Annotated in this window: 54 protein-coding genes; 24 read left to right on the top strand and 30 right to left on the bottom strand. The window is 61.6% G+C overall.

Annotated features, from left to right (window positions below; genetic code table 11):
• The first annotated feature begins 160 nt into the window (after positions 1-160).
• Positions 161-958, top strand: a complete 798-nt coding sequence (locus LK12_RS22945; RefSeq protein ID WP_039290382.1) for an enoyl-CoA hydratase/isomerase family protein — start codon at positions 161-163, stop codon at positions 956-958.
• A gap of 69 nt (positions 959-1,027) precedes the next feature.
• The gene (locus LK12_RS22940; RefSeq protein WP_231568465.1) at positions 1,028-1,810 is read left to right on the top strand and encodes a hypothetical protein; all 783 of its coding nucleotides are present in this window, start codon (positions 1,028-1,030) and stop codon (positions 1,808-1,810) included.
• Positions 1,811-2,421: 611 nt separating this feature from the next.
• Here LK12_RS22940 and LK12_RS22935 read toward each other — a convergent pair.
• Both LK12_RS22935 and LK12_RS22930 read right to left on the bottom strand, forming a co-directional pair.
• The gene (locus LK12_RS22935) at positions 2,422-3,027 is read right to left on the bottom strand and encodes a hypothetical protein (RefSeq protein ID WP_197063644.1); all 606 of its coding nucleotides are present in this window, start codon (positions 3,025-3,027) and stop codon (positions 2,422-2,424) included.
• 343 nt (positions 3,028-3,370) lie between these two features.
• Positions 3,371-4,174: an alpha/beta hydrolase fold domain-containing protein gene (locus tag LK12_RS22930; RefSeq protein ID WP_231568464.1), complete on the bottom strand. Its 804-nt coding sequence runs from the start codon at positions 4,172-4,174 to the stop codon at positions 3,371-3,373.
• A gap of 383 nt (positions 4,175-4,557) precedes the next feature.
• Between LK12_RS22930 and LK12_RS22925 the strand changes: the two genes are divergently transcribed.
• From LK12_RS22925 to LK12_RS22910, 4 genes are all read left to right on the top strand, one after another.
• The gene (locus tag LK12_RS22925; RefSeq protein WP_197063642.1) at positions 4,558-5,787 is read left to right on the top strand and encodes a CaiB/BaiF CoA transferase family protein; all 1,230 of its coding nucleotides are present in this window, start codon (positions 4,558-4,560) and stop codon (positions 5,785-5,787) included.
• Between the two features lie 238 nt (positions 5,788-6,025).
• Positions 6,026-6,862 (top strand): alpha/beta hydrolase, encoded by an 837-nt coding sequence (locus LK12_RS22920; RefSeq protein ID WP_231568463.1) that lies wholly within the window; start codon positions 6,026-6,028, stop codon positions 6,860-6,862.
• Positions 6,859-7,938 (top strand): Zn-dependent alcohol dehydrogenase, encoded by a 1,080-nt coding sequence (locus LK12_RS22915; protein ID WP_039290373.1) that lies wholly within the window; start codon positions 6,859-6,861, stop codon positions 7,936-7,938. Before LK12_RS22920 ends, LK12_RS22915 begins: the two co-directional genes overlap by 4 nt.
• A gap of 30 nt (positions 7,939-7,968) precedes the next feature.
• A complete protein-coding gene (locus tag LK12_RS22910) occupies positions 7,969-8,370 on the top strand; it encodes a VOC family protein (RefSeq protein ID WP_052223747.1) in 402 nt (133 codons plus the stop codon).
• 125 nt (positions 8,371-8,495) lie between these two features.
• Here LK12_RS22910 and LK12_RS22905 read toward each other — a convergent pair whose 3' ends face one another.
• Positions 8,496-9,293: a tyrosine-protein phosphatase gene (locus LK12_RS22905; RefSeq protein ID WP_039290371.1), complete on the bottom strand. Its 798-nt coding sequence runs from the start codon at positions 9,291-9,293 to the stop codon at positions 8,496-8,498.
• 197 nt (positions 9,294-9,490) lie between these two features.
• Between LK12_RS22905 and LK12_RS22900 the strand changes: the two genes are divergently transcribed.
• From LK12_RS22900 to LK12_RS22885, 4 genes are all read left to right on the top strand, one after another.
• Complete coding sequence (locus tag LK12_RS22900) at positions 9,491-9,904, top strand: Zn-ribbon domain-containing OB-fold protein (protein WP_231568462.1); 414 nt, start codon at positions 9,491-9,493, stop codon at positions 9,902-9,904.
• Position 9,905: 1 nt separating this feature from the next.
• Positions 9,906-11,078 carry a thiolase family protein gene (locus LK12_RS22895; RefSeq protein WP_039290366.1) on the top strand — a complete coding sequence of 391 codons (1,173 nt, stop codon included), beginning with the start codon at positions 9,906-9,908 and terminating at the stop codon, positions 11,076-11,078.
• Between the two features lie 136 nt (positions 11,079-11,214).
• Positions 11,215-12,015 carry an SDR family NAD(P)-dependent oxidoreductase gene (locus LK12_RS22890; protein ID WP_039290364.1) on the top strand — a complete coding sequence of 267 codons (801 nt, stop codon included), beginning with the start codon at positions 11,215-11,217 and terminating at the stop codon, positions 12,013-12,015.
• Positions 12,016-12,043: 28 nt separating this feature from the next.
• Positions 12,044-13,159 (top strand): alpha/beta hydrolase, encoded by a 1,116-nt coding sequence (locus tag LK12_RS22885; RefSeq protein WP_231568461.1) that lies wholly within the window; start codon positions 12,044-12,046, stop codon positions 13,157-13,159.
• A 110-nt stretch (positions 13,160-13,269) separates the two neighbouring features.
• Here LK12_RS22885 and LK12_RS22880 read toward each other — a convergent pair whose 3' ends face one another.
• On the bottom strand, positions 13,270-14,910 hold the full coding sequence (locus tag LK12_RS22880) for a long-chain fatty acid--CoA ligase (RefSeq protein WP_197063641.1): 1,641 nt from the start codon (positions 14,908-14,910) through the stop codon (positions 13,270-13,272).
• Here LK12_RS22880 and LK12_RS25010 point away from each other — a divergent pair.
• A complete protein-coding gene (locus LK12_RS25010; RefSeq protein ID WP_197063640.1) occupies positions 14,900-15,136 on the top strand; it encodes a hypothetical protein in 237 nt (78 codons plus the stop codon). The genes LK12_RS22880 and LK12_RS25010 overlap by 11 nt on opposite strands.
• Positions 15,137-15,175: 39 nt before the next feature.
• Here the strand turns inward: LK12_RS25010 and LK12_RS25005 are convergent, their stop codons facing one another.
• Positions 15,176-15,367 (bottom strand): hypothetical protein, encoded by a 192-nt coding sequence (locus tag LK12_RS25005; protein ID WP_197063639.1) that lies wholly within the window; start codon positions 15,365-15,367, stop codon positions 15,176-15,178.
• On the opposite strand from LK12_RS25005, the gene LK12_RS22875 reads away from it, so the two are divergent.
• The 6 genes from LK12_RS22875 to LK12_RS22855 all read left to right on the top strand — a co-directional run bounded on the left by LK12_RS22875 (position 15,366) and on the right by LK12_RS22855 (position 20,982).
• Positions 15,366-17,687 (top strand): TonB-dependent receptor, encoded by a 2,322-nt coding sequence (locus tag LK12_RS22875; RefSeq protein ID WP_231568460.1) that lies wholly within the window; start codon positions 15,366-15,368, stop codon positions 17,685-17,687. The two genes, LK12_RS25005 and LK12_RS22875, sit on opposite strands and share 2 nt — an antisense overlap.
• 460 nt (positions 17,688-18,147) lie before the next feature.
• Positions 18,148-18,621, top strand: coding sequence for a GbsR/MarR family transcriptional regulator (locus tag LK12_RS24085; protein WP_052223745.1), 474 nt, complete (start codon positions 18,148-18,150; stop codon positions 18,619-18,621).
• Positions 18,622-18,846: 225 nt separating this feature from the next.
• Complete coding sequence (locus tag LK12_RS22865) at positions 18,847-19,623, top strand: carotenoid biosynthesis protein (RefSeq protein ID WP_197063637.1); 777 nt, start codon at positions 18,847-18,849, stop codon at positions 19,621-19,623.
• Between the two features lie 164 nt (positions 19,624-19,787).
• A complete protein-coding gene (locus LK12_RS22860) occupies positions 19,788-20,027 on the top strand; it encodes a hypothetical protein (protein ID WP_231568459.1) in 240 nt (79 codons plus the stop codon).
• A gap of 151 nt (positions 20,028-20,178) precedes the next feature.
• Positions 20,179-20,307, top strand: a complete 129-nt coding sequence (locus LK12_RS25320) for a hypothetical protein (RefSeq protein ID WP_269430676.1) — start codon at positions 20,179-20,181, stop codon at positions 20,305-20,307.
• Positions 20,308-20,475: 168 nt separating this feature from the next.
• The gene (locus LK12_RS22855; RefSeq protein ID WP_052223743.1) at positions 20,476-20,982 is read left to right on the top strand and encodes a hypothetical protein; all 507 of its coding nucleotides are present in this window, start codon (positions 20,476-20,478) and stop codon (positions 20,980-20,982) included.
• A gap of 9 nt (positions 20,983-20,991) precedes the next feature.
• Here LK12_RS22855 and LK12_RS22850 read toward each other — a convergent pair whose 3' ends face one another.
• The 19 genes from LK12_RS22850 to LK12_RS22760 form a co-directional block, all read right to left on the bottom strand.
• Positions 20,992-24,744, bottom strand: a complete 3,753-nt coding sequence (locus tag LK12_RS22850) for a conjugal transfer protein TraG N-terminal domain-containing protein (RefSeq protein WP_039290355.1) — start codon at positions 24,742-24,744, stop codon at positions 20,992-20,994.
• Between the two features lie 8 nt (positions 24,745-24,752).
• Positions 24,753-26,174 carry a conjugal transfer protein TraH gene (locus LK12_RS22845; RefSeq protein WP_039290352.1) on the bottom strand — a complete coding sequence of 474 codons (1,422 nt, stop codon included), beginning with the start codon at positions 26,172-26,174 and terminating at the stop codon, positions 24,753-24,755.
• A 61-nt stretch (positions 26,175-26,235) separates the two neighbouring features.
• Positions 26,236-26,826: a hypothetical protein gene (locus tag LK12_RS22840; protein ID WP_039290351.1), complete on the bottom strand. Its 591-nt coding sequence runs from the start codon at positions 26,824-26,826 to the stop codon at positions 26,236-26,238.
• On the bottom strand, positions 26,823-27,707 hold the full coding sequence (locus tag LK12_RS22835; protein WP_039290515.1) for a conjugal transfer protein TraF: 885 nt from the start codon (positions 27,705-27,707) through the stop codon (positions 26,823-26,825). The genes LK12_RS22840 and LK12_RS22835 overlap by 4 nt, the downstream gene beginning before the upstream one ends.
• A gap of 29 nt (positions 27,708-27,736) precedes the next feature.
• The gene (locus LK12_RS22830) at positions 27,737-28,333 is read right to left on the bottom strand and encodes a S26 family signal peptidase (RefSeq protein WP_039290348.1); all 597 of its coding nucleotides are present in this window, start codon (positions 28,331-28,333) and stop codon (positions 27,737-27,739) included.
• Positions 28,305-29,015: a type-F conjugative transfer system pilin assembly protein TrbC gene (locus tag LK12_RS22825; protein ID WP_331454162.1), complete on the bottom strand. Its 711-nt coding sequence runs from the start codon at positions 29,013-29,015 to the stop codon at positions 28,305-28,307. Before LK12_RS22825 ends, LK12_RS22830 begins: the two co-directional genes overlap by 29 nt.
• A 283-nt stretch (positions 29,016-29,298) precedes the next feature.
• Complete coding sequence (traN, locus tag LK12_RS22820) at positions 29,299-30,375, bottom strand: conjugal transfer protein TraN (protein ID WP_039290344.1); 1,077 nt, start codon at positions 30,373-30,375, stop codon at positions 29,299-29,301.
• Positions 30,372-32,300, bottom strand: a complete 1,929-nt coding sequence (locus tag LK12_RS22815) for a hypothetical protein (RefSeq protein WP_039290341.1) — start codon at positions 32,298-32,300, stop codon at positions 30,372-30,374. The genes traN and LK12_RS22815 overlap by 4 nt, the downstream gene beginning before the upstream one ends.
• Positions 32,301-32,583: 283 nt before the next feature.
• Positions 32,584-33,597, bottom strand: coding sequence for a TraU family protein (locus LK12_RS22810; protein ID WP_039290338.1), 1,014 nt, complete (start codon positions 33,595-33,597; stop codon positions 32,584-32,586).
• Positions 33,594-34,298, bottom strand: coding sequence for a conjugal transfer protein TraW (locus LK12_RS22805; RefSeq protein ID WP_039290335.1), 705 nt, complete (start codon positions 34,296-34,298; stop codon positions 33,594-33,596). The genes LK12_RS22810 and LK12_RS22805 overlap by 4 nt, the downstream gene beginning before the upstream one ends.
• Entirely contained in the window at positions 34,298-34,627 is a 330-nt protein-coding gene (locus LK12_RS22800; RefSeq protein ID WP_039290332.1) for a hypothetical protein, read from the bottom strand. The genes LK12_RS22805 and LK12_RS22800 overlap by 1 nt, the downstream gene beginning before the upstream one ends.
• Positions 34,624-37,176, bottom strand: a complete 2,553-nt coding sequence (locus LK12_RS22795) for a TraC family protein (RefSeq protein WP_052223742.1) — start codon at positions 37,174-37,176, stop codon at positions 34,624-34,626. Before LK12_RS22795 ends, LK12_RS22800 begins: the two co-directional genes overlap by 4 nt.
• Positions 37,173-37,811, bottom strand: a complete 639-nt coding sequence (locus LK12_RS22790) for a TraV family lipoprotein (protein WP_039290330.1) — start codon at positions 37,809-37,811, stop codon at positions 37,173-37,175. Before LK12_RS22790 ends, LK12_RS22795 begins: the two co-directional genes overlap by 4 nt.
• Before the next feature lie 50 nt (positions 37,812-37,861).
• Positions 37,862-39,181, bottom strand: coding sequence for a TraB/VirB10 family protein (locus LK12_RS22785; protein ID WP_082010721.1), 1,320 nt, complete (start codon positions 39,179-39,181; stop codon positions 37,862-37,864).
• Positions 39,178-39,963 (bottom strand): type-F conjugative transfer system secretin TraK, encoded by a 786-nt coding sequence (locus tag LK12_RS22780; RefSeq protein WP_082010720.1) that lies wholly within the window; start codon positions 39,961-39,963, stop codon positions 39,178-39,180. The genes LK12_RS22785 and LK12_RS22780 overlap by 4 nt, the downstream gene beginning before the upstream one ends.
• Positions 39,947-40,603, bottom strand: coding sequence for a TraE/TraK family type IV conjugative transfer system protein (locus LK12_RS22775; RefSeq protein ID WP_052223741.1), 657 nt, complete (start codon positions 40,601-40,603; stop codon positions 39,947-39,949). Before LK12_RS22775 ends, LK12_RS22780 begins: the two co-directional genes overlap by 17 nt.
• An 8-nt stretch (positions 40,604-40,611) precedes the next feature.
• On the bottom strand, positions 40,612-40,878 hold the full coding sequence (locus LK12_RS22770) for a type IV conjugative transfer system protein TraL (protein ID WP_039290327.1): 267 nt from the start codon (positions 40,876-40,878) through the stop codon (positions 40,612-40,614).
• A 137-nt stretch (positions 40,879-41,015) separates the two neighbouring features.
• Entirely contained in the window at positions 41,016-41,342 is a 327-nt protein-coding gene (locus tag LK12_RS22765; RefSeq protein ID WP_039290503.1) for a hypothetical protein, read from the bottom strand.
• Positions 41,343-41,526: 184 nt separating this feature from the next.
• On the bottom strand, positions 41,527-42,363 hold the full coding sequence (locus tag LK12_RS22760) for a DsbC family protein (protein WP_231568457.1): 837 nt from the start codon (positions 42,361-42,363) through the stop codon (positions 41,527-41,529).
• A 617-nt stretch (positions 42,364-42,980) separates the two neighbouring features.
• On the opposite strand from LK12_RS22760, the gene LK12_RS22750 reads away from it, so the two are divergent.
• The 6 genes from LK12_RS22750 (at position 42,981) to LK12_RS22730 (ending at position 47,400) form a co-directional block, all read left to right on the top strand.
• Positions 42,981-43,379: a hypothetical protein gene (locus tag LK12_RS22750; protein WP_052223740.1), complete on the top strand. Its 399-nt coding sequence runs from the start codon at positions 42,981-42,983 to the stop codon at positions 43,377-43,379.
• A 187-nt stretch (positions 43,380-43,566) separates the two neighbouring features.
• Entirely contained in the window at positions 43,567-43,980 is a 414-nt protein-coding gene (locus LK12_RS22745) for a helix-turn-helix domain-containing protein (protein ID WP_039290321.1), read from the top strand.
• Between the two features lie 11 nt (positions 43,981-43,991).
• Positions 43,992-44,615, top strand: a complete 624-nt coding sequence (locus LK12_RS24080) for a GntR family transcriptional regulator (RefSeq protein WP_052223739.1) — start codon at positions 43,992-43,994, stop codon at positions 44,613-44,615.
• Positions 44,616-44,763: 148 nt separating this feature from the next.
• Positions 44,764-44,898 (top strand): benenodin family lasso peptide, encoded by a 135-nt coding sequence (locus LK12_RS24795; RefSeq protein ID WP_156135592.1) that lies wholly within the window; start codon positions 44,764-44,766, stop codon positions 44,896-44,898.
• A 55-nt stretch (positions 44,899-44,953) separates the two neighbouring features.
• Complete coding sequence (locus LK12_RS24075) at positions 44,954-45,619, top strand: lasso peptide biosynthesis B2 protein (protein ID WP_052223738.1); 666 nt, start codon at positions 44,954-44,956, stop codon at positions 45,617-45,619.
• Positions 45,616-47,400, top strand: coding sequence for an asparagine synthase-related protein (locus tag LK12_RS22730; RefSeq protein WP_039290318.1), 1,785 nt, complete (start codon positions 45,616-45,618; stop codon positions 47,398-47,400). The genes LK12_RS24075 and LK12_RS22730 overlap by 4 nt, the downstream gene beginning before the upstream one ends.
• A 6-nt stretch (positions 47,401-47,406) precedes the next feature.
• Here LK12_RS22730 and LK12_RS22725 read toward each other — a convergent pair whose 3' ends face one another.
• The 4 genes from LK12_RS22725 to LK12_RS22710 all read right to left on the bottom strand — a co-directional run bounded on the left by LK12_RS22725 (position 47,407) and on the right by LK12_RS22710 (position 53,779).
• On the bottom strand, positions 47,407-49,569 hold the full coding sequence (locus LK12_RS22725; RefSeq protein WP_052223737.1) for an Atxe2 family lasso peptide isopeptidase: 2,163 nt from the start codon (positions 49,567-49,569) through the stop codon (positions 47,407-47,409).
• On the bottom strand, positions 49,563-52,127 hold the full coding sequence (locus LK12_RS22720; RefSeq protein WP_039290315.1) for a TonB-dependent receptor domain-containing protein: 2,565 nt from the start codon (positions 52,125-52,127) through the stop codon (positions 49,563-49,565). Before LK12_RS22720 ends, LK12_RS22725 begins: the two co-directional genes overlap by 7 nt.
• A gap of 75 nt (positions 52,128-52,202) precedes the next feature.
• Complete coding sequence (locus LK12_RS24070) at positions 52,203-53,222, bottom strand: FecR family protein (protein WP_052223736.1); 1,020 nt, start codon at positions 53,220-53,222, stop codon at positions 52,203-52,205.
• Positions 53,219-53,779, bottom strand: a complete 561-nt coding sequence (locus tag LK12_RS22710; RefSeq protein ID WP_082010719.1) for an RNA polymerase sigma factor — start codon at positions 53,777-53,779, stop codon at positions 53,219-53,221. The genes LK12_RS24070 and LK12_RS22710 overlap by 4 nt, the downstream gene beginning before the upstream one ends.
• Positions 53,780-54,450: 671 nt before the next feature.
• On the opposite strand from LK12_RS22710, the gene LK12_RS22705 reads away from it, so the two are divergent.
• Positions 54,451-54,912: an SRPBCC domain-containing protein gene (locus tag LK12_RS22705; protein ID WP_039290312.1), complete on the top strand. Its 462-nt coding sequence runs from the start codon at positions 54,451-54,453 to the stop codon at positions 54,910-54,912.
• Between the two features lie 835 nt (positions 54,913-55,747).
• Here the strand turns inward: LK12_RS22705 and LK12_RS22700 are convergent.
• Positions 55,748-55,990: a hypothetical protein gene (locus LK12_RS22700; protein ID WP_231568456.1), complete on the bottom strand. Its 243-nt coding sequence runs from the start codon at positions 55,988-55,990 to the stop codon at positions 55,748-55,750.
• 159 nt (positions 55,991-56,149) lie between these two features.
• On the bottom strand, positions 56,150-56,593 hold a 444-nt coding region (locus tag LK12_RS25245), incomplete at its 5' end, for a hypothetical protein (protein ID WP_231568455.1).

Below are 56,593 nucleotides of genomic sequence, written 5' to 3'. Positions count from 1 at the left end.
TTTGAGTTGGATTTGTTAGATGCCATCGTAAAAATTGAAATCAAGATAAAATTATTGATCATGCGGGCCTTGACGCGCTGCGCCAGGGTGGCGATGTTCGCAGACGGCGCGCAGGCCGGCAATTCGGCAGGCTGTTGCCGAGAGTGTGTTGGGAGGCGGTATGACTGAGGAAGCACATATTCTGACCCATATCGAGGACGGAATACTCGTCGCCACCTTCAATCGCCCCTCCAAACTCAACGCGATGAGCCATGAGCTGATGTCGGGTTTGCGGGATGCGGTGGAGCATTTCCGGGAAGCGTCCGCCCTGAAAGTCATGCTCATAAGAGCGACTGGGCGCTATTTTTCCTCAGGGGCTGATTTGCGGTCGGGAGGGCCGGCACGAACTCCGCCGCAGACGGGGTCTGGCATCCGCGAGTTCCACAGGCGGCTTCCAAGCGGAATGCGCCAGCTTTGGGATGAGATCGAACACATCGAGAAACCATTCGTCGTTGCTCACCAGGGCGCGTGCGTTGGTGGGGGGCTCGAAATGTCGATGTCCTGCGATTTCCGCCTTGCCGCGGTGTCTGCAAGCTACGCTTTCCCTGAAGCCCGGTTCGGTGTCTTGCCGGCCACGAACGGTGTCAGCCGACTGACCCGGCTGGTGGGCCCGCACTGGGCGCGTTTGCTGATCATGGCCAATATGCCTGTCTCCGCCCACGAGGCGCTTAACATGGGGCTGGTACACAAGGTCTATGCGGACGAAACGTTCGAAGAAGACGTGATGGCATTCTGCCGCCACTTGGCCCTTCAGAACAGCGAAGTAATGGGGACTGCGAAGATCGCCATAGAACTGGCTCATGATCTGGCGGTTGATCAGGCTGCTGCGGTCGAGCGCATGGCGAATGCATCACTCATGCTGATGCCCTCCTACCAGGAAGGGCTGAAAAAACACGTCGAGAGTCTCGGCAAGAAGTAGTCGCAAGGGGGGGGGCTCGCCGGAGGCGCATTGTGGCTTGTTTTCCTCGCTCCCCGGCCGCGGCAAGCAATGCTGGAGTTCAAAAATATGAGCCTGGTTACGACAATCCATCTGCATAATGTGCCTGAGGGCAAATCGCAGGACTATGCTGGCTGGTTTGACGGGGACCATGCGAGTCAATTGACTGCGCTTCGCGGGTTCAGGTCTGCGCAGCGGTTCGAAGTTACAGAAGAGCAGGTGATGGCGGGCAATCCGCAGCCCTGGCGCTTCATGAGCCTTTACGATTTTGATCTGCCAGATCCTGCAATCGACCTTCCTGCTCTGGGGCCTTTGATTGCCGTGGCGCGCGATGCAGGGCTCATTGCTGACGATGGCACGGAGCGCATTTATTCTTTCGATATGTTCGCTGACTGGGAAGGAAGCGCAAACTGGCGCAAGGACCAGCCGTTTTCAGGAGTGTCGATCATCCTCGGAAACTACACGCCCGGCCGCTATGATGAATACCACCACTGGTATGACAAAATTCATAGCATCGAGGTGACCAATGTGCCCGGCCATGTCGCCATGAAGCGCGGCGAGCTGAGTGCACTGCAGATCGAGCCACGCCGGTATTGCCCCGGCGATCAGCTCGTGCTGGCGGCCCAGCAGACCGACGATCTCGCCTTCACGATCAAGGATTTCATTGATCGTGCCTTGGGGGCAAGCCCCAGCGGCGTTGCGATGGAGCCACGCTCCAGTGCTGCGTCCACTGCACGGACAGTCCACTATTTCCGCAAGATCAGCGGTAAGGATGCCTGGCCGGGCGGTATCGCCTATGCCGGTGACATGTCGGTCTATCCCGGCAAGGCATGACCGTTAACCTGTACGGGGCGAGCTGCGCTCGGAAATGTAGACATCGTCAAAGGTAGGCAAAGATCTGATTGTCCTACCTCGAGGCTACACCGTAGCTCACGGCGCGGCGCGCCGTGAAGGAAAGGGGGGGCGCCTCCAGTGGCCGTGCTGACCGTCACCTCAGGTTCATGCGGCACAAGTCAGTTGCCTCGGTCACGCGGTCTGTTTCCAGCACTTACGGCCTCGTAGTAGTCACCGTGATCGGCACATCCTGCAGGCCCTGCTGGCGCTTTTGGGTAATGACGATGATCTGGTTCAGGCCGTAGCCGCTGGCATCGTCGAGCAGTCGTGCGCAAATGCGTGTCCGGGAAGCTGCGCAAGCTAGCCGGGAACGGACAATGCTTGGTTTGGCTCAGTTCGAACGGGGCAGCTTGGGTGGGCTTGCGGCTTGGCGCGCAAGCACCCATCGCGGATGGCGGCCTGTTTTCTGGGGTGCCGTCAGCCCGCATGCAGATCGCAAGCAGGCGCCTCCCGCGTGGGTTAGATGCACAAAGTTTTTCCAACCTGGCCGGGCTCTTGGGCCGTGGCCAGGTTGGGAAGAGATGGCCTCAATCGATGCCATGGATCATGGTTCAGGCTCGCGTGGTGGCTGCCAGCGAAAACTGGCGCTTGAGCGTCTGATTCCCCCAGTACAGGACCATCCACGGTACGATCAGCCACGGAGAGTTGACGAGGAAAAACGTCACGCCGAAATCCATGAAGCTGGCAGTATTGACGTGGGAGAAACCGCCAAGCGCCTCGGAAAGGTAGTAGTACCATGTCAGAGGGATCTGGATGGCTTCGACTCCCATGATGACGAGCGTCGCACGGTAGTCCAGGAACTTGGAACGATAGAGCCAGATCAGGCCGATTACCCCGACCACGGCATTGGTTATCCCGAGCATTTCCATCGTCAGGATGGGAGGTTCCGGATTGAGGTAACGGTAGTCGCCGCCGTCAAGATAAGACCACCAGGAGTATGCCCAGGACTCATTCTTGGCCTTGGCGATCTGCTCGTTGAGAAGAACGAAGCCCAGTTCCCACGTCAACTGAACGATATATGACATGACGAGAAACGGGAGGATGACGCCCTGAAGGCGTTCATAGGATGTCCACTTGCGCAGAGAGGGCAAAAACATGGCGGCGAAGATCCCGCCATAGTAGGCGATGACCGTGTGGCTGTTCATGACCTGTGCCACGAATTTCCGGTCTGCCCCAGGGGCTAGGGCCATGTTGGAATAGACCGAGCCAGCGGCAACCAGAGAGCCGAAAAATAATAGCCATGTCAGGCGCAGTGCCTTGGAGGGAGGTAGCTTTCTGACTACCACAGGTTCCGCTGAAAGTGCTCTCTGCGTTGCGTTCATTGCCAATCTCCTCGCCCAGTCCCAGGAAGTAGTCTGCCGCGCCCTTGCGCGACACGTTTTTGAGTGCCGGCGGCATGCACGATATTTAATTGTATTTCAAATTATAATCAGCGCGCCGATTGAGACTGCGCGTAACGTGGTGCTTTTGTGAGGTGTTTGCCGGACGTGTGAGCATGCGTCAGCCGGATGCGTAATGCAGCATGAATGCGGCTGCCTCGTCGAGAGCCTGCTTGCCTTCCTTGAGTGGGCTGACAGGCCAGACGTGCTGCATTTCAGGGTAATGGCGGTGGACGACTTCGGGGTTTTTGGCGGCAAGACGAAGGGCATCCGAATCAAGGATTTCGCGATCACCGCTGAAGACTAGCGATGGTGGCAGCCCGGACTGATCGCCGAACAGGGCGCTCACCCGGGGATCATCCGCGGGAACGTCCTGCACCCACATCCGGGCCACATCCTTCATCATGGAAAGGCGAAGAACCGGGTCGCGTTTTTCGATCGCAGGTTGGTCGGCGCCGCATGCGCTGATGTCGAGGCAGGGGGAAAACATGACCAGCGCGGCCGGAAGAGGAAGGCCTTCATCGCGCAGGCGTTGTGCCAGCAGCAGGGAAAGGCCGCCGCCGGCGGAATCGCCGCAGACGACTACCTGGGCCGGGTCATACTGCGCAATCAGGTCCATGTACGAGGCATGCACGGCATCCATCGTCTCCGACCAGTTCGCTTCCGGACCCAGCGGGTAGAGCGGAGCGATGATTTCGCCGGGAACGCGCTGCAACAAACCGGTGACAAGGCCCCACTGGATCGACTGGAAATCGAGCACGAAGGCGCCGCCATGCAGGTACAGCATTTTGATGGGCGAGGTGATTCCGGTAATCGGCGTAGCACCAAATGTGCGCAGGCCAGCCCGTTTTCCGTCGGTGAACCTGATTTTCTTGAGTGCGCCTTTCGGAGGAAGGCCCGGACCCTTGGCGCGGTCATTTCGCACGGCCTTTTCCAGGGCGCCGGGGGTTGCAAAATCGGGTGCGAGCATCCGCGTCAACAGGGCCAAGGCCCAGCCTCGAAAACGGCCTCCGGGACCTGGTGCATCCGGGCCGCCGGATTGAAACGGAGGGGAAGCAATGTCGATCATGATCTTGGCCTGTCCGGGATATCCAATTGACGTGGTGCGGGGCTTGGAGCGTCATAATTGTGTCAAGGCGACCCTGCCTGCCAGTACCCCCGCGTGGTGTTTTCCCGGTACGTCTAGCGATCTTTTGTTTTAATAGAAATTAAAATCGATTGACCAATGTGCCGGACGTGGCGATGTTGGGCGCAGGTCGATGCTGCAGGTGCTGCTGCGCGCCTGGCATCTGGTTTCGGGAGAATGGAATGACGAAGGTGATGGAAGGCGTGCGGGTTCTGGAGGTAGCTCAGTTCACGTTTGTGCCGGCCGCAGGCGCTGTCCTTGCAGAGTGGGGCGCTGACGTCATCAAGATCGAACATCCCGTTCGCGGTGACACGCAGCGCGGCTTTGTCCAGTTCGCTGGCAAGAAGGTCAATCCCAACCGCATGACGCTGATCGAGCATCCCAACCGCGGCAAACGCAGCGTCGGCATTGATCTCTCGACTCAGGAAGGGCAGGAACTGCTCTACGAAATTGCCAAGACCTGCGACGTCTTTCTGACCAATTACCTGCCCAAGGCCCGTCAGAAGAACAAGTTTGACGTGGAGCACATCCGCGCCGTGAACCCGAACATCATCTATGTGCGGGGCAGCGCCTGGGGCGAAAAGGGGCCTGAACGTGAGGCAGGCGGTTTCGACAGCACAGCGTTCTGGGCCCGCACTGGTATCGGCAAGGCGCTTTCCACCGGCGAGGTTGAATATCCCGCTTCGCAGGCGATGCCGGCTTTTGGGGATTCGATCGGCGGCATGAACATTGCCGGCGGCATTTCCGCTGCCCTGTTTCACCGCGAGCGGACTGGCGAGGCGGTCGAAGTCGACGTTTCCCTGCTGGCCACGGGCTGGTGGGCGGCTGGTGCCGCAATCGCCCAGGTGGCAGAGGACAAGGAATGGACACCGCCACCGCCGCGTTCGATCGGTGGGGTTCGCGGCAATCCCTTCCTGGGTAACTACATGACTTCGGACGGCGGAACGGTCATGCTGTGCACTCTTTCCCCGGGGCCGTTCATCGAGGACGCTTTCACGCACCTGGGCATTCCTGAGGCTGCCAGCGATCCTCGCTTCTCCACTGCCGAGGCGCTGATGGAAAATTGGTCTGATGCAAGTGGCCTGATTGTCGCGGCCATCGGGAAGCAGCCGATCACGTACTGGCGGGAGAAGCTGAAGACTTTCAAGGGGCAGTGGTCAACATTCCAGACCTTCCTTGAGTTGGCTGAAGATGAGCAGGCGCTGGCGAATGACATGTTCCTGGAACTGACACCTTCGGATGGCGGCGAACCGCTGCGCGTCGTTCGTTCGCCGGTGCAGTTTGACAAGGTAACCCATCACGTCGAGCGAGCGCCGCAGGCTTCCGAGCATACCGAGCTGTTCCTGATGGACGATCTCGGCATGGAATGGGATCGCATCGAAGCTCTGAAGGCCGCAAAGGTCATTGCCTGACGGCCGGGCGCGGCAAGACTTCATACCTGCCGCGCCATCCGGAAAAGTGCAGCCAGAAGTTTGGGGAGAGTTTTTCATGGGTGATGCCAAGACAGTCAGGGTGCCGGCGCGTGATCTTCCCGTTCCATCCTACCTCAGTCCAATAGCTCAAACGATATTGGCAAATCCGAGTTACGATGGAGGGCCTGCAGCATTTCCCGATCAGGACGACCGGGAGGGGTGGAGAGCCCATATAAGAATGGCCGAGGCCGGTCTCATGCCCATGCTGCAGCAGATCAGCCCATCTTCCCCGGCCGAAGTGATCGAGCGCGATCTGGATGGGCTGTGTGTGTTCGACGTTACGCCCGAAGATCTGCCCGCCGGTAGCGGCGGTGTCGTGCTCGACCTCCATGGCGGAGGCTTGTTCCTTTGTGGCGGCGAACTTTGCCGATTGATGGCCATAGGCATTGCGACACGGCTGAAGACAAAGGTCTGGTCGCCCGATTACCGGATGCCGCCCGACCACCCCTATCCTGCCGCGCTCGACGATGCCATGACCGCTTATCGCGCGCTGCTTGAACAGTATGATCCATCGCGGATTGTCGTGCACGGCGCTTCGGCTGGAGGGAACCTGGCTGCTGCCCTGATCTTGCGGGCTCGCGACGAAGGGTTGGCGATGCCGGCTGGTGCCATTCTTCAGACTCCCGAGGCCGATCTCACCGAATCTGGCGACAGTTTCCATGTGAATCTGGGTGTCGATCCTGGTCTTGCGCCGTTGATGCCGGTCAATCTGCTCTACGCGAACGGACACGATCTGACCGATCCCTATCTTTCGCCGCTTTTTGGCGATTTCACCAAGGGTTTCCCTCCCACAATCCTGACAACGGGCACTCGAGACTTGTTTTTGTCGAACACGGTTCGGATGCACCGGGCTCTGCGGGCGGCGGATATCCCGGCGGAGTTGCATGTCGTGGAAGCAGCCGGGCACGGGAATTTCAGCGGAGCGCCTGAGGGTGATGAAATAGACAAGGAAATTAGGCATTTCCTCGAATCTGTATTGTCGCAGAAAACAGTAACTGGCGGAGAGGGTTCATGAAGGCTGCTGTATTTCAGGAGGTCGGCGCGCCGCTCACGATCGAGGATCTGGAACTTGATGGTCCTCGCCGTGGAGAAATCCGCGTTCGCATCGTCGCCAGTGGCTTGTGCCACAGCGACTATCATCTCATTTCAGGCCATTTGCCCGGACGCGGTCTCACAGTGCTCGGACATGAAGCGGCAGGCTATATCGAGGCAGTCGGCGAGGATGTGCCTGATCTAAAGGTAGGCGATTTCGTTGTTACCAGCTTCTCCGCGTATTGCGGCGAATGTGCGGATTGCCAGACCGGTCACAACCACCGATGCGAAGTGCGCCCGCGCGCGCCTGTTCGCGAAGCCGGCTCCCGGCTCACCTGGAAAGGCAAGCCGGTGTGGCAGGCTGCGGACATCGGCGGCTTCGCAGAGGAAATGGTGGTGCATTACCGTTCTGCGGTGAAGCTGCCCGGAAACGTCCCGCCAGAAGCTGCCGCACTCTTGGGTTGCGGTGTCCTTACCGGGGCTGGCGCGGCCATCAATGGTGCGAAGATAAGGCCTGGCTCCAAGGCGGTCGTGATCGGCTGTGGCGGTGTGGGCCTGAATACCATCCAGGGCGCCCGGATTGCCGGGGCGGAACAGATCATTGCTGTCGACGTCAACCAGGCCAAACTCGATATGGCCCGGAAGTTCGGGGCGACGGCGGCCGTCATGGCAGGCCCGAACGCGGTGGAAGAGGTGCGCGAACTGTCGGGCGGAGGCGTTGATTTCGCCTTTGAGGTCGTCGGATCGCCGGCGACTTCCCGCGATGCCTTCGCAATGCTGCGTAAGCACGGCACGTTGTTGCTCATCGGTATGCCGGCAATGGGGGCCGAAATGTCGTTCCCGATCCTTGAGATGCTCTACAAGGATATTCGCATCATTCCTTCGGGCATGGGCGACGTGCCCTTCCAGCTCTTCCTCCCGCAACTCGCACGCTACTACATGGATGGGCGCCTGATGCTCGACGAACTGGTTTCCAAGAAAATCGCGCTCGCCGACATCAACGAAGGCTTTGCTGCCATGAATGGCGGCGAGATCGCGCGCAGCGTGATCGTGTTCTGATTTCATAAAAATCGAAAAGAGAGATTGTCAGTGACTAATCAACCTGGTTCGAGCCTCGTCTCGACGAAACTGGTCGTCAAGGATCTGCAAAGGGAAGCGGAATTCTATCGTTCGGTTTGCGGATATGGCGAAGGCATCTTTATTCGCGACCAATTGGCCGGCCGGCCGATCGACGAGATAATCTTTGTCCCGGAAGGCGGCGGGCACAGTTTGATCCTGTTTACATACACGGACGGGGGAGAGCCTTCGTCCAGCGGTGTGATGCTCGTCTACTTCACCAGCGATCTCGATGCCTTTGAAGCCCGCGTCCTGGCTGCGGGCGGTACCGTTCATCAGGCGAAGGGGCCGATCGAATTGCCCAGCGGCAGCAGCAGGATGGGCGTATTTGCCGATCCGGAAGGCTTTCTGCTCGAAGTTATCGAGTCCGTTTAGGCTGCGGAGTTCCGGCAATTGTCCCGGGGTACAAGGCTACGCGCTGGTGCCGTCAGGACAATTGCCAGAGACGGCTTCAGATCACCGTGCGCGGCAATGCCGTGGCGTCGCCTGCCTGCGATTGGTCAGGCATCGGTCAGAAGGTTGGCCCTAAGAGAAGACAGGGCTGCTCGATCGAAGCCGAGTGCCTCGTCGAGATAGCGTTCGACTGTGCCAAATTGAGCGGTCAGGGCATCGAACATCGCTCCCAGATATTGCTCCTGTGACACCATCATCGCCATGATCGCTTCACGCCGGGCAGGATCGGTGGTCTGCGATCCGGGCACGTTGCCACCGACCCATGCGGCATGCACAGGGTTGAATGCATTTGTCAGCAGATAATCGCGCATGATGTATTCACGAGGTACGGCCAGAGCGGCCAAGAGCAGTGCGGCAGCGGCACCGGTACGATCCTTGCCCGCTGTGCAGTGAAACAGCAGGGGGGTCTTGCCCGCAGCAAGCTGTTCAAATACCAGCTTGTAGAGCGGCGCGTGCGTTTCTGCGAAGCCGCGATATTGCTGCAGCATCAGTGATTTCACTTCTGCGATGCCACCGTCGATGGCGGATTTCCAGAGCTTTGCAAGGTCGCCATGCTCTGCGGCATCGGGGATGCTGATATAGTTGTCACATCCCAGACCGGCCCATGGCGCCGGTACGCTCTTACGCTCCGTCTCGTTGCGCAAGTCCACGACACTGGCGAGGCTGAGGCTGGAGAGAGCTGCTGTCACTTGCGTGTTGCCGGAACGGGGCATGGCCGACCGGAACACCATTCCCCGCCGGACGGTCTTTTTGCCATCGATCGCCGGAACGCCCCCCAGATCGCGCAGGTTGACATAGGTGGCCAGCACCTCCTCGCGGGCTAGTTCGCTGCTTTGCTGGTTCATCGGCGTCTTCCTTCGGGCACTATATCTCGTCTCGGTCGGGAAGGATCTTAGATATATAAATTTAAATTAGAAATAAAACTTGTTGACCGTGCCCGCTATGCTGGCGAGAATGACGGCGCCGTTGAGGCCAATGTCAGATTTTTGGGTTTGGGATGGTGTGGAAAGAGGGGCGGGTTATGCCGGCGGATTGGCAAAGGATGTTGCCGCAGCTCGATCAGGACAACAGGGATTTCTGGACGGGTGGTGAGCATGGAGAGCTCCGGATCAGGAAGTGCGGGGATTGTGAAACCTATATTCATCCCCCCAGGCCAGTCTGCCACAAGTGCTTGTCGGACAATGTTGTCGCGGCGGCCGTGTCGGGCCTGGGAACGGTCGATACCTGCGTCATAAACTACCAGCAGTGGATGCCGGACATGCCGGTTCCATTTGTCGTCGCCCGCATTGCCCTTGATGATGCGCCTGGCATCTATGTTACCTCTAACGTCATCGGATGTCCGGTTGAATCGGTCCAGCTTGGGGACCGCGTCCGTGTGACGTTCCTGAATCAGGAGGAAGTCTGGATTCCCCTGTTTGAAAAGATCGGTTCGGACGACGGTCCAGAGGGAAACTGAGATGGCAAAAGCTCCAGAAGCCTACGTAACCGGCGTCGGACAGTCAGAGGTTGGTGTCAGGCTTAAGCGCCATCCGATGTTGCTTACGGTCGATGCGATCAAGGAAGCGCTGTCCGATGCGGGGCTGACCATCGGCCAAATCGACGGTGTTTCGACATATCCGGGGAAGTCACCCGGTTTTCTGGGCTTTTCCCCGGTCGGCGCCGATGAACTGATCGATACCCTGGGCATCCGGGCGCGCTGGTTCGCTGGCGGTGCGGAAATCAGTTCGCAGCTTGGCGCGGTGGTTGCGGCCGTCGGGGCCATTCGGTTGGGCCTTGCCCGCCATGTCATATGCTTCCGAACGGTGTACGAGGCGGCGGCGATGGCCGATCCGGTAAATTATCCTTCGCGCTTCGACGGGGGACGGGTTAGCGGAATGCAGCAGTGGGAACTGCCGTTCAATGCGATCTCGGCAGCGATCTGGATCGGCCAGTATGCCGAACGGCACGTGCGTAAATATGGCATGACGCGCGAGCAGTTGGCCCAGATTGCGTTAACCGGCTCTGCGAACGCCATGCTCAACCCTTGCGCGAGAGCGATTACCAAGAAGCAGCTGACCATGGATGACTATATGACGGCGCGCATGATCTGCAGCCCGTTCTGTCTTTGGGACTGCGACCGCTTCACGGACGCTGCGACGGTGCTTATCGTTTCGGCCGAAGACGCTCTCGATGAGGTCAAGGCAACACCCGTCCGGATTGCGAGCTACGCAGGTTCTGCGCATCGTCATAACTGGGACCAGGAGGAATGGGTCGCGGCCTATCATACCGGGCCTGAAATATGGCGGCATACCGACTACCGGGTCGAAGATGTCGATATGGTCCAGTTGTACGATGGCTTCAGCTTCAATGCCATAACCTGGCTTGAAGGGCTGGGCTTCTGCGACTGGGGTGAGGGCCATCATTTCATCGATGGAGGCAGCCGCATTGCTCGTGACGGTCAATTGCCGCTCAACACTAATGGCGGGCAACTGGGGGCCGGCAGGCTTCATGGTTTTGGGTTCGCCCATGAAGCCGTGGTGCAATTGCGCGGTGAGGGTGGTGAAAGACAGGTGCCTCGTGACCCGAAAGTGGCGATTGCGGCATCAGGTGGCGGGCCGATGGCAACAGCGCTCCTGTTGGCGCGCGACTAACAGATCTTGCTGCTGAACGAGCTCTCCCGCGTTCAAAATGTAAAATGATGGCCGTTGTTTTGCTGCCGGATCCCGGAAGCTTTCGGGATGAGCAGAGTTCGCAAACCAAGTGCAAATCTTCAGAGGCGCTGTGCAGATGAAATCAGATAATATTGTCATCATTACGGGTGCTGCATCGGGAATGGGGGCAGCCGTAGCGAAGCGGATGGCCGGTGAGGGAGCGGCGTTGCTGCTTTGCGATGTCCGTGCGGATGCGCTCGAGGCATTTGCTGAAGGCCTGCCTCAAGACACGTCCGTCGAGTGTCTTGCTGCCGACATCTCGGCCGAAGATCTGCCCGGGTGCATGGCTGCGGCTATCGGCGATCGCCGCGTCTCGGCTTTGATCCATTGTGCAGGCCTGTCATCCACAATGGCCGATGGCGACAGGATCTTCGCGGTCAATCTGACCGGCACCATCCGGCTCGTTGATGCTGTCGAGCGCTTCATGGCCGACGGCGGATGTATCGTCCTGTTTGCTTCTCTTGCGGCGCACTACCTGGGAAGTCAGCTCGACAGCACGATCGCAGTCAGCCTGCACGCTGACAAAGTTCATGAGTTGAGTCAGTTCGCTTCAACGCCCGATGCAGCCTATTCGGTGAGCAAACGCGGCGTTCTTCTCCTCGCCCGCCAGAAGGCGCTGGCCTTGGGCAGGAAAGGGGTGCGCATCGTTTCGCTGTCGCCCGGCGTGATTGATACGCCGATGTCGCGTGCGGAGATGGAACTCCATTCCATGATGCGCGACATGATAGAAGCGTCGCCGGCAGGCCGTATGGCGCGAGCAGAGGAAGTTGCAGAGGTGGCTGCCTTTCTTTGCTCGGACAGGGCGAGCTTCATCACCGGAACCGACATACTGGTGGATGGCGGAGCCTTCTCCGTCGCCGGAGAAGCTAGCGTTTGACAGTATTGGCCGCAGAAGGACCTACGTGATGAAAGCATCAACAAGGCTTCGCAACGCAAGCATGATTTTAGGATCTCTGGCGCTTTCTGCAGCTGGGCCCGCTTTCAGCTCTGACGGACCGGTTGCAGACGCTTCGCACGAAGCCGCGCGGCCCACTTTTGCAGCCGATGGCACCGTGCATGTTCCGGCATTTGATCTTCCACCGTCTTCTTTGTCGAGCAAGGAGGCGCGGGAAAACCTGAAATATGCAGCGCAACTCAAGCAGGCAGGTTCACCGCCAAAGGACATTTCGCAGGCGCGCCAGGGGCTGGATGAGCTCATGGAGCCCATGGTCCACATGATGACGCAGGAATATCCGGTAAACATGAACGAGGCGGTGATCGGCGGCGTCCCTACGCGGATATTCACTCCAGCCGACAAGCCAGTGCGCCAGGATCGGGTGCTCATAAATGTGCATGGCGGCGCATTTTCAGTTTGTTGGGATTCCTGTTCGAAGCTGGAATCGATCCCGATCGCTGCCGTCGGCGGGTACAAGGTCGTAAGCGTCAATTACCGCATGGCGCCCGAGCACAAACATCCTGCAGGGCTTGAAGATCTCGTTGCGGTCTATCGCGAACTTCTCAAATCTTACGACCCGCGGAAAATTGGTATTTACGGTTGTTCCGCTGGTGGTTCGCTTACAGCGCAGGCGGCATCGTGGCTTGGTCAGAACAATCTGCCAGAGCCTGCCGCAATCGGTATATTCGGGGCCGGCGGGGTCCCCTTTCGTACCGGAGACTCCGCTTACATCTCGGCTTATGTGGATGGAAATTTTGCGGCTCCGAAGCCGAATGCTGAAGGAGACATCTCGGATCTCACCTTCGGCTATTTCGACGGTGCGAATATGACGTCAACTGTCCTGGCTGCTGCCATGTATCCGGATGTCCTGGCGAAGTTTCCGCCTGCACTCATCATCACCGGATCGCGCGCCATGGACATGAGTCCCGCGATCTATACCAACTCGATGCTGTTGAAGGCAGGCAGGCCGTCTACGCTGCTCGTTGGTGAGGCGCTCGGCCATTGCTTCATCTATTCGGCTACACTTCCTGAAGCGCGCGATGCGTTCAACATCATCTCCAGGTTCTTTGATGATAATATGAAATAAGAAAAAATTTCGTATTGTTGACGGGGCGGAGGTTGGAGCAGTGTGATTTTGAGGTTGCTTACCCCGTCAACCGGCGTGAGGAAGGTGTTGTTATCAATGCGGTTTTGGTTTTATTGTGAGGAATTTATTTCACCCTGTCCGAGGGAGTCGCCGTAAAGTTCCCTCAGTATTTTCTTGTCAACCTTCCCGGTCGAAGTGAGTGGAACCGGAGCGAAGAGAATGCGGTCAGGAAGCCACCATCGCGGCATGTGCGGAGCCAGGTGTTCCAACATCTGTTCGGATGTGACGCTTGCGCCGTCATTCAATTCTACGATCAGGACAGGGCGTTCTTCCCACTTCGGATGGTGCACGCCGACCACCGCCGCAACTTTCACGCCAGGAAAGGCAACTGCACAGTTTTCCAAATCGATGGAACTGATCCATTCGCCGCCTGACTTGATGATATCCTTTTTTCTATCAGTGAGTCGTACAAATCCAAATCTGTCGATCGTCGCGATATCGCCCGTGTCGAACCAGCCGTCTGCAGTTAGGGCAGTGGAAGGGCTGCGGAAATATCGCTCGATGACCCATGGTCCCCGAACGTGAAGATCTCCGGCGCTATTCCCGTCTGCGGGTACGGCCATGCCATCAGCATCGACGATGCGCAGTTCGATGCCGAACTGGCGGCGTCCCTGGCGTGACCAGATAACATCGTCCTTGATGTCCTCGCCGGCATTCTCAAGGACTGGCGTGGCTGAAGCGAAGACTCCGAGCGGGCTCGTCTCGGTCATGCCCCAGATCTGATTGACGGCCACGCCGTATGTCTCTTGGAAAAGTTCCGCCATGGCACGTGGCACGGCCGAACCTCCGATTATGAGCCGTTTAAGCGATGCCGTTTCTTCGCCACTTCGTTGCAGATGATCCAGGTACATGGTCCAGATCGTCGGAACGCCGCCGGAAACGGTGACGCCCTCGGTTTGGATCAAGTCCTGCAAGCTGGCCCCATCCATTCGTGCTCCTGGCAAGACGAGCTTGCAGCCGTTTATGGCTGCAACGAATGGCAGGCCCCACGCGGTTGCATGGTAAAGTGATTGGCAAGGCATGATTGCGTCGAACGCCGTAACGCCAAGCGCGCCATTGAGGCCAGCGGCGATGGCGTGAATTACCACTGATCGATGCGAATAGAGAACGCCCTTGGGATCCCCGGTCGTGCCAGAGGTGTAGCAAAGGAATGCGCCGCTATTCTCGTCGAAGCGAGGCCAGTCCAGTTCAGGTGCATATCCGGCAATAGCGTTGTCGTAAGAACGCGAGGTGGCGATAGTTGGCGTAGCCGATCCCTCGCCCCCCAAATGAACGAAGTAGGCCACTTGCGTCAATTTTGGCCGAATGCGTGCGACAAGATCGGAGAAGCAGTGTTCGTAGATGAGCATGCGGCTGCCAGCATGGTTTATAGTGTAGGTAATTTGGTCGTCCGACAGACGGGGGTTTGCCGTATGCAGCACGGCGCCTATCCCGGGAACGGCGAAAAAGAGCTCAAGGTGCCAATGGGTGTTCCAGGCCAGGGAGCTGACCCGGTCGCCGTCGCCAATTCCGGAATCGCTTAGCATTGCGCCGCATTGCGCTGACCGGCGTGCAAGCCCTTGGTAATCGTATTGCCATAAGCCTTCATCTGATCGCGACACGATCTCGCGGTCAGGGTGGGCAATGGCGGCATGCTGCAGAACATCGCTGATCATGAGCTGCCACGATTGCATATGTCCCTTGATCGTCATGAATTGCCTCTCCCTGTTCTGGTCTTTAGGCGTTTTGGCTTTCTATCAAGCGGGCTCCGTTACCTGCGATGTATCTGCAGCAGATAGCCCTGTGGTGCCCATTTTTGCAAAAATAGTATTAATTGAAATTCAAATGATATGCGAGGCGGCGGTCATGTTCGCCCTTGATGGTGATTCCATATTGCAAAGGCGGTCGCATAGCCTGTCGAATTTTCCAGAAATTTAAAAGCCTATTTTACAATAATTTGAGGGGCAAATGGGCGCCTTAAAAAAGGCGGTTGCTTTCGGCTATTTCTGAGAATAATTTAAATTCAAATAAGCGACCTGTGCTGCCGCTCGGTTGAGTGGGAAGTGCAAGATTTAACAGGGAGGGAAACGTGACCAGGAAATCAATGGTTGCATTGACTGTGCGTTGCACAGGAATGCTCGGATGTAGCGCTGTTGCCATTGCTGCCATGGGGGCGCAGGCCATGGCGCAGGAGACTTCCAGCGAAGATGTTGGTGTCCGCGAAATCATCGTCACTGCACAAAAGCGTGAGCAGCTGCTTCAGGATGTTCCTGTCGCGATTACCGCGCTGGATCAGACGGCGCTCGAGGCGAACCGCATTACCGACATCATGGATCTTGGTGCGCAGGCGCCGAACCTGAACGTTCGTGAGACGGCGGGCGGCATTCAGGTGCCGACATTTACGATGCGTGGTTCGGTCACGTATGGCTCGGTGTCGGGTCAGGACAAGACGATCGGCATATACCTCGACGGGGTGTATATGGGCAGTGCGTACGGCTCTGCTTTCGACCTGCCCGACCTGCAGCGCATCGAAGTTCTTCGCGGCCCGCAAGGGACCCTTTTTGGCCGCAATTCTACTGCCGGCGCTATCAGCATAGTAACTCGCGATCCCACCGGTGAACTGGGCGCGCGGCAGCAGTTTACTTATGGCAATTACGCTCAATTTCGTTCGTCGACCCGGGTCGACCTTCCGCAAGTGGGCCCATTTTCCGCTTCGATCAGCTACACCCACAGCGAGCGTGAAGGGGATGTCAAAAACCTGGCTCCGCGTGTGGATTTCGATTTTAGCGCTGCGACTGACCAATCGTTGCTCAGCAAGATCCAGCAGCGCACTGTCAAACGTTTCGGTGACAAGAACAGCGAGTCAATTTTCGCGGCTGTGAAATTCGAGCCGAGCGACGATTTTACAATGACTTACAAGTTTGACTGGAATGAATTGCGCTACACGCCGGAGGCGAGCCAACTGATCGCTTTCATCCCGGACATCTACAATTACATCTCACCCGGGTTTGGCAGTCTAATCCAGGGACTGCTGGCCTCGGATCCGCCGGTTTCCGCAGGCCAGTCGGGCCCCGCGACAGCCAAGAACATCCTGTCTATTCCCGGCTATATCAAGAACCAGGGTCACAATGTGACCGCCACGTACTACCTGACGGATAACCTTACGGTCAAAAACATTTTTGGCTATAGGAAGGCTGAATCCGTGGTGGCTGCATCGTACGGCGGATATGACACTATTGTTCCGAGCTATTTTGGTCCACTCGGAAATTCGCTTTTCATCATGGGGTCTTCTATTGTCAGTTCGCGGGTAAGACAATGGAGCGATGAGGTTCAGCTCAATTACAATTCTGAACCGTTGACTGTGACAGCGGGTGCAATCTACTTCAACATCAAGACGCAAAACGGTGCCCCCTCGGGGCTTGTCGGTCAGGGCTCGCTCTTTACGAACTTCTTTTTCCAGAATGCCGCTGGGCAATTCGTCGTGCCCGGTGGCCAGGATAACCGCAACTACTTCTACGGCCGGTCCTATGCAGCCTATGCCCAGGTAGAAGGTCACCTTACGCCGCAACTGGACGTCCTGGCCGGATATCGCATTACGCGCGACATGAAGGACGGGCATTCGCTCGTCTACTCGACCCGCTTGGCTTCGCAGCTGGAATACCTCTACTCGCCGTATCGCGACACGCGGTCGACCTACATGTTCGGGGTTAATTACAAGCCGACCGACGATATCTTGCTCTACGCGAAATATTCGACTGGCTTCGTTTCCGGCGGCGCGGTTGCATATCTCCCTTATGCGCCAGAAACAGTGAAGGCATGGGAAGGCGGCGTGAAGGCTGAACTTCTTGACCGCAGGCTGCGGGCCAATCTGGCGCTGTTCAAGTCCGACTACAAACACCTCCAGGCCAACGCATCGGGCAGGACTTTCCCGACCTCAAGCCCGCTTTTCGATCCTGACGTTGGAACGCTTCTTATCGATGAAGGGGATCTCAACACAAAGGGCTTCGAACTTGAGCTGACCGCGGTGCCGACGAGAGGGCTCACGTTCAACGCGGCCGTCGGTTACACGGATGTCAAGTTCACGCGAGTAAACCAATTTTTGGCGCAGCCGCATGATGCGACGGTCCGTCCAAAGTGGACGAGCAACTTGTCGGCGCAGTACGACACAATGCCGTTTTACGGCGATGCTTACATGATGTTCCGGGTTGATGCCTCCTATCGCTCAAAATCTCAGCAATTGTCCCCCACTATACCTACGGCGCCCGCCGGAGCTGTCGTCGCCTATTCAAACTCGCTTACGCTCGTGAACGGCCGCGTTGCGCTGCGGGATATCAAACTCGGCGGCGGAAAAGCTGAACTGGCGCTGTGGGGCCGCAACATCTTTAATCAAACTCGGCCCGATATGGCGCTCGACCTCCAGGTGGGCATTGTATCGTCGAGCTACACCGATCGCAGAACCTATGGCGTGGATCTGACGTTCGATTTTTGATTGCTGACTCCGATCTGCCGGAGCTGCAGCGACCTTGTGCCCAGGCTGGTCACGCCAGCCTGGGATTTCTTTTGTTAGGTCTAAAATTACCGTAACATCATGAAAAACATAATGGTTCCTAATGTTGGTGCCGGGTCCTAGCTGTAATGGTTCAGCCTCTGTCGTCGGCTCAGAGCAAGTAGCCTTCTGCTCCATCTGCCCGCCACGTGCATGGCATTCGTAAAGCAGAATTTCGAAGGATTTTCATCTTTCAGGGCCATCCCTGCTGCGGCAGATCGAGGCACTAGCTGACGGGGCATGCTTCTCTTTGGTGACGCCACTTTCGCAATGAGGGAATATTCATTGGTAAGCTCTCTGCACTTCATCTGTACCGGCCGGCAGGCCGCGGGTGAGCGGGTGTTGTCGATGCAAAGAAACAAGACGGTTTGCGGGAGCAACTGGACTGGCCTATCGTTCAGCCATGGCTGAACGCGAAACTTCGACTGCTCTTGTAGCCTTGGCAGACAACCTTGGGTTGATGACCGAAGAGGAAGGGCTGCCCCGTACAGCAGGGCGCATCTTCGGGCTTCTGCTCGTGAGCGATGTGCCGGTCAGTTTTGGAGATCTCGCCGAGCGATTGTCGGTGAGCCGAGGCGGGGTAAGCAGTAACACGAGGCTCCTGATCGAAATGGGCCTGATCGAACGTGTCGCGCCCGAAACTGGGCCTGGACGGCAAGATTGGTTTCAAGTGCCTGCGGATGTGTGGCACCGCCAGATCGAATGGCAAATGAAGCGGGATCGCAGGGCACGCTCTCATGTTGAGGCTGTACTTGCCACAGGAAGCGGCCTTCCGCCTGCCGCGCGAACGCGCCTTTTGACGCTGCTCGGAATTCTCTCCCGTGCTAACGAGCAATGCATTGAGACGCTGGCGATGCTCGATCGCGGGGATTTGTAACCAGACGCTGCAACATGCGGCCGGAAAAGAATATGGCGTGTTCATAACGTTCAGTATATACTGAACGTTATGAACACTACAATCTCTTCTGAGCACGCCGCTTCCGGCATTGTCCGGCTCAAAATATCCTGGGTCCTTGCCATTGGTTGGTTAGGCTGCATTGCATGGTCTAGCCTCGATCCGGGCTCATTGCCCGGGACTTTCGCAGCTGGTCTCCAATTCCTGTTGCTGTTGATTTTGCTATTCGTCCAGGGTTCGATCGCACGCGGATGGCGCGGAGCGATTGTGTTTTTCGTCATACTAGGCGTAGTCAGCTTCGCTTTTGAGGCGACCAGCATTGCCACAGGCTTCCCGTTCGGCTTCTTTACCCATCACACTCCGGGGCCCCGCCCGTTGAAAGTACCGATTGCCGTCCTGCTCGGCTACTCGGTCTATGGTTGGCTGGCTTGGGTGCTGACAAAAGCGATGCTAGGCCCGTTGGCCGTCCACAACCGTCTTTATCTGCTCGCTGCGCCGATCGCAGGCAGTTTCGTGTTGGTTGGCTACGACTATCCATGGGATGCGATAGGAGCAACCATACTGCACACGCACAGCTACCGGACTCCCAGTGGCCTGTTCGGCGTGCCGCTTTCCAATTTCCTTGGGTGGCTCCTGACAGGGTGGGCGGCGTTCCAACTCGTTGCGCTGGCAGAACGAAAGTGGCCGGAAGCGCCGCTTGCCAAGACGCGCAGTTATTTGCTCGTTTCCCCGGTGATCTGGGCAGGGCTGGGGCTGAGTTATGTACTTCGCTGGTGGAGCGCTCCGGCCGGCATGACAAGCGTAGCAGGCCGCACTTTTGTCATCGCTGACATCTACGAAGCTTCGGCTGCGATTGCGCTACCAGCCATGCTCCTGCCCGCGATTGTTGCCGTCATCATGATCTACGCGGGAACCGTGGGCGGTGATAGCCCTCACAGACGACACCTCGATGGTGCCGCTGCGAAGGGAAGAGAGTGCGCATGACGACACGCTGCCACTAGCGGGGGCGGTCGCGATGGGCGTGGTTGCCGGCTAGCTGCTGGCGGTCGCGGACGTTGTTTTCATAAGGTTTACCAGCTACATCAGGAAGACGATCCCGAGCGGGATCCTGATCGAGTTTGACGATGGAACATGTGGCTGCACAAGTGATGACGACGGTCAACGCTCCCTATGGGGCGGCTGTGCCCGCGCATCAGCTCGCCGCGATGCTCGTCGATCCCAAGAGCGCAAGCGAATTCAGTGCTCCGGTGTTTGCATTCTTTTCCGAAGTGCCGGGTTCCATTCAGAAGCAGTTTTTGAAGGACATGGGTGTGGATGAGACGCAGGCGAACAGCGTAGCAGGGCTGTTTGCAAAGCTGTCCGGTTACACGCTGCCATTGACAACCTGATTGCGTGGCAGCCGGTCGGCCAAGCGAATGGCCGGTCCTCTTCGACCTTGCTGCCGTCGCCGAACAATACAGCGCTGATTACGTCGTTGGCGCGCTCCGTCAATGTGGACTGGAACGCTGCCGAAACGCGCTTGGCACGATCGAATAGGCCGTGCCCGCGGCTGTTGCGGCGATCAATGCCCAATTGATGGCCCGCGAAACGACCTGGCACCTTGCCGGTTCCGCGCAAGAGATCAGCCGCGAGTTGATTGAGCGTGCAATTGCAGAACTTGGCGGTTGAGCCGGACTGGACCACGAACGATTTGCCCTCGAGATTCGTGCAATCGGTCTGCCCACCAGGGGTTCTACCTGCCCCTAATGCTCTTTTCGAGCCGCTCAAAGCAGACTGGCGGAATATCAGGAGGGAAGGGAGGGCGCCGCGAAATGCCATTGCGCAGGAGGAGCGGTCATGTGGCAGGAATTGCAGGCTCAAACGTTCGGCATCGGGTTTTCGCTGCGGCTCATTGATGGTAGGATCGCAGGAGGAAAGGATCCCCCTGTGGAACCCGAAAACGATCCGAGCAACACCACGGAAAATCACGCGACTAATGGCACTTCCAAGCCAAAAGCGTCCGCTTGGCTGTGGCGGCCATGGCATGCAAAACTGTGGTGGGCAGGCATTGCCGTCTACTGGGCGGGTAAATGCGCGTCGTTCTATGTGCCATCGCTAGAAGGCTTCTACACCAGCGCGCTCGCCGGTTACCTGAACATTCTGTTCTTTCCGATGACGGCACTGCTCATTCTCGGGATCGGCTTCGCACAGGCACGGTTTGCCGCGAGCGATTGGGAATTCGTTGAACCGACGCAGGAAGAGATGTTCCCACGACGATCAGTTGGGGGCTTGCGTGATCCCTACAGCGATCCGCTCGATCCGCGATCAGGCGCACTCTATTGGCGACATCGCGAAAACGGATGATGATGGCCGCTAGTCGTCCTTTCGTTCTTTGAAGCTCGGGTCCCCGTCAAACGGCCCATTCTGCAAATCGTTTGAAAAACGCCCCGTGCGCAAAATTGAAGATTGTTCGATCGAGGTCAGCGGGCCGGTAACATCTGCAGTCCCCCGGCCTGCATCTGCTTGCTCAAGATAGCGATTGCGTAGGCCGCGTTCCCCGAGAATTTGACGGCTCAGTTCCTTCGAAAAGGTATCGGCGGGGCTGTTTGAACGGGACGCGGCGCGTTCAGCACCTGCAATAGCTTCGCGAACCTCGAAGTTCACAACATCAATGTTGGCATTTGCAGTTTCTGACGTTGTGCCACGATCGGCACTTTCGAAGCCAAGGGATCCAGATGCACTGCCGCCGACAGATCTGTGGGAGGACGGTTTGTTTCTTGTGCTAGCGGTTGTCTGACCGCCCTTTAACACCGATGCAGCTACTGAACCGCCCACTGTGGTGCCCATCGAGTTGCTGTCTTCTGCTCGGCGCGCAATACTTCTGGTCCACCCTGTCTGCGCCATGATGGCCTGAACATCCCGCTGCAGCGTATCGGCCACCTGCGGCTTTAAGCGCCAGTTTCCATGCCGATCCATTTCGAACCCGCCGCGCAGCCAGTTTGCCATCGCGGCATGGCCTTCCTTCCCGCCGCCAAGGAAATGCTCAATCGTGTCCGGCCCAGCCTGTTTGCCAGCCTCGAAGCGCGAGCTGGTATCGCTGCGCGCCGACTGGCTGAAGCCGGTGCTGCTGGAAACCAGCACATCGTCGTGCGCAAAGGAAAAGCGGGCTGTCCCACCGTTGGCGATCGCGCCAAGCTGGCTCTCGTTGATGAGACCGCCGCGCCACATAGCCGCAGCCGTCCGGGACGTGAGATTGACACTGAAATCCCCGTTCTGGTCCATCGCGATCTGCCGTTTGGTAAGCTTGATGCCGTGATCGCTAAGCAGTTTCTGCATACGGGTGAGCCGTTCGTTATCGACGATGCGGGTGAGGCGTTCGTTGCGAGCACGGTCAGCGATACCATCAGCGCCGCCTTCGGCCATGTCGACCTGATTGCCCGAGGTCTGCCGCAGCGCCTGGATGAAGCTGTCGAGCCGGGCTGCTTGCCGTACCGAGGTTCCAGCTGCAGCTGCGCCCTCGGCGTAGCCAAAATTTTCCGCCTGCCGCCGCTGCTCGCCAATGCGTGCTGCGCTGCGGGTTCCGCCAGTTCCCACCTCCCGCTGAGCATCAAGCTTCCCGGACCGCTCGGCAAAGTCGTAGCCTGCCGCTTCGCGGGTGCGGCCGTAGATGCTAGTCCCTTCGCGCGCGGCCTCGGCGCTCGCTCCGTCCGCCGTCCCGACCGATACAGCAGCATTGTAGGTTTCCAGGGCGTGCAAGACCTGAGCCTCATTCCGGCCATTAGCGCGGGAGAGTTGGGTGATGGCGGAGGAGCGTGCCTCGCCCGAGAGGGCATTGATGAACGCGATGCGGCGGCTGGTTTCATCGAGAGGGAGACCGAGCATGGAAGCGGCGGTGCGCTGACCTTCGTTGTTCCCCGTTCTCCAGGCCTGCTCGGTCGCGACATTGCCGCGCTCCACTTCAGCCACGCGATCACCCGCGTAATCGCGCCGACCCTGCATGGCGCCAACCTGGACCTGCGCGCCGGTCAGATCGTTCTGCAGCATCTGCTCCTGCTCGTAGGCATTGGCGATGAGCTTGGCGAAGGTAGGATCGGCTCCGGCCTCACCGATCACGCCGGTGGCCTTCAGTTCTGCGTCGGCCTTTGAATAGCCGCCGCGCTCAAAATGCCGGGCCGCACCCTGGAACATCATCGAATAGGCGCGCTCATCGCCGAAGGCCTTCCATTGCACCATGTTCTGCGCGAAGGCGGCGAAGGCCTTTTCACCTGATTGGCCCGCTCCAAAGTACCCGGTGCCAAGGCTGCGCAGGGCATCTTTTTCGGCAAAGTTGTGGATCGCCGCGGTCGTCGCATTGGCACGCACCGCGCGCGCTACCGCCGGGTCTGCGAGACTGCGGCTGCCAAGGGCAGGGGCGATACCGCCAAGCTCGCGGGATGCATCGACCGCACCCATTCCGAAGGCGGGGACACCGGGCATGCCGCTGTTCGCTTCGCCAAGGACCGTGTCCGCCGCGCCGAACGACCGGTTCGCCCCGAACGTGGAGCGTTCGCCAAAATCACCAAAGCTCGAGGTCGCGCTGCGCCTTGCCATTGTACCACTGGCAGACGCCTGGGACTCGAGGGCGGAGGCATAGCCTTCGCGTGTCGCCATAGGGGCTGCTGCTGCAGAGCCCAGCCCCTGGGCCTGGAGCGCGCCGCCGGTGAAGCTGGAAAACACGTTTCCGGAGAAACGGAACACGGTGAAGACGAAGGCGCCAGCCAATCCTGCCGCCGCCGTGCGGAAGGTGCCGAAGATGGCGAGAGCCTTCATGGCAGCCGAGGGCGCCAGCATCCAGGCATTGGCGGCAACCGCGTTGCTGCGCATCTGCGCGAGGACTTCCATCGCCCGGCCCAGCGTCAGCTGATAGATCCCGGCATCGATCACACCCCACAGGGCGACGAAGACGAAGAGCCCAATCGCAAAGCTCGCCACCCTCAAGTTTATGGGGGTCAGCACGAAGAGCAGAGCAATCGGCACCATGAAGAGCATGATGGCAAAGACAGTGGCCCGGATCGTCGGCATCCACTCGTTGGCGACAGACATGGTCGCAAGGCCATTCGAGACAATCGCCCGGTTGGCCATGACCCTTGCCGCTGCTGCAGGACTGTCCTCGAAAAGCACGTCGCCCACTGCATTGCCGAGCAGCACATCGCTCATGAAGGCCTGAAGGACAAGCGGCGTTCCCATCATCATTTGCCCCATGTCGCCAAGGCGCGAGCGGCAACGGGCAAGCTGAGCCGCATCGGCTATGTCGTAACCCGTTCTCTGACAGACCTGCCGGGTGTAATCGTCGAACAGGGCGGGATCGGACAGCCGGGCCTGGATATGATCCCAGGCCTCGGTGCAACTGACCGTAGTGCCGCCCTTGTCGGCGGCGGTATAGACCGTGCTGAATGTCGATGGCCCAGCCATGGCCGCAAAAGTAGCCGGGAGGTCGGTTGCTGTGCGGAACAGCTGGTCGTCGTCGACAGGGTAGGATGCCGATACGCGCGCCACCGGATAACACTGGCGCAGGTAGTCCTTGATCGTTGCATCGAGGAAGCTGTCGGTCATGGGGCCGTTTGGGGATACCGCATTGAGGAAGAGGTCGAAGCTGTGCCCGCCCGCGCCAAACTCGAGCTTGGCATTGGGATCGAGTGTATTGTCGTCGATGGTTTCGGCGAGCGAGCGCTCCATCAGGTTGGTGACGCCTGCCACCAGGACGAGGAGGTTGGGCACATCGCCCACCGGCTGGTAGGCGTTGCGCACCTTGTCGTAGACATGGACGGTGCCGGTCGTGGCAATCAGCCCCACGAAGAGCCCGACGCCGACCAGGATCTGGAAGCCGAAAGCAACAAGGCCCATACCTTGTCCCCGCACGCTGGCGATCACGGCGCCGAGCGCAATGCCGACCACGGCAATGATTACGACCAGCGTTTCGTAGCGCGGGTCGGCAAAGATCATCGAGACGAGCCGGAATGCATCCACCGTCTCGGCAAAGCCGTCGTAAGTGTAGAAGCTGGTGTCGACGGCCAGGGCTGGCGTCGCGATCAGGCTGATGGCCAAGGTGAGGATAAGACCCAAGGCTGCGCGGATGGTGCGGATCATGGCGTCGCTCACCGGCCAGGGGCCGTAGCGGCGCCGACGGCATCGCGCGCATCGCGGTCGCGCTGGCGGATGAGCCCGGCGTAATTGGCCGAGAGATTGGCGGCGTCGAGCGCTGCCATGTAGCTCTGGCGCATCTGCGCGCGCTGGCGCAGCACTTCCTCGCGCAGGCCTCGAAGCTGCTCGATGCCCTTGGTGAGAATGCGGGTCTGGCACAAGTTGGTGTTGGCGGCATCGGCCACTCCTGCTGCATTGGCTCCGCGCTCGGCGTTGGAAACGGCAAAGTCGATGCTGCGGGTCAGGTCATTGAGCATCTGGTAGGCGAGGGTGAGGGCAACCAGTTCGTCGGTATCGGCGATCACAGAGTCCGGAACACCCTGGCGCACACCCCATTCGAGCAAGCGGTAGACGGGCAAGGTGCGGATATTGGCGACGAACTGGCGCTCGTCAGCCGTGAGGGCGCTACGCGACCTGATCTTGCCAGCGATCGCTTCCATGCGTTCGCGCGCCAGTTCGAGAGCGCCCTTGCCGGTTCCTGCCGAGCAGTCGGCAGCGGTCGCCGGAATGTTGAGTGCACGGCGCTGGACCTTGCCAGTCAGGAAATCCTCGACGCTTTCGGTATCCTGATGCGGGCACGCCGGGATCGCCGAGAAGAGCGGGACCTTGTCGGCTGCGTCCCAGCGCATGTAGACGTCGCCCACCCGCGCACGCATCACGCTCGCCCAGTCGCCTGCGCCGACGCGGGTCGCGGCATGGGACAGCAGCGATCCGGTACGGAAGATCTCGGTGACCTCGGCCGGGCAGTTGGCGAGCGCGTCCTTCAGGTCCTCGGTGGGGTTGTTGGCATTGGCCTCGATCTTCTCACGGCTCTGCTGGTAGCTCTTGGCAAAGCCTTCCTTCACCGACTTGTAGCCGGTCATCTCCTCGATGATGCCCGACATGTTCTCATCGCCTTTGGCGATCTGGACCATGCGGTTGGCAAGGCGGCAGTCGTTCACCTGGATCGAGTTCAGGAAGTTGGTTGCCGCTTCCATCTTGGAGATGATGTTGCCCATCTTCTCGTCCAGGGTTTCGAGGAGGTACTGGAAGGCGACGGCGGGTGCGGCTTGGAGGATGCTTTCCAGTTTCTGGACGAGGTAGTCGGGGTCGAGGAAGGACATACCGCCCAGGAACATGTCGATGCCGCCGCAGCCCGCCTTGATCTTGGGGAGGGTCAGGCTGGTCAGGTAGTCGCTATGAACATCGACCCGGCCCGACATGCCACCGGCGGTCACATAGCCGCGTGTCTGGTCCTCGAAGCTGCCGGGGCTTGTGTAGGTGACGTTGTCGAACCAGGTCTCTGCCCAGCTCTGGGCCTGGGCTGGCGCGCTTGCCGCGCACGAGGCGAGCAGCAAGGCTGCTGCAAGGTTGAGGCGGGAGAAGCACTTGGCCATGGCGGGCGTCTTTCTGTTCGTGCCGATAGGGGAAGGGGCCTGCCCGCCATGAACGGTCTCTTCAGCGATGGATGCGGGATATCGGGCTTGCACCCACGATCCCGGTGAATTTGGACAGTGCGCGTACGCCCACCTCAGCGCGCACCCCGGTCAGCATGCGCGCGGCAAGCCAGGCATTACGCGCCAGGTTCGGCGCATGATCGGTGCCGATCGCGATCGGAACGGTGCGGTTTGGGGCATCGAGCGGCCGTACCCAGGCAACGGGATGGCCGACCCAGGGCAGGCCAAGCCGGCCAGAGCGCAGCAGGGCGTCCTCGCGCGATATCGTACGGACCTGCCAGCCATAGTGCTGGCGCAGCATGCCGAGCCGGGTCCACAGGTCGGCGCAAGGCACACACCCCGGCGCGGTGCTCATTTCGATGACGAAGGCGGGCGCGAAGGCGCGCAGGGAAACGGCAAAGTCGGGAGGAAAGTCGCGGGTAACCGGTACACGCGCAAGCCAGGCCCGCATTTGGGCGGTGCTGGAGACCGGATGAATTGCCGCTGCCCTCGCATCCTCGCGCGTCGCCGGCCGGGCCCAACCGGAAGATCCAAGTGCGGCCAGGCAGGTTGCGGCCATGACCGTGACCAGAAAGCGAATGGCTTGCTTCATTGGCGAGGCCCAAAAGGAGTGGATTCATCTCCGATCCTTCTATCCCGGGACAGCGCTCGCGGATCGCTCGCCGCGATTGGGCCCGCGGAAAGGGCATCGAAGAAGCCGCCTTCTTCGCCCGCGCCCGTCATGAACTGTTCGGGCCGGATGTCGCCTGTCAGCAGCTTCACGGCCTGGTAGGCCATCTGGGCAAGGTTGGGATAGGCCTCGATCCCGGCGGCAATGACCATTCGCTGGTGGCTGTTCCTGCGAATGATCATGGTGGTGGGTGTCACTTCGACCCCGTAGCGCGCTCCGAGGTCCGGACGCCTGTCGAGGTCCATCAACGTGACCTGCCAGCCTATTTCGTCCTGGAAGCGCTGGACGATCGGCCACTGCACACGGCAGTAACCGCAGGTCGTGCGCGAGAACATGACGAGCGCGAATTCATTGGCATGCGCGCGCAAGTAGCGCTGGCGGACGTCATCCTTGTGCGCGGTAAGCTCGGCCCTTGCATCGCCTACCATCGGGTTGGCTGACTTTGAGTTCAGCGCCGGGTTTTGCAGCATGGCAATCTGGGTGAGCCCGGCGAAGGCGCGGGCCTTGCGGCGGGCGAAATCCTCAAGACGCCAGAAATCGGCGACGGCATCGACCGTAAGCGCGGTCGCGGCATAGTCGCGCTGGTCCTCGATCAGCTTGCGAATGCGGGGCGGTGTCCATGCCGCGAGCTCTGCCATGGGCGGAATCACGGGTTTGACGAGCGGATTGACTTCGTCCGTTCTATTCGGTTCCGCTTTGGGAGGTGGCGCATACCACCAGTAGCCGTGCTTGACCTCGGGAAGACTGGCGCCCGATTGTGCGAGGGCGGGATGGGGCTTGTTGAGGGCCAGGGCAGCCGTCATCGCGGCAGTGCACACGATGCCTGGGCCCCTCACAGCACTTTCCTCATCCGGGTGAGGCGCAGAATCGCCACCGGTCCGTAGTAGCGGCTGTCGAAGCCATCGGGATGGGGCGAGCCGACATAGACCATGCCGGCCGGAATGACGGGGCCTTCCGGATGCCAGTGGGTGAGCGTCTGCCCATTGCGGCCCAGAGGCTTGGAAATGCCGAGCAGTTTTCCGTTGCAGTAGTACCAGCCATCGCGCGTTCCAGGGTGCATCGAGGGCCTCTCGACCATGGTGATCCTCTCGCCCGGCAGGCACAGCGCTTCCTTGGTCACGCTGACAGGTTCCGGCCCCGCGAGCGGATGCGAGAGGGTGAACATGACGAAGTCTCCCTTGCGTATGGGACCGGGATCGGCGCGCACCGCGATGGCGGGGATCGAGGGGCTCATGACCCAGGTGACCTGCGGGATGGCCCACCAGGCGAGGAACCCTGCCGGAAGGACGATAGCGTAGGCTTTCCAGAGCCGGGCCGGGCGCACGGGTTCGCCGAGCCCCGCGCTTCCCAGCGCCACGGCGGCACGCAGCGGCAGGTCCCGCAATGCAGGCCAGGTGCTCTTAGCGGTTTTCCAGGCGAGCCGCAGCATCGCGCACCTCCTGTCTGCCGCCAAGGCGAGCGTATTCGCCGAGCATTCCGGAAAGAGCCGCATCGCCGTAGATGACATGCGGGCTCACCGGCGTGTTGTCGTCGCGTTCGCAATAGGGCTGCGCCGGATCTCCGGGGATCATCGCCAACGCGGGCACCCGCGTTACGCCATGCTGGCGGAACACCAGCGGATCGACGATGATCTGGACATCGCGCATCGCGCAGGCCGGTCCTTCGCAGCCCGGATCGACGCGCAGGATTTGCGCCGAGAGTTTCGCCATCGGCGCGACATGCGTCAGCCCGCCCGGCATCCCCCGAAACGCCATGGCCCCGCCTGCTTTCTCGAGCTGGCCTGCGTAAGTGCGCAACACAGCAACCGGCATGGACGACGAAGCGAACAGCACCGGCACCCAGCCTTTGGCCGCGGGTGATGGCCCCGCCTGGGCCAGAGGCATCACACCGGGCGCATCGAGCCCGAGCGCCTGCGCCATGCGCCTGGCCATGGCCTCGCGCTCGGTCGCCACACCCTCGCGCGCCTTCTCGAGCCCCGCACGCGCCCGCGTCTCCAGTTCCGGCGAAGGTGTCCGCGCCCGCAGACCATCGAATGCCCGGCGCCTCTGTTCGTCGGGCAGGTCCGGGAGCGCGGTTGGTCCCGATACGGTGTCCGTCTTCTGCCGGTTCACGGACTCCTTAAGGCGGTCCATGGCTGAGCTGCCCTGCTGCGCGACCGGACTTCCAGTGCTTGGGGCCTCATTGGCCAAAGCCTCTTGAGACTGCGCAGGGCAGGTAGGGACGAAAAGCGACAGGACTAACAACGCGAGGGTGCGCCCATTGCGGATTTGGCTCAGACCGGAGCGAGAATGGGTGTGTTCGAGAACCGGCGCGCAGCGTACTTCCAGTACGTGAGCACCGGAAGCGCAGAGCGCGCCCGTTCGCAGCCCGGTATCAGTCAAATCCGTAATGGGCTCAGGGCTGGAAGTAGGCATTGATCCTTTCCTCCATATCGATTTGAATTTGGCTCTGGGTGCGGGCTTCGATGTCCGAGTAGTATTCGGAGAGGTCCATCTTCGAGAAATCGAGGGCCTGGAACTCTTCTGGGGTGAAGCCCCGGCAGTAGGGGTTTTTCGGCGTGCCCCAGCCAATTTCGCTGAATGCGATAAGCTGGGGGCGGCCCTGTTCCTGGATGATGCGCCCGAGCCTGGTATTGAAACAGCAGTGGCCCTTCGCCTTCTGGACGCAAATGCCCAGGATCCTGGAGGAGCAATAGGTCCCGACTTCGTGGCACATGTCCGAGCCGCGCAACATGCCGGTTTCCATGTCTTCCTGGTCGCAGCCGGCGAGCAAGACCTCGATCATGAAATTGAGGGCCAGGCTGATCGCGATCGAGGTCGGATCGATCCCGACGATAAGCGCGTTCGCCCCTGCACTCGCCGCTTCGCTGGCCGTGGCCCCGGCCTGGAAGGCGGTGTAGGCGGCCTTCATCCCGGTGAAGACGCCCTTGGCGACGGCGATCTTGGTGCCGATCGAGGCGACGGACGAGCCCATGCCGTCCTTCACGATCTTGCCCTTGTCCTTGCAGCAGTTCTGGAAGGTGTCGGAAAGTCCCGGTGGGCGGCAGCGCATGGCGCGGCCGGAAAAGATCTCGATTCTAGCGGTACAGTTTCCCTCCGTATCGAGCTCCCCATCGGCCGGAACGCCCGGATCGTTCATGGCCGGTTCCTCGGCGATCGGCGTTGCATCGGTGTCAAGGCAGGCGTGGGGCGAACAGGCGGGAGTGCCGCTTGAGGCAGGGGTTTCGCAAGCGAACTGGTCCCCGAGCGGGCAGACGTAGGAGCCATCGGTGCCCGCTACACAGTTCACCGCTTCGATCGGGCAGAGCCAGGTTTCGCTGGTGGTCGCAAGGCAGCTGGCGGTTTCGCCGGGCGCGGCGGCATCGCCGTTGCCGTCGAGATCGGCGGCGCAGAGCGCATCGGCATGGGCAGGCGCCGTAACGGCAAAGCTTGCGCCAGCCATGAGCGCAAGGAGAAGGCGGGAGGTTCTCATCGCGCAGCGCTCGTGCAGACCATGTCCGCGCCCGCGAGCCGGACGGTCTGCATCATGACCACGGCCTCGGGAAAATCATCAAGGCAACCGCAGGCGCTTACAATCTCTTCACCGGGGCCTGGGGGGCAGGCGTTGGCGCTGTCGCAGACGTGGTAGAAGGTGTCGTAGCCGGCGGGATCGTTCTGCCTGGCGCCAACGACACCGGCTGGCGCCGCGTCGGTGTTGGCGCGTGGCGCGCGCGTCTTGCAGATCGCTTCGCACGTCGGCACCGAGCCCCGGTCCGGCAGGCTGAAGGGCCGCGTCGAGGTCGTGGCCGTGCCATCGGAGGCGGTTTGGCGATCGGCGAGCAGGGTCTTGGTCGAGTGGTCGATGACGTAAGCGCCGCGGCTGAGGTCGGGTTCGGGTAGGGCTGCGCTATCGACGATGCAGCGGTATTGCCGCTCGCGGCTGAAGAAGTCGCGGGCGAACTGGAAGGTGCAGGCGCCGGTCCCGAACAGGCGGGTCCCGGCAAGGGGGCGAAGGCCGGTGCCGACCCCGTTCACGACCGTAGCCACCCCATCGTCCGACTCATTGTAGAGACGGCATGTATCGTCGGCGGCATTGGCGGCGCACAAGTCAATCAGCCGCTCGCTCACATCGCATCCCGTTTTCGCGGTGATCTCGATGTCGATGTAGCCCTGGCGGCCATCGCCGCCGCCGCGCACCCTTGCGGCAACAGTGGTCGAACCGGCCTTGAGGGCGGGGGCAATATCGATATCGAGCGGGACATAAGGATCGCTGCCGCCCTGGCGGCAATCGCCTGTCGGCAGGCCATCGGTGAGCCAGGGGCGTTTGCCGGCCGAGCCAATGATTTGGCCGTTGACGCGGCCCTGGACCCAGTCGTCGGCGCCAAGGCCGACGACGCGGGCCGAGACGATGCGGTCGGGCGCATGGGTATCGATAGTCGCGCTGAAAAGCGGCGGCACATCGCTGCAGTTCCCGTCGCCACCGATACGGTAGCGCCGGCAATCGGTGCCGCAACTCGTGACCGACTGCACCGCGCCCGACACACCCAGCACATCGTCGAAGCTCCAGGAGCGGACCGTGATCTCCCGCTCGATCGTGCATGAGCGGGTCACTTCGGCCTTGCCGGAGCCGGCCGCCGAGCCTTGCAGGGCCTGGAACACCGAGTTCGAGGAGCTGAGCGCAAAGGCATCGCCGCCGATCGCGGTGGGATTCTTGCGGTAGGCGGTCTCCGCGGCCGTATCGCCGCCGGTACAACTGGTGGTCAGCGCGCCGACATAGTCGATCACGGGACCGTTGATCCGCGCCTCGGCGACGCCGATCGCGGGGAACGCGGTGGTGAGCGCGCCGACCATTCCGCCGCCAAGGTCCTTGAGGACCGTCGCCAGGTTGCCGAAGACGAGATTGCTGCCGCAGCTGGCATTGACGCAATAGCATCCGGCAAGTTCGGGCATCTGGACCTCGGTGAGCTTCAGATCCTTTGCCGCATCGACGTCCCAGCGGAAGGCGCGGCAATGGGACCAGGTGCCCGGATCGCAGGAGAGGAGGCCATTGGCGCAGATGCCCGAGACCGGGACGGGCAAGTTCGAGCTTGAATCGAACGTGCCGTCCATGTCCGTGTCGCGCGAGATGCGAACGAGGCCGATGTCGCCGGTGGCGGCAGGCTGGATCAGCACTTCGAGCAGCTTCGCACTCTTCTGGCAGGCGATGGCCGGCGTGAAGCTCTTGCTCCCATCGATCGTCGTCACGGCCTCTCCGCTCATGGCGGGCGTCACGTAGGTATCGAGAAGCACATCGCTGGTCCCGGTCTTCGCCCGCGAGGCGCTGGCCGCGGTTCGGGCGCGCTCTTCCACGCTCTGGTCCTGGAGGGCGGCAGGCAGCAGCACGATCGTGCTCGCGGCAAGGCATCGCCAGGGTCTCATTGTCCGCTCCCTCCGGGAGCAGGCCGGGCGCCGCTGGAGGTGTGACAGCCAAGGGTGGCCGGCATGGCCGCGGCGAAGCCCGGGACGGTTGAGAGGGCGAACGTCCCGGGAATCCGCCGACAGCCGTGCCGGCCGGGGGCGGAGCGACCCTGCCCGGGGGCAGGCAAGGCCGCTCCTGTTCCACGCGCGTCCCGGCAGCCTTCGTGGCTGTGGCGGGCAGACCATTGCGGAACCGGGCCGCGCGCGGAAAGAGGATGGGGTGAGATGCGGGCAGGGGAGGCGCTCATGGCGTGCTTACTCCTGCGCAGCAGATGACTTTCTCGAAGAGCATGAACTGGGCGTTGTCCTGCCCCGGCGCATGCTTGCCCGAGGACCACAGCGCGCCCGGACGCCCGACGTTCACGCACTTGCCGCCCTTGACCGGCTCCATGAGCTGATACTTGTAGCGGCTCTTGGTCCAGATGGGCTGGGGGATGAACGAGCAGCCGTCGGCCGAGGAAATGGTAAGCGCGCCAAGGCGCCCCATCATGAATGTGCCGCGCGCCGCCAATCCGGCCCAAGCCTCGACACTGTCATCGAAATGGATGTCGCCCGCGACCGGGTAGGTCGCTCCCCACGAACCCATGCACCAGAACAGGGGATCGATGACCTTGCCCGCGGCAGCCGCGGCGCTGTCGGCCATGCAGGCAAGGCCCGCGGCGGGATTTCCGAAGAGGATGCCCTCGGGTTGGATGATCGCGCCAAGCGTTCCCGACTGCCAGGTCGGCAGCACCTCGGTGATCATCGCCACGTCGAAGCCGTCGTCCTCGAGGCAGGGAAGGTCGGTGAACATGTCGAGCATCTTCCAGACCGGCGAGATGTAGTAGTGCATCTGCGCGAACATCTTGCGCGTGTTCGTCCCATCCGAAATCGAGCTCTGGCTGCCCTGGAGGCGGCCATGGGTGGGCATCAGATCAGCCCCCAATGCCATCATGCAACCTGGCTCGGTCACCACATCGATCATGCGATTGGGCGACCAGAAGCTTACCTTTACCCCGAACCAGAATGTGGCGCCCTTGCGGCAGGCGCACAGCGGCTTGGAGGAGGACTGCGCATCGAGCTCGCGCGAGAGCTTGTCGGTGCTGCCCACGCGCACGCCGCCGATCGTGATGGGAAAGATGCAGGTCCAGCGCACCTTGGTCATCGGATTGAACACCGTGCCTGCCGGGCAGGACGATGCCTGGGCCGGACTCGCTGCAAGGCCTGAAGCGAAAAGCAGGGCTGCTCCAAGCGCGTTCCGGATGCGTGAGTGGTTCATGGCTGGGGCCTGCGTTCGCGGGCGGACGTAGTCGTGGCGTCCTTTCGGTGCCCGCGCCGATCGATGCGGACTTCGGTGAGTTCGAGCCTTTTGCCCTGCTGGCGCACCACGACCGGCGCGACGGTAAGGCCGAGGCGCTGCTTCACGCGCTCTTCTAGAATGAAGATCGGCCGGCCCGTGCGCTCGGACAGCGTGATCGCGTCCTCATCCCGCGCATCGCCTGCCGCCAGCAGGATGAAATCGGTCAAGCGCGCGGTCTGGAGAGCCCAGGCGAGATCGCGCGGCCGGACGACGACAAGGCGCTGGGGAAGCGTCACGTAGTCGAGCGGATTGAAGGTGAAGCCCCTGGGGTAGAGCACCTTGCCGTCCGGCAGGCGGATTTCGGTATCGAGCGAGTAGAAGGGAACCACATTTCGCGTCCGGTTGACGGTGGCGGGCGCCAGAGAGGCGGCTTTCATGGCCGTCCATCTGGAGCGCGGGCCAAACTGGCCGCGCATGTCAGAAGGGAGTCTGGCGGTGCGGGCCTCGATTTCCGAGAGGGCATCCGGCTCGGCGATGGGCCATGTGCGCCCGATCGTCGAGGTCGCGGCCTTGGCGGTGGCGCCGAGCAGGGCGGAAGCGAGCACCAGCGCGCCGATGGTCGCGGCCTGGAACAGGGCAACCGCGCGGACGTGATCGTGCCGCGGGGGCGGAGGCCTCATCACCGGCGCCTCCAGCGACGCAGGCGTTCCGATAGGTGGCATGCCACCCCCGAGAGCACGATGAGCAGCATGCCGCTCGTAAAGCAGGCGATACCGACGAGGAACGCGCCGCGCAGTACCAGCGCCGTGGGCTGGCCCAGGGTGAAGCCTGCTGCGAGCACGAGGGCCGTCATCATCACGCTTTCGACAAGGATCAGCCGGAAGCGCCAGCGCAGGGCCGCGGCCTCGGCGCGAATGGCAACGCGCGCCTCGATGATCCGCTCGATCTCGACATCCTTGCTCCAGTCGAGGCTCATCTGGTCGGGGTGGCTGGGGCGCTGTCGCATCATGCTGCCTCCTCGTCCTCGGCGGTGAGAAGGAGCGGCGGGCGGGTGCCGAGGATCTCGGCGGGATCGACCCCTGCAAGTTCGCAGACCGCTTCGAGCGGTGAGCGGCCTCGGCGAATGAGCGCCTCGAAGGCGGCGACTTCGGTCGGCGCGGAAGTGTTGATCCAGTAGCTGAAGGGATCGACGACGAGCCGCGCGATACCCAGACCCAGCGGGGAGTCGATGAAGACTTCGGAGTAGTTGGGCTTGTTGTTGCGGACCGATTTCAGGAGGTCGAGCACGAAAGGCGAGTAGTCGAGGATCTTGTTTTCGACCGCCTTCTCGTACGTCGAACCCTGTAGCAGGAAGCGGGTTGCCGCGTTTTCGAGAATGACCTGGCCGGTACCGCCGAAAAGCATGAGGTCGTTCATCGACTGCATGACGATGCCGAAGCTGCCCTGGTACTTGCGTGCACGGCGGTAGCCTTGCCCGAAGGCTTCGGCGAGGCGCGAGAGGTCCTGGCCGTCGCTGCGGGTCATGAATTGCGCGGCCTCGTCGCACAGCACGAAGCGGGGACGGTCGCGGCCCGAGAGGTAGAGTTCCTGGGTGACCGCGTTCACCACCACCATGACCACGACGTTGAAGAGGTCTGGCATGTTCTTGAGGCGTTCGAGCTCGAGCACCACGAACTCGTCGCTCGAGATATCGAAGGTCGATGGCCCGTTGAAGTAATGGCCGTAGGCGCCGTCCGAACCGAAGTCGCGCAAGTTGAAGGCAAGCTCGCGCGCGACGGGGAGGAGGTGCTCGACCTTGTCGAGATCGGTCCGCGTGTGGGCGGGATAACTTCCCAGCCATTCTCGCACCGCATCGATGCCCCGTTCGGCGCGGCCGGAATCGATCGTCCACTGGACAGCGGACTTCAGGAGATTCCATTCCGAGGTGGAAACGCCCTTGCGGGTCGCGGCATTGGCCATTTCGGCAACGATGGCGACGGCCATGGCGATCGCCGACTGCTTGTCCTCGCCGTCGATCGCAAGGCCAAGATCGAAGGGATTGAGGACGAGGCGTTCCTCGCCCAGATCGATGTACCGGCCCGAGCACAGGGTGCAGAGCTTGCGGTAGGAGCCGCCGATATCGATGATCCGGATGAGCGCGCCGCTTGCATAATACTGCTGGCACAGGTTGTTGAGGAGGAAGCTCTTGCCCGCGCCGGACTCGGCCGAGACGATGAAGTTGTAGTTGTTGATGCGCGGATCGAAGAGATCGAGCGTGATGAGCTGGCCCTTGCGGCCAGTGTAGAGGAGGGCCGGGCGCCCGCCGCCGCGAAAATCGGTCTGGATCGGGCTCATGAGCACGGCGGCCTTGACCGGCATGCGAAAGTCTCGCTCGAGCATGCGCAGCGTCTTGCCGTCGGGGTAGAGCCCGAAGGGCAGGCTCATCGGCAGCAGGATCGGATTGAGGTAGCTTTCCTCCTGCATCATGAAGGGGAGGGGCTCGGCTTCCCACAGGCGCCTTGCGCGCGCGGCCATTTCTCGCGCTTGCCCTCGTGTCTCGCCGAAGACCCAGACCGAGGGAATGACGCGCACGAAGCGGCTGTTTCCGGCCTCGTCGAGCACCCAGCTGATTTCCTCGATCTGCTTGCCGACCTCGACCGCGAAGGAGCCTGCGGCTTTCTGGGCCGAAAGAATCTGCGCGCGCTTGTGGATCTCGAACGCGCTGTGATCGAACAGGACATTGAGAGTGTAGAGAAACGGCCCGCCGATCTGGTCGCTGTCTTCGGCAGAGCCCCGAATGCCGCCGGTCAACCGGCTTGCACGTTCGGCGGTGATGCGCCGGGCGGGCGCTTTGGGCGTGAGGCACCGCGCGACCTGGCCGCCGAGGAAGACTTCGGGGCCTTCGAAAAGCAGGTCTGGCCCGGCATCGATGATCTGCTTGCGCAAGGGGCGCGGCGCGCTGCCATCGCTGGTGCCATTGGTGAAGTTGCCCGGAGCCGAGGTGAACACACCGTTGAAGACGCGGCGGTAGAAGGCCATCAGGGCTTCGGGCGGCATCGGCGCGATCCCGAGCCTCGCCAGTTGTTCCTCGATCTGGCGCCGCGGATCGCGGCCCAGCGGCTTGCGCGTCTTGACCGCCAGGAAGGTGCGGAAATTCCTGACCGGGATGCCGTGCAGCGCGCCGAGTCCGTGCCGGCCTTCGCGCAGGTAATCGTAAGTGCGCCGCGCGGAGGCCTGGATCAGCGGATCATCGCGGGTCTTGAGGTCAAGGAAGGCATCAAGCGCATCATCGACGAGCGGATCGGCAAAGCTGATGATCTGCAGCACCGTGCCCGGCTCGAAATGAATGTTGAGCAGGCCCAGCAGCGCCGAGTGTACGTGGGCGAACATGTAGGCGCTGGGTGTCAGTTCCCAGGCGTAGCCCCAACCATCATCGATCGTCAGGAACGCGCCTTCCTCTTCGGCCCAGGCGACGAGTGGCAGGTGATCGGAGTAAGAGTCCCGCGAAACCTGCCGGCGCAGCGCCGCGAAGCTGAGATCGCCGATCCTGTCCCTGTCATTGTTGGGGCGGGCGCTCATCGGCCAGTCTCCGATGCAGGCATAGCTTCAGCACGCCCTGGGCCGCCGGTGGCGATGCCATCGACAGGCCTTTCGCGGATCTGTCCCAGCACCGGCAGCTGCGCGGCAGGGGATAAGGGCTTTACGAGATAGCCGCCCACCACCCAGGTCGGGCGTTCAAGGATCGAATAGACGTAGCGCGGCATGAACAGGCGGTCGGGCCGCTGCCGGTCGGCATAGGGGAGGATCAGAGTGCGCACGGTCTCGCCCGACTTCAGCATCGGCGTTACCGGGGCCTCGATCAGGCCCTGGAGTTCGCGGTAGACGCTGTCGCGGTAACCGGCGAAGGCGCCCGCTGCGTCGCGGGCACTGCCGCGCAGCTTGCCGGCAGCCTTGCCGCTATCGCGCAGCAGCTTCCTGTCGTTGGTCACGGCGGGATCCGAGCGCGCCTTGCGGCCCGCGCGCGCGTCCTCGTAGGCGTCCTCGGGGTGGATGCACTGGCCATGATCGGGGTTCTTGCAGGAGAACTTTTCCGGGTAGGGCGACATGATCGAGCCCAATGACGCACAGCCGCTGAGCGAGCCTGCGAGGACCATGAGCGCGGGCGCCAGAAGGCGAGCGGTTCGCGGGTTGAAGCGATCGGGGAGCAAGGCCATGGGAGCTTCTCCGGAAAGACGAGGAACGGCATGAAGAGGGGGGTGGGGCATCAAAATTGCGATCCCGCACCGGGCTTGATTTCGAGGGAAACGCCCTCCTGGATGACGACGACCACGTCCTTGGCAGCGCCCACCTCGACGATGGGCCCCGCCTGGCGGGCAAGATCGAGGTAGAAGTCGGTGAGCTTGTCCGAGGACCTGGACAGCCCGCCCGCGATGCCGGTTTTCGCGGCATCGGCGGCATCGATCGAGCGCACCGTGCCGAGCGCTGAGGTCGAGGTTTCGCCGAAGGTGTTCTCCACCGTCTGGCTGATCCCGCTGATGGTGCCGGCTATGAAACTGCGGGCAAGGGCGGCCCCGGCCCGCGTCACCACGCGGCCCGAGAGGCCCTTCTTGCCGTCGGCATCGACGAAGAAGCCCTTGACCGGTTGGTCGACCACGGAATGTTCATCGAAGTCGACGCACGAGAGGCTCACCAGCTGGACCTCGACGCGCTCCTTGGCGAGGCTGCCAGTCGCATTGCCGATGACGAAGCACCCGGAAAGGTTCGCCTTGACGTCATTGGGCAGGACGGCCGGCGCCTGGACCCGAGCGATAATCGGCTCGGGGTTCGAGGTTGCATCGCGGCTTGCCAGGGCATCAACGCCGGTCAGGAGCCGCGCCTTCATGAAACCAGGCGGTAAATAGATCGTCCGATTCTTTTTTTTCGAGTCCGTAGCCGAACCCTCTGTGCCCTTGGCGAGCACCGGGCTTGTCGCCGAGCCGATCGCGCCGACGACCTTTTCGACTGGCGGCGCGGGCGGGGCTGCAGGCGGCAGCGGTGGTGTGACCGTGATGTTGTCGGGGATGCCTTCGGGCGGCGGCGGAAAGGCCGGAGCCTCGCCATCCAGTGCCGGAGGAAGATCGCCGGTGTCGCTAGCCGCTCCATCAAGTCCTGACGCTTTGGTTTGGCCGGGCGCCTTGCCTTCCTCGATCGCGGCGAGCCGGTCGCCGAGCAGCTTCTGGTCGTCGAGTACTTTCTTGAAATCGCCGCGCAGCTTTTCTTCGAGGCTGTCGCCGCGAAGTCCCGCGCCCATGTTGAGGGTCGATGCCTCGGGCTTGTCGGTCTCTGGTTCATCGCCCGCGCTGCTGGCGGTATAGAGCGCGTAGCCCAGCAGTCCGACGGCGCCGAGAAGTGTTGCCTGCTTGACGCGAAGGCGCGTGCCCGATCCGAGCGTATTCCAGCGCGCGCGCAGCACATCGACAAGCGAGGGATGCATCAGGTTCGTGTCGGGCCGGATATCCTTGTCGGCTTCCCTGCCCTCGGGCTTACCTTCAGACCCGCTGTGCGCTGGACGCGTGTTACCCGGGCGGCGCATGTCATTGCTCATTGCGCCTCTCCCCTGCGGATGACGACGAGGCGCGCGGACTCGCCGGCCTTGAGGACAAGCCGGTCGAGCGTGACCGCGAAGATGTTCACGCCAAGGCTCCGGTCGAGGAAGCTGCGTTCGTCGAGCGTCACGCTTGCCGCCGGGCTGACAAGGTATTCCGATGCTGAAAGCCCGGCGCCTTCGATCGCGACGCGTCGGCGTTCGGTCAGTGCAGTGCCGGGCAGGGCGGGTAGTGCGATCGTGCCCGAGGCAGGCGCCACTTCGGCGAAGCTTGCGGGCAGCCGGTCCTGCAGCATGGCAAGGCTGATAGAAACCGCGCGTTCTTCCTCGACCAGGGGGCCCAGCAGATCGGCGTTGGCCTTTGCGCGCTGGGGGCGCCCCGGGGCCAGGGTCACGGTTTGCGCCGGAATGTCCGAAGGTTCGGCATAGAGCGTGTAGATCGCGCCATTGCACGAGACGAAGAATTCCGAAGGGGTGGACACATAGCTGCGCGTGACGGCGCCCAGCTCATCGATTTCCTTCACCAGGAACTTGATCCAGGCGTCCGATCCGGCCTTTTCAACCGCGATCGCCTTCTCCGCGGAAAAGCGCACGTCCTCGATCTCGCCGCCCTCGCAGACCACATGGTTGATGTCGCGGTTGGAGAGGCGAATGGTGCTCGTCTGGTCGGGCAGGGCCATCATGGTCTGCGCCGGCGCGGAGGTGGGCGCCGCGATCATGACGGCGGCGAGCAGCGCGGTGCCGCCCACGCGCTTTGGGCTGCGCCTAGTGGGTTTCGGCATCGAACTTTTCCTCGGAAAGGCGGGTGAGCCAGAAGCGGCCATTGTCGATCGCGTAACCGATCCGGAAATTGCCCCGGAACTTGCGTACGACCCCGCCGATGATGCGCACCTTCTCGACGGGCACCACGATCTCGGTCTTGGTCCAGGTCACGGGCTGATCGGTCCGGACGTAGGTCGCGATCGAGAGCGTCGGATTGCTCGCGAGCTCGTCGAGAATGGCGTTGAAGCTGTCGCGAAGGCCGTTGTAAGCGCTGGGATGCGCAAGGCTCAGCAGTTCCTGGAACTGCCGATCGGCGCTGTAGGCCGAATAGGTCCCGGCAAGGCTGACCACGTTGCGGGTCATGGTGTGCAGGTATCCGGGCGAGGGCGTATTGCCGGTGACGTAGAGATCGCCGCCCGCACCGAATGGCACGATCACCGTGCGCTGGTTCTGGTTGGTGGTGTAGAGCAGCATGCCCAGCACCGCCGTCACCCCCAGCGTTCCGCAAATCGCGAACTTCAGGAGCCGGTTTTCCTCGAAGAGGTTGGCCGAGCCTTGCAGGTAGCGATGGATGCCAAAGCTGGCGGGCTTGCCCGCGAGTGGGTCGGGCCGCGAGCCCGCATCCTTGTTGCCTCGAATGCCATTGCGAAACAGCGCCATTGTCGGTCTCACTCGAAGAAACGGGTCTGGGTGGGACCCGGGTAGTGGGCAAAGCGCACGAGGCCCCAGCGCCAGGCGAGATGGGAGAGGAAGCCGCGCGGGCGGGCCCGCTTCCAGGGGATGAAAAGGAGAAGGGCGCCGATGAGCGTCCATCCGACGACCCCGCCGACGATGGCGGCAACGAAGATCGTCGACATGACCAGAATGAACTCGTCCGAGCCGAACCATAGGATCTGGACCGGGCCGTGCAGATACTGGGGCAGACGTTCGTCCAATGCCCTTCTCCTCCTGCTTCATGACACCTGTCGCCAGGCGCCATTTTCCAAAGGCCGACCATCGGCCTTCGGTCCGGGGCGCGGTGCGCGGGCCCCTCGGGCCAAGGGGAAAACCCGAAAGGTCCGCGCACCGCATGTCAGATCACCATTCCAAAGGTCTGGAGGATGGTGTCCGACTTGATCAGGCACACCGCGGCAACGATGGTCGGGATGCCGACCATGACGTTGGAAAAGAGCCGCGAGACGCCGAAGAGGAAGGCGGCGACGCCGCCGACAAAGCCGAGCGGGCCCTTGACGCCCTTGTTCACGACGATGTCGTAGATGTCGTAGCCAAGATCGCCTGTGGCAGGGGCCGTGAAGGCGTGGGCGCCGGTGCTGAAGAGCACCATGAGGGCGAGGGGTACGCCGAGATTAGCGATCGCATTGGGGATGGCGAGGGCATTGCGCCCGAGTTTTGGGATCATCGTTTGTGCTCCATCAGATGGGAGCCGCCCGGGCATGAGCCTTTCGGCATCGATGGAATATCGCTGCCTGCCGGCGCGTGCGGTGGGCGGCTCCATGAGCGCCGCGCGTGCCGGCATTCCGGTCCGCCGCGCCGCGGCATCGAAGGCCGGGCAGCTGGCGTCCGCCAGATAGGGGTGTTGCAGGTCAGCGCGCGGCATTGTCGCGGCTCCCGCTGTCGGCAGAATGCCCGGCCTGCTTGCCGTCGAGGAAGGCCTCGAGCTCGGCCTGCCGGAAGCCTGAGATAAGCTTGCCGCCGGCGATAAGCGTCGGCGTCCCGCCAATGCCCATCGCCTCGACCAGTGCGGCATCCTCGGCAACGCGCGCCTTGCCTGCCTCGCAGGTCAGTAGCGTTTGCGGATCGGTACCGGCGTAGATCGCCTGGAAGGCGGCGGCCTGATCCTTCGAGCACAGGATATGCTCGGCCTTCGCCGCGGATTGCGGGTGGATCTTGCTCACGAAATAGATGAGGCGGCGCACCGGCTTGCCTTCGGCGGCCTTGGCCGCCCAGAACCGGTCAAGCGCGCGGCAATAGGGGCAGTCGGGATCGGTGAACTCGATCACGGTGGGTGCTTCGATCGGGCCGATGGCCAGAGCCTTGTTCGGATCAATGAGCTTGAAGCGCTTCCTGGCGCTGGCCTCCTGGGCCAGCGCGGTCACGTTGAGACCGTCCCTGTCGTAGACCGTGCCGAAGACGATGTGGCCGCTCGCCGGGGCATAGTATATCACGCGCCCGCCGGCCAAGGCCTGGTAGATCGCGCCCTTGATCGGGGCGGGGCCGAAGTCCTCGAATGTAAGGTTGGTAAAGGTCTGGTGGAGCTGGCGCTGGGCGGCCTGTGCCGCCTGGCTCAGAATCTGGACATCGCTACCGGTCGTTGCCGGTTCTGTCTGGGCGAGGGATGGCGTCGTACCGATCAGGCTGAGAACCAGCATCGTGGCTGTCACCGAACGCCTGCGTTGGATCGTTTTGCGGGGAAGGGGCATGGGGCGTGCTCCTGATGGGAAAGGACGAGGGAAACGGGAGGAGCGCCGGATCGAGGCGGATCGTGCGGCCGAGCGGGACCAGCGCTGCGCTGGAATGCCGCTCGTCATCAGGGCCGATCCTTTCGATCGCGAAGCCATGCGAGGTGGCAACGATGCGGCTTGGCGGGCGGATGGGCGGTGGCGGATCCAACCTCGCGGCCAGGTTGCACGCCGAGAGCGGCATCAAGGGGAGCATCGCGAGAAGTGCCATGCGCATGGGGTCGGGCATCGGGCACGAGGCCTCCTTTCGCGGGAACGTTCCCGCTTCGAAAACGAACGGGGGATCATCGGTGATTGAACCAGGGCTGTGGCGGTAAGCCGGGGCTGTCGGGCCAGGCCGTTCCGTTCCCTGTGGGTCGACCATTGTCATGACGATGAGTGGGGGCGTGCTGCAAGGACGAGGGCACACAAGACCCTGTCGGGGCACTCAGGCGCCCACATCGGCACTGGAGTTCCGCCATGGGCCCTGAAAGCACCCATTATTTTGCGCAGCGCACAGCCTGAACTGCCCGATTTTCGGCCAGGAGCGTCTCAACAGAGGAAGAAGCGGCGAATCGCTGACGGGAGGTCACAGCACGATGCGCAAATCGAGAACCTACAAGCTGATGCTGTCCGCGGATGGCGTGTCGCTGTACCTTGCCTGCCATTGCCGCCTTGCCGGCCTTGTCGGCGCGTTCATTCCCTATGGGCAGACACTGGGCGTTGCCGTGAGCGTGCTGGACGGGCTTGCCCCTTGTGACATCGCGGCCGAACTCGTTACGCAGCGCTTCGCTCGCAGCTGCGGGAGCACGCCGCACTTCGTGGGGGCCACCCCGCAACTTGCCGAGCGCATGGATGCGATCCGTGCAAGGTTGGGCGAATCTACCGATTTTGCCGCAGTCCCTACGGTGCGGGACCTCTACATCGCCGGACTCCTGGGCTTTGAAGCAACGGACGACAGCCGGTTGCTCAAGACGCATTCCCGATTAAAATTGTGAAATCGCCGTTTCTTGCCTGTCTTGCATGTTTAAAGCGGTTCTTGTGGCCTCTTCAAAAGAGTGTGTGCACAAGTTCTTCTCAATTTGGAAACTGTTGTATTTGACCGTCGGCGTATAAGACACCAGCAATAGAGATTGTCGGGCCAAGCTCCGAACCTTTTTGGGCGGTTTTCAGGGAGTCCTGGACATGTCCCGATATCTCAGTGCCCAAAGCGGCCATGAATTGCTGGACGAGATGAAGCTGCTGTCCGGCAGAACCATCGAGGAGCGGCGCAAGCATGCACGCATCACGCAGCGTCAACTGGCCGGCACGATCGGCATTGGTGCGCGCTGGATTCGCGAGATTGAAGCGGGCAATCCTCGCTCGACCATCGATCTGCACATCAAGTGCGCGGCAGCGCTCGGCCTGCCTGTCTCCTACCTTCTCGTGCCGCTCCTGTTCATGGAGAGCGACATGAAGTTCCCGGTAGGCTTCATTGTCGATCACTTTGCCGGCCTCAAGGATCACACGATCAAGTGCATCGGCGACTATTATCTGGAAACACTGGGCAAGCAGGTCCGGCCTGCCGGCGATCATCCGCCGTCGGCGGCAGGCACCTGAGGTTTTCGCGCGTGGCGCCAGAGCCGGTTACCGCCGAACTCACCTACCAGCGCCTGAAGCGTGAGGTGATGCACGGCCGGTTCCGGCCCGGAACACCGGTCATTTCGCAAAGCATCGCCCAGGAATTCGGAACCAGCATTTCGCCGGTGCGCGATGCCATGCAGCGCCTTGCCGCTGAAAGGCTGTTGCACCACCAGGCAGGGGGAGGGTTCGAGGTCCCGCACTTCGAAGCCAGTGCCCTTGCAAACCTTTATGCATGGCACCAGGACGTCGTGCGCCTTGCCTTGCGGCACCGCGATTCCGGCGCTGACGCAGAAGATCTGCTGCCACGCCTGCTGGCGCTGCGCGACGACGATCCCGAAGCCATTGTCCAGGCTACGAGCGACCTATTCGCAGTGGTAGGTCGTTCGTCACGTAATGGCGAACATGGCGCGGCAATCGAGGCTATCGGCAGCCGACTCCACCTCGCGCGCCTACACGAAGGGCAACTCGGTGATCGTTCAGCTGAGCTCGTGACGGTCTGGAGCGCTCTGAGTTCCGGTCCGGCTTCGACCGCGATCGCGGCGATACGCGCCTATCACAGACGCCGGCTACGGCGGGTGCCTTCCATTGTCCGCGCTATTTATGTCCCTTGAAAGACGGGCGTTTTAGGGTGTCTGGGATCGGCTATAGGCATGCCCCCGCCATCCCTCCCAGATTGGGAACTTATGTGATCGGGTATATGCACGCCCGGGCATAGCATCCTTCAGGCCGCAATCCCGCGGCAGACTGAAGGAGGTTCCCATGGAACGTGAAACCCAGCACATCGAAGAGGGTGTGATCGAACTCGGCGCGGTCAGCGAACGCACCGAGGGCAACGGCGACGTTGCTGCCGACCAGGTCGGTCTTCGGATCCAGACCGGCATTTCCGACAACTGACTTCTACCCGCGGTGCGCACCTTCGGGGGCGCACCGCTCCACAAGGGGCGTGGGCATGGGCCTGGTTCTGGCACAAGGCGTTTCGTTTGCCCGTCTCGGTGAACGCGCCATCTTTCTCGATCTTCGCAGCGACCGGTATTTTGGCCTTTCCGTTACCTCCGAAGTGGCCTTCTTACGGCTTATGGACGAGCGCCCTCCGGAGGATGGAGATCCCGCGATACTGGATGGCCTGGTGCGCGATGGCATTTTGGAGCAGGTAAGCGGGCAGGGTTCGATTCTGCCCTTCAAGCCTGCATTTCATCCTGCGACAAGTCTGCTCGACGCAGAGCGGTTGCCCGTCGGAGCGTGGCGGCAGGCGCGCGCGGCCTGGGCTCTCAAGCGCTCCCAGCATGAGCTGAAGACGCGCCCGCTCTCTGGTCTCGTCAACGAGCTATCGGCATGCCGGCTCGAGTACGATGTCGAAATGAACATTTCCGAGGATGCGAGGCGGATCTGCTGGGCTTTCGAAGCGGCGGGGCTATTGGTCACGCCCTTGCGCAATTGCCTGTCCCGTTCGCTGGCGCTCGCCGGTACGCTGCGTGGCAGGGGACACGCCTGCGAGCTCGTGATCGGCGTTGCGATCAATCCTTTCCAGGCCCATGCCTGGGTCCAGGCCAGAGATACGCTCCTCAACGATAGCCTCGAGCGCGTTCTCCAGTTTACGCCGATCCTGGCCGTATGAGCCGACCGCGCTACATCGCCTGGATCCTGCCGCATCCTGGATGGAAGTCGCCCGAGATTGATGATGCGATTAAGCGCGCGCAGCGCCTCCTGGGTCCTGATGCCCGTATGATCTCGTCAGGTCGCCTGCGCATGGTGACCGGCTGCCCGGTCGTGACTTCGGTTACCAGCGAGGGTGAGGTGATCCTGCTCGGGCAGGTCTTTTCCGGCCTTGGCGACACCAGCCTGGCTACGCTCAAGTCTTTGGCTTGCGACGCTGTTCTGAAATCCGCCGGCGCCTCGCTGGTGCGCGAGTTCTGGGGCGGATATGTCGCGTTTGTCGTGCGCGGTGAAGGCAGTGAGATTTCCGTCATCCGCGAACCCTCTGCCTGCATGCCCTGCTATTACCACTTGCAGGACCGTGTGACGGTCATCTCCTCGGACATCGACATTGCCAGCCAGTGCGGGGCACTGCCCCTGTACATCGACTGGGAGGAACTCGCCGTCCATCTCCAGGCGAGCCAACTGCGACGGGCACGAACCTGCATTCGCGGGCTGACCGAACTGCTCGGTGGAGAGCGTCTGTCCATCCACGCCGAGCATCCGGCGATCGATGCACTATGGTCGCCCTGGACTTTCTCGGCGCGCGATAGGCAGATCTTCGACGAGGAGCAGGCGGCCTCGCTCCTGCGCAAAACGATCGTGCAATGCGTTCGGTCGCTGACCTTGCCCTACGAGCACATGGTGCTGACCCTGTCGGGCGGGCTCGATTCCTCGATCGTGGCGGCCAGTCTGTCAACGATCGGCGCGCGCTTCACCGGCCTCACCATGGCAACGCAGGAACCGCTGGGCGATGAACGGCGCTATGCGCAGGCGATGGCCAGGGCCTGCGGTGCGCCGCTCGTCGAAAGGTTCGAGGATATCGATTCGGTGGATCTGACGCGATGCGACAGCGCGCACCTGCCGCGCCCGATTTCACGCGGCTTCGCGCAGTCGATCGACCGGGCCTGCCAGCAGCTGGCCGATGAAGTCGGGGCAGGGGCTTACCTCGGTGGCGGCGGCGGGGACAATGTGTTCTGCTACCTCCTTTCCGCGGCTCCGGCCGCCGATCATCTGCGGCGGGGCGAACCGCTCGCGGCCCTGGTAACCGCCCGCGACCTAGCGCGCCTAGGGCAAACCAGTGTGCTCCATGTCTTGGGCAAAGCCATGCGGCGGGCCTGGCTGCGCTCCCCCGGCTTTCGCTGGCCGCGCGATCTGACCTTCCTGAGCGAGCGGATCAGGAATAGTTCTCCGGCACGCCTCGATCATCCCTGGCTCGTTGCCCCGCGTGGGGCGGCACCGGGAAAGGCCGGGCACATCGCCTCGATCATGAACATCCAGAACCATCTCGAAGGCCTGGCGCGCGAGCGGGACCGCCCCATCATCTCCCCGCTGCTGGCCCAACCAGTCGTCGAACTGTGCCTGCGCATCCCGGCATCGCTGTGGTGCCGGGGCGGGCGCGATCGCTGGATCGCGCGGCGGGCCTTTGCCGATCGCCTTCCTCCTGAAATCCTCGATCGCCGCGAAAAGGGCGGTCCCGACGGGTTCGTGATGCGCGTTCTTGAACGGGATCGCGGCCGGATTCGTGATTGGCTCTGTCAAGGTGAACTGGCCAGGCGAGGGCTGCTGGATATCGAAGCCCTCGCTGCCGCCCTCGACGGCAATGCGCCGCTGACGGGGCAGGCGTCCTTGCGCATCCTGAAATTGCTCGATGTCGAGATGTGGGCGCGCAGTGTTCTGTCTCGGCAGCAAAGTGCGACCTGACGGCCATCAGGGCGTGTGGGTTGTTGCCAGGCTTTCCCGCATTTCGCGCCAGCGCCGCACATCATCCGATTGCGGTACGTCCGGTCCGCCAAGTTCGCCCAGCCAGAAATCGAACCAGGCCAGGTTGCGCTCGTAGATGGCGAGGCGATGGGCGGGCTGTGCCTTGGTGTGATATTCTCCCGGAAACACGAAGAGGTCCACTGGAGCGCCGTGATCGTGCAGGAGCGTGTAGGCATCGAGCCCCAGCAGGGCTTCGTGATCGGCGAGCTGCATGAGCAGTGGGACCCTGATCCGCCCGGCATTCTCGGCCAGCGACAGCGCCTTCCAGAAGGCCGGATCGTCCTTCGCCAGCGAGGGATAGCCTGCGCCGCGCAGCTGCGCATAGAAGGCCGGCCCACCGGTCACGCGCATGGACACCGGCCCCATGCAACACGATGATACGGCCGCGGCTGCGAACGTATTGGGCGCGTTGACCAGCGCGAACTGCACCGTGGTTGCCCCATCGCTAAGGCCGGTAATGCCAATGCGCGCAGGATCGATGGGCACTTCCTTTTTCGCCGCGGCAATTCCCGCCAGCACCGAGGTAAGGGTGCTCCACCTCTCGCGCCAACCCTTGGTGTCGGCGGCTTCGGCCTCCTGCCAGGTTCGCGCCGTGCCGGCAGGCAGGCTTTCGTGGAACATCGGCGGGGTCTGCACGCTCAGCACCGCAAAGCCATGGGCGGCGAATAGCCAGATCGGATATTCATCGCCCGTGCCGCCTCGCAGGAAACCCCGGGTGATGTATTGGACGACGATGAGGGGAAGCGGCTTATTGCCGGCATAGCCCGGCGGCAGCACGAGATCCCCGAACGCCGGCAAACCATAACGATTACGCCAGTAGAGGCGCTTGGTCCGCCCGAGCCTCAAGTGCTGGAAGACCGGGTTCGGGTCGTAGATCACCGTCTCCTTTCCCGTGCGGGTGTCGATGCTGACGATCCGGCGGGGCTGGCGCGTGCCTTCGCGGGCGCACAGCAGGTGTTTTCCCGTGAGCGTACAGCCCATCAGGATATCCTCGGTTTCGAGAAGGCGGCGCGCGGCGGCTCCGGGCGCCCATCGGTAGAGTACGGTCCTGGCGTCCGCCCAACCTTCCCGCTTCAGGAAAAGCACGGCGGTGCCGTCCCAGAACAGCGCTTCGACATCGCGCTTCATGTCGCGGCAGGCGGGCGCGGTGCATGCGACAGCCGGCCCGCCAGAATTTTTGAGCCAGATGGTCCGGGGACTCATCAAGAGTTTCGGGTCGCTGGCGGTGGTCCAGATAAGGGTGCCGTCGCGGCTTTGCGTGACATTCGAGGAACCGGCCGGAAGGCCCTCGAAAGTTGGCTCTCCCAGAATGTGCCTCTCGTTTTCGGTGGCAGGGCGGACCTTGCCGGTCGTGAGATCGACCGCGAGGTATTCGAGCGGTCGTGGTCCGGAAACAGCCGGTTCCATCCCCGAGAAGGGCGTTGTTCGAGCGTCGAAGTGATACCCGCCAAGGCCCTCCTGTTTTATGGCCTCGTCGGCTTCCAGCACGCCGGTCTCACGGGTGAAGAGCACGCTCTTGCCGTCAGGGGACCACCCGGTGTCGGCGACATCGACATGCGAGTGGGTCACCTGGTGACTTTCGCTGCCATCGGCGCACACACGCCACACTTGCGTGATGCCGTCCACGCGCTTGCGGTAGGCGATCCATTTGCCATCGGGCGACCAGGCCGGGCGGATCACATCGGGTGCGCCTGTGTTTGTGCGGTTGCCGCGAATATAGCGGATGACGGGAATATACGTGCCGCCGGTGTCCACGACCCGCGGTTCAGGCGCACCTAAATCCTGGACAACGAGGGCCTGACACCAGGCGTTGCTCTCAGGATCGGCCCGTGTGATCACGTAGCCGATCCTGCGCCCGTCCGGTGCGACACCGAGGGGGCTCTTGCGAGCAAAGCCGGTGTAGAAGCCAATGTCTCTGAGCCTCACGAGATCCCCGGCAGAGACGGTCCGTTGGGAAGGCGAGGCGAACGGGCTTGCCAGCACGCCCGCGCAAGGATCCCGGGTTCCCCGGACGCCGGCCTGCGCGGCGCCCGGGGTGGCAGTGAACGCGAGGAAAGCGGCGGCAAGGGACAAGGCCGCCGGCTTCGGGCAGGAGGCGTTCGCTACCATTTCTTGGCAAGGCTCAAGGCCAGCACCCGCCCGAACGGCGAGTAGTTCGTCGAATCGTAGGGGGCCTGATAAAGCCGGGGCGAGTCGATCAGATCGGGTCGGGTATTGAGCGCATTCTGGACGAGCAGCCCGATGCTGAGCCCGCTCAGGGTTTCGTTGCCCGGCCCCCACTCGTAGCGCAGGTTGATATCGAACGTGGTCATCGAGCCGATGCGAACCGAGGGCGCAGTACGGATGTCCTTGACCGGGCCGATGTAGTTTCCATTGAGGGCAGCGGTGAAGGGCCCGTTCTCCCAGGTGACGCCGAAACGTCCGCGAAGATGGGGCGGATTGAAGATGTTGCCGGCAAGGGCGGCGCTGGGCTGCAGCGGGCTCGATTGCTGCCGGCTTTCCAGATACGAGGCCGAGGCGTTGAACAGCAGGCGGCCCGCCGCGCCGACATCGGCCTGGTAGCGCAGCGATCCATCGACGCCCTGGACGACCTGGCGTGCGATGTTCTGATAGTTGTTGGTGACGATGGCGACGACCGCGGCAGGATCGTAGCCCGCCGGAGAATAGTCGTAGAACAGGGCATCGGCGAGCGTGGCCTGCTGGTCGGCAACCGAAGGGTCGAAGGATACCTGGTCCGCGTAGACGGCGTTGCTCAATGCCTGCGAGAGATAGGTGACTGGTTGCAGTACCCTGTCACGGTAGTGCACATTGAAATAGCTGATCTCGAAGCGGAGATTGGGCACTGCGACCGGATGCGCCGCGAATGTCACCGTCCAGGTCGATGCCCGTTCCGGCTTCAGGTTCGGGTTGCCACCGGTAACTTCCAGCACCTGGGCCGACGAGGGGTAGCTGCCCCCGCCATAGTAGACTGCGGCATCGACCACCGCGACCTTGTCGCTGTAGCCCTGGTAGAGCGTGGGAGCCTTGAAGGATTTGCCCCACGAGGCCTTGATCTCGAAGTCCTGAGTGGGAGCCAGGATCAGGCCGAGCTTGGGTGTCGCGATCCGGTCGATGCCCGGATAGTCCTCGTAGCGCACGGCCGCGCTTACATTGAGGCGGTGGAGGAACGACAGTTCGTCTTGCGGGCCGACAAGCGGCAGGTTCAACTCGGCAAAGCCGTAGTAGCTGTCCTGCGAGGCCCGGATGTCCTGTGCCGCGCCGAGGGTGCGGAACCCGTGAAGGTCGTTGTTGCGGTATCCCGCGCCAAAGGCGATCCGGGCATCCCCGCCGCCAAGAGCAAACAGCCGTGTCTCGCCCGATAGCTCGATTGCCTGGGCCTTATTGCAGTAGCACCCTGCCGACTGGAAGATAAGGCCGCCGCCGCGGTAGACATTGGCGAGGTAGTGCGTCCTGTCGACGCCATACATGCCGGAAAGCGTGAGGCGCGTGGCGCCAAGGTCGAGGGCCAGTTCGGGCGCGATGGCATAGGCGCTCGACTTGTCCCGCCGGTAGTTGCCTGCCACCTGAAAATCAGGATCAGTCGTCGAGGCGTAGCTGCGCTCGGTTCGACGCCGGTTGTAGAGGGCATCGACCGAGAAGGTCAGCGAACTCGTCAGTTCCTGGTGCGCGCTCACAAGGACGTTGTGGCGCTTGATGGACGGGAACAGGGTGAGGGCGGGGCGGTCCTTGGTGTAGTCCCGGTGTCTCCCCATGAGCGCATTGTCGCGTTCGAATTCGTAGGCGACGATCACCCCGCCCGAATTCCAGACCTGTCCTGCCGTCGCGCCGTATTGCTGCTGGAAGCCGCCGCCCTCGGTCGATCCTGCAATGCGCGCGCTGATCCCGACGCCATCGTAATCGGACTTGAGGATAATATTGGCAACGCCGCCAACCGCATCCGAGCCGTAGAGCGCCGAAGCGCCATCGGCCACGATCTCGATACGCTCCACAGCCGCGAGCGGAATGGCGGAGATGTCGATGCCCTGATCGGCCGCATTGTAGGTCAGCCGGTGGCCGTTGAGCAGCGTCAGCGTGGCGTCCGAACCCAGACCGCGTAGGTTGATCGAGGAGGCGCTGCCCAGGCTGTTGCCCTTCGATTCGGGGACAGCAAAACCGATTCCCGGATTGGTTCCGCCCCCGAAATTCTGCGGGATATCGCGCACCACATCGGCCATGCGGGTTTGGCCCGCATTGACCATGTCAGCGTGGGTGATGCTGATGGTGGGCGATGCGACTGGCGCGCCGCGCACGCGCGATCCCGTGACGAGGATTTCTGAAGTTGTCTCGGCGGAGCTGATGCCGGTCGGGCCTGAAGCGGCAATCTCGCTCACGAAAATCGTGCCGTCGCGGATTTCCGCGCGAAGGCCGCTGCCGCGCAGGAGTTTCTCGATCGCCTCGCGCGGGGTGTAGTTTCCGTGGAGGGCAATGGCCCGCTTCCCCTGGATCGCTTCGCTGCGCACGACCAGTTCGAGGCCGGCCTGGCGCGCTACGGCGCCAAGGGCGTATTTGAGGTCCTGTTCGGCGATGTCGTAGGTTTGCGCGCCCCTATCCTGTGCGCAGGCTGCTTCCGTGGTCGCCAGTGCGAGAAGGGCCGCACCGGCCAGAAGAACTGCGTGATTTGCTCTCATGTCTAACCCCCTGTTGATCCGCCGCTTCCAAAAGGGCGGCTTCAACGGGGGGAGACCGGGAGGCGCGAAAAGTGGTTAGTTGGCTTTGATCAGACGAAGCCGTCCGGGGCGGCTGCGATCTATCGAAAGGTCGAGGATTTGCGCCAGTTTGCGGGCCACGGAATCTGCACTCAAAAAATTTATCTGGGCGAAGATTTTTTCCTGACCGATGGCGGGATCGGCCAGTTCGATTTGCACTGCGGATTGTCGGTTCACGGCGGCGATGATCGTGGAGACCGGTACGTCGTCGAAGGTTTGGCTATCCATTTGCTGGTCGGTGGCGTCCGCAGACGATGCAACACGCGCATCATGCCGGATGCTGGCATCGGCTCGGATGTCCGGCGCGTAAGAGACGTTTTGCCCCGGCGTCAGTATGACATTGCGCGGGCTGCGATCCGGAGCCGCCTTGGGCATGACCACACGAATACGACCGCGGAGCAAGTGAACCGCTACCTGTTGCCCCACCTCAACCTCGAACACGGTACCCAGTGCCGTGACGCTGCCACCCTGCGCCATGACAACGAAGGGGCGTGAGGCGTCGTGCTTGACGTCGAACCGGGCTCGACCGGCCAGCAGATCGATGCGCCGTTCCTTCGCGCTGAAATGGGTAACGAGCCTCGTCGAACCAAACAGGATGACATGCGACCCGTCGGCAAGTTCGACCGTTTTCTGGCCAGGCGCGGAGTAGGAGATACTTTCCACGTCCGTCGGTTCGGGATACGGTTTTGCGGCCTTTAACTGTAGAAAGACCGCCATGCCTGCGGCAGCGAGAAGGGCCAGGGCGGCCAAGGCCAAAGGCGTTCCAGGATGCCAGATGGCCGGAGCCTGTTTGGGTGCGACTGCGTCCTGCAGTTCTGGAAGCATCCTGGCCGCAGTTCCGGCGCGTCCCAGGCCCGCGACCATCCGGCTATAGGTGGCGCGGTGCTCCGGGCTGCGCTCCATCCATCGCTTCACCCGCGGTCCATACCGGTGTGGGTCGTCGATCATGAGCATGACCCAGCGCGACGCCTGCCGCTCGATCCTGCGCGTGCGAGAGAACCAGGAGGCGATGCTCATCGCTCGCCCCGATGCCGGTCAACATGTTCGATTGCTCTAAGCATATGCCATTTGACGCCCCATACCGTCATGCCGAGCTTACGGGCGATCTGCTTGTAGGTGTACCCCTCGACGCGGCTGAGCAGGAAAATCTTGAGCGTTCGCGGCTTCAGTTTGCGTAATACCTCGTTGAAATGGTCCAGTTCCTCCCGTCCGACCAGGTCGCGATGCTGGTCGTCAGGGGCAGTGAGATCCCTGGCATCGGCCAGTTCCACAGATCGGTCGGTGATTTTGGTCGCCCCGCGTTCGGCCCGGTCAATCAGGAGATTGGTGGCTATGCGTCGCAGGTAAGCCTGCGGGGTCTGGATTTGCGTTTGGTCGGCGGCGCGAAGGAAACGAACGAGGGCCTCGTGAGCCAGGTCCTCGGCATCGCACTGGGATTTGAGCTTCGAGCGAAGGAAACGCACGAGGGCAGGGGCCTCGCTGCGATAGATGTCATCGAACGCGGAAGAGTCACTCCATGCCTCGTCGGGCCGGGGCAGCCGGATGGAACCTTCCTGGTTGCCCCCGGCGCGCATCAGTTCGCGGCCCCGGCGAGGCTGGCATTTGCGTTCTTAAACTCTTGCCGTCTGCAGCTCTGGTCCATGCGTCGCGCCTATGTCCACTCGGGGCGACGGCCAAAGCCGGATGTTGGAAACCTGTTCACCACAGGCGCATGCGCCTTTACCGGCAAGCCGGCTGGACATGCGCGCATGCCACCCGGCCTCAAAAAGCTGAGTGCCGAGCAAGGTGAAGGGGTTTCCACGCCCCATTCCCGTTCTGTTTACGGGAACATTTGCAGAATGGACTGATGACGGAATCGAGACAAGCCCAAATTTTTCAAAGATTCATGTGAGGCGAGGGGGCTGATCCGAAACGTTGGCTGCGGAGGCGCGATATGGCTGAACAGGCATTTTGATGTTGCGGGGCAGATTCCGGATCCGACCAACTCTCGCCGTGCCGAGGCAGTGGCGGTACGTCGGCTTTAGCCAATACCGGCCATTCCACGCGCTTCGTTCCGTCGATCGCTGCAGCCGGCAATGCCGCCGTTGGGAGCCTCAAATCGGCTTCTCAATACGGTCATACGTTCATGCGGTTGGACCCGGTAACGAATGGCTGATTTTTGGTCAACGACCGGGCGTGTTCAAGGTCGGCAAAGTCAGGGCGCGCCGCCATTGAACCGAAGAGGCTACTGGCGCAGAAACGATCCATGAGGATAGATCGAGCATCGCGCTGGATGTTTGCGCCCGCAGACCGAATCTATCGCGCTCTTACAAACCCTGCCGCAGTTCAGGAATGGCTTCCACCGGAGGGCGCCCGGCGATTGGTGGAGGCGTTGGAACCGTGGGCGGGTGGAGCATTTCGAATGACGCTGATCTTCGAAACACCCGGAGCAAAGGGGACGCGAAAATCGTCACTGACGACCGACTCCGTAATGGGCGAGTTTCTGGCCCTGATTCCAAACGTTATGGTACGGCAACGCTTTGAATTCGAATCTCAGGACTCCTCCGTTGCAAGTGCTATGATGATGACGTGGACGCTTACATCGGCAGGAGGTGTAACGGACGTCACAATCTGTGCGAACAACCCTCCTGACGGCATTAACGAGGTGGATCACGAGGTTGGCATGGCATCCCCTCTCGCCAACCTTGCCAAGTATGTTGAGGGATAGTGGCAGCTATGCCGTCGGCTCCGGAAAGGTTGGTTTCTGATTAAATGGTTGAAATGCCGCTTTTGCGCTGAACGTTCGATCACTGTTGGCAGTCGCTTCGCTTGGCTGAAGGCCGGCGAAGTCGGGGTTAGCGGTGAGGCAACCGGAGGGTAATGCTACCCTTCCGGCGGGTGCTGCGGTGAGTTTTCCCGAGTGGATATCTGCGGGATTAATGGCCCGCCATGGTCTGCTTTGGGCTCTCACTGATGGCGCGCCACAGGCTTCACAAAAGCGCGACGTAACCGTTCCCCTTGCCGCGCACAATTGACTGGACCCAGGGCTTAGGTCGGCCGAAGTTGCAGAGCAGCGTCATCGCGGTAACAAAACCCCGCGCACGCGACCCTGTCATGTCTGTATACTCCGAAGCGAGGGCGACTAAATGAGGTTGTCCAGGGCCAGGTATGCGCTAAAAAAGCGCCGCTCCTTTCCGCGAAGGGGTGTGCAGCGCATGTGGCACTAGGTCAGTGCGCTAGGTCAGTGCGTTGTAGGGAAGGGGCAGGGTTTCAGTCCTGCCCCTTCTTCCATTGTTCAATCGAACCCATGGCTCGGTCGGGTCGTCACGATAGATCGTTTTGGGCCGCCGGTGGCGGGCAGAGCCGATGCTCACTGGTGCTTAATGCACCGAACCCGCCGTGGATGCACTGGTATGATGATGTGTACTCACGACGGGTCCGCCAAGGGCATGTCAGCAGCTACCCTTGGTCGTCCAGCCTGCAAGGGGAAGCAGACTAACGGGTCCAAGTAATGGCCAAATTGCGGTGGTCAGCTAAAGCCTCAGGAAGTGAACGTCTGGCCCCTAAGCTGGCACACCCGTAATGCTGGAAACCGAGCAGGGCGTGATGGTCCACACCTCCTGCCGGGTTCTTCTGAGTTGGCAGAGGCGTCGGTCCGACTGCCAAAGTTCTACGTTTCGATCTGCCGCTTCGCTTCGGGCGATGATGAGCGCTTCTGCGGCATCGGGAGCTCGAAACTCCAATGTCTTTGCGACGCCCACGCCATCATCCTCGAACTTTAATTTGTAACTGATCAGGTTCTCCATCGAATGGCTCCTCTCTCCGCGACCCACTATGGGGCGGAAAATTGGAGAGTCGAGTCGAGAACACTAGTTCGCGAATCGTTCGCAATAAAAAACGGCTACTAATGGGCAAGTGAACACTTTTGAACATTCGGCACAGGTTGAGCAATCCTACGCAAAAGTTTACGGGTAATAGAAAATGTAAAGTATGAGGAATAGTTGCAGCCTTACAAATTCTAAAGTACTCGTATGGAACGGTGAGCGGGGGTCGTAATGCTGCTTGCACATGAGATTTTGGTGGCTGTTCTTGGCACGCTCGGAATAGCCACGGCCTGCACCAGCGTGCTCCAAGACAATATCAACACCAGTTGGAGGACTGTCGTGGGCCTTGCGGGGATTGGAATGTTCGGGCTGGCCGTATTCGTGGTGTAGAACCAAACTAACCCGCCGTTCGCTTTGACGGCCTGTCCGAAAATTCTGGTTTCCGGTTAAATCCATGGGAAACGGTCGTACGTTTGGACGGTCGATTGATCGGCGCTGCAAGGGAACTGTTTCACATTTGATGCGCTGAACGATGTCGGCAGCTTTTGAACCGCGCCGGGTTTGCCGGAGGCCCCAACTCCTGAG

The sequence above is a fragment of the Novosphingobium malaysiense genome, assembly GCF_000802225.1.
Taxonomy (GTDB): Bacteria; Pseudomonadota; Alphaproteobacteria; order Sphingomonadales; family Sphingomonadaceae; genus Novosphingobium; species Novosphingobium malaysiense.
This window is presented reverse-complemented; position numbering and strand designations above follow the sequence as displayed.

Coding starts and splice junctions, on each gene's coding strand:
- LK12_RS22945 (WP_039290382.1), top strand. CDS start 161: ATGACTGAGGAAGCACATATTCTGACCCATATCGAGGACGGAATACTC.
- LK12_RS22940 (WP_231568465.1), top strand. CDS start 1,028: ATGCTGGAGTTCAAAAATATGAGCCTGGTTACGACAATCCATCTGCAT.
- LK12_RS22925 (WP_197063642.1), top strand. CDS start 4,558: ATGACGAAGGTGATGGAAGGCGTGCGGGTTCTGGAGGTAGCTCAGTTC.
- LK12_RS22920 (WP_231568463.1), top strand. CDS start 6,026: ATGGCCGAGGCCGGTCTCATGCCCATGCTGCAGCAGATCAGCCCATCT.
- LK12_RS22915 (WP_039290373.1), top strand. CDS start 6,859: ATGAAGGCTGCTGTATTTCAGGAGGTCGGCGCGCCGCTCACGATCGAG.
- LK12_RS22905 (WP_039290371.1), bottom strand. CDS start 9,293: ATGAACCAGCAAAGCAGCGAACTAGCCCGCGAGGAGGTGCTGGCCACC.
- LK12_RS22900 (WP_231568462.1), top strand. CDS start 9,491: ATGTTGCCGCAGCTCGATCAGGACAACAGGGATTTCTGGACGGGTGGT.
- LK12_RS22895 (WP_039290366.1), top strand. CDS start 9,906: ATGGCAAAAGCTCCAGAAGCCTACGTAACCGGCGTCGGACAGTCAGAG.
- LK12_RS22890 (WP_039290364.1), top strand. CDS start 11,215: ATGAAATCAGATAATATTGTCATCATTACGGGTGCTGCATCGGGAATG.
- LK12_RS22885 (WP_231568461.1), top strand. CDS start 12,044: ATGAAAGCATCAACAAGGCTTCGCAACGCAAGCATGATTTTAGGATCT.
- LK12_RS22880 (WP_197063641.1), bottom strand. CDS start 14,910: ATGACGATCAAGGGACATATGCAATCGTGGCAGCTCATGATCAGCGAT.
- LK12_RS22875 (WP_231568460.1), top strand. CDS start 15,366: ATGGGGGCGCAGGCCATGGCGCAGGAGACTTCCAGCGAAGATGTTGGT.
- LK12_RS25005 (WP_197063639.1), bottom strand. CDS start 15,367: ATGGCAGCAATGGCAACAGCGCTACATCCGAGCATTCCTGTGCAACGC.
- LK12_RS24085 (WP_052223745.1), top strand. CDS start 18,148: ATGGCTGAACGCGAAACTTCGACTGCTCTTGTAGCCTTGGCAGACAAC.
- LK12_RS22860 (WP_231568459.1), top strand. CDS start 19,788: ATGACGACGGTCAACGCTCCCTATGGGGCGGCTGTGCCCGCGCATCAG.
- LK12_RS22855 (WP_052223743.1), top strand. CDS start 20,476: ATGTGGCAGGAATTGCAGGCTCAAACGTTCGGCATCGGGTTTTCGCTG.
- LK12_RS22850 (WP_039290355.1), bottom strand. CDS start 24,744: ATGATCCGCACCATCCGCGCAGCCTTGGGTCTTATCCTCACCTTGGCC.
- LK12_RS22845 (WP_039290352.1), bottom strand. CDS start 26,174: ATGGCCAAGTGCTTCTCCCGCCTCAACCTTGCAGCAGCCTTGCTGCTC.
- LK12_RS22840 (WP_039290351.1), bottom strand. CDS start 26,826: ATGAAGCAAGCCATTCGCTTTCTGGTCACGGTCATGGCCGCAACCTGC.
- LK12_RS22835 (WP_039290515.1), bottom strand. CDS start 27,707: ATGACGGCTGCCCTGGCCCTCAACAAGCCCCATCCCGCCCTCGCACAA.
- LK12_RS22830 (WP_039290348.1), bottom strand. CDS start 28,333: ATGCTGCGGCTCGCCTGGAAAACCGCTAAGAGCACCTGGCCTGCATTG.
- traN (WP_039290344.1), bottom strand. CDS start 30,375: ATGAGAACCTCCCGCCTTCTCCTTGCGCTCATGGCTGGCGCAAGCTTT.
- LK12_RS22815 (WP_039290341.1), bottom strand. CDS start 32,300: ATGAGACCCTGGCGATGCCTTGCCGCGAGCACGATCGTGCTGCTGCCT.
- LK12_RS22810 (WP_039290338.1), bottom strand. CDS start 33,597: ATGAACCACTCACGCATCCGGAACGCGCTTGGAGCAGCCCTGCTTTTC.
- LK12_RS22805 (WP_039290335.1), bottom strand. CDS start 34,298: ATGAGGCCTCCGCCCCCGCGGCACGATCACGTCCGCGCGGTTGCCCTG.
- LK12_RS22800 (WP_039290332.1), bottom strand. CDS start 34,627: ATGATGCGACAGCGCCCCAGCCACCCCGACCAGATGAGCCTCGACTGG.
- LK12_RS22795 (WP_052223742.1), bottom strand. CDS start 37,176: ATGAGCGCCCGCCCCAACAATGACAGGGACAGGATCGGCGATCTCAGC.
- LK12_RS22790 (WP_039290330.1), bottom strand. CDS start 37,811: ATGGCCTTGCTCCCCGATCGCTTCAACCCGCGAACCGCTCGCCTTCTG.
- LK12_RS22785 (WP_082010721.1), bottom strand. CDS start 39,181: ATGAGCAATGACATGCGCCGCCCGGGTAACACGCGTCCAGCGCACAGC.
- LK12_RS22780 (WP_082010720.1), bottom strand. CDS start 39,963: ATGCCGAAACCCACTAGGCGCAGCCCAAAGCGCGTGGGCGGCACCGCG.
- LK12_RS22775 (WP_052223741.1), bottom strand. CDS start 40,603: ATGGCGCTGTTTCGCAATGGCATTCGAGGCAACAAGGATGCGGGCTCG.
- LK12_RS22765 (WP_039290503.1), bottom strand. CDS start 41,342: ATGATCCCAAAACTCGGGCGCAATGCCCTCGCCATCCCCAATGCGATC.
- LK12_RS22760 (WP_231568457.1), bottom strand. CDS start 42,363: ATGCCCCTTCCCCGCAAAACGATCCAACGCAGGCGTTCGGTGACAGCC.
- LK12_RS22750 (WP_052223740.1), top strand. CDS start 42,981: ATGCGCAAATCGAGAACCTACAAGCTGATGCTGTCCGCGGATGGCGTG.
- LK12_RS22745 (WP_039290321.1), top strand. CDS start 43,567: ATGTCCCGATATCTCAGTGCCCAAAGCGGCCATGAATTGCTGGACGAG.
- LK12_RS24795 (WP_156135592.1), top strand. CDS start 44,764: ATGGAACGTGAAACCCAGCACATCGAAGAGGGTGTGATCGAACTCGGC.
- LK12_RS24075 (WP_052223738.1), top strand. CDS start 44,954: ATGGGCCTGGTTCTGGCACAAGGCGTTTCGTTTGCCCGTCTCGGTGAA.
- LK12_RS22730 (WP_039290318.1), top strand. CDS start 45,616: ATGAGCCGACCGCGCTACATCGCCTGGATCCTGCCGCATCCTGGATGG.
- LK12_RS22725 (WP_052223737.1), bottom strand. CDS start 49,569: ATGGTAGCGAACGCCTCCTGCCCGAAGCCGGCGGCCTTGTCCCTTGCC.
- LK12_RS22720 (WP_039290315.1), bottom strand. CDS start 52,127: ATGAGAGCAAATCACGCAGTTCTTCTGGCCGGTGCGGCCCTTCTCGCA.
- LK12_RS24070 (WP_052223736.1), bottom strand. CDS start 53,222: ATGAGCATCGCCTCCTGGTTCTCTCGCACGCGCAGGATCGAGCGGCAG.
- LK12_RS22710 (WP_082010719.1), bottom strand. CDS start 53,779: ATGCGCGCCGGGGGCAACCAGGAAGGTTCCATCCGGCTGCCCCGGCCC.
- LK12_RS22705 (WP_039290312.1), top strand. CDS start 54,451: ATGAGGATAGATCGAGCATCGCGCTGGATGTTTGCGCCCGCAGACCGA.
- LK12_RS22700 (WP_231568456.1), bottom strand. CDS start 55,990: ATGGAGAACCTGATCAGTTACAAATTAAAGTTCGAGGATGATGGCGTG.